This window comes from Paenarthrobacter sp. UW852, assembly GCF_024608385.1.
In the GTDB taxonomy this organism is placed as follows: Bacteria; Actinomycetota; Actinomycetes; order Actinomycetales; family Micrococcaceae; genus Arthrobacter.
Map to the genome: position 1 here is coordinate 1 of NZ_JAMSGY010000001.1, position 56655 is coordinate 56655.

Genomic DNA, 56655 nt, shown 5'->3' on the forward strand with positions numbered 1-56655 from the left:
ACGCATAATGAACTGCGCACGCTCAGTACCCTGCTCGGCGATCAACGCATCAAGGGACTCAATCCACTCAGCAGTCTCTTCCGGATCACGATCAGGCAGCTGGGCAGTCAACCCGCTGAGGATGTGTGAGGTCTCTTCTCCTACAGACACGTCCAACCTTCCTTTAGGCGCATTCATCGGCGCCTCAGGTCTGGCAGGGTAACTGCCCGTCGTGAACGCGTCGTGTGCGACATTTCGGTTTCAACAGCCCGGTCCGATGCGCCGGGCAGGTCTTGTGAGCGCTTGGCTGCCCAGTAGAATTCTTTGGGGCGATCGCCCTGCAGCCATAGCGCTCATGGCCACTCTAGCTTTCACTGTGCCGGGATGCGTAGCCGCGGGCCCCGGGGGGCGTTGTATGTCACACTCATAATCCCTCCGTGACCGATACCACGTACGTATCGGGGCCCCAAAACGCCCCCGGTAGTGCGGAATGTGGCCCCGGGCAGGGACAATGGCTTGAAGCACGCGCCCAAAGGGTGTTGGCTGTTAGTAATGGAAGTCACTTCAAAAGGAGGAAACGTGAGCGAGGCCGACGCCGCCACATCGGTAAATGTGGCGGAACGAATGGGTTTCAAAGATGGGGATCTGATTCAGGAGCGCGGCTACGACGACGACGTCGACTTCGACTTGCGTGATGACATCGAAGATGTCACTGGATCCGAGCTGTTGGATGAAGACGATCATGACGTAGTGGATGCTGTCGTCTTCTGGTGGCGCGATGGCGACGGTGATCTTGTTGATGCCCTGATGGATTCGCTCACCACACTGAAGGAAGGCGGAGTTGTCTGGGTCCTGACCCCCAAATCAGGTCGCGACGGCTACGTTTCCCCGGCAGACATCCAGGACGCAGCGCCCACGTCCGGTTTGCACCTCACCACCTCCGCCGGTGTTTCAAAGGACTGGAGTGCCACGCGCCTGGTGCCGAAGAAGAACAAGTGACCGAGGTCCCCTTGGCGCCGGCGCTGATGACGGTACCGGCCGTTGGCGATTCTGCGCCGGAATTCGAGCTGGTCAACCAATACGGGGAGCCGGTTCGATTGTCCGACTATCGCGGACGGAACGTCGTTGTAGTGTTTTTCCCTTTCGCTTTCTCGGGTATCTGCACGGGAGAGTTGTGTGAGATCCGCGACAACATCGCTGCCTTCGAGGACGCGAACGCCGCAGTCTTGGCCATCTCGGTGGACAGTAAGTTTGCCCAGCGGGCGTACGCCCAGAGCGAGGGTTTCGGATTCGATCTCCTCGCCGATTTCTGGCCTCACGGTGCGGTCGCCCAGGCATACGGTGTGTTCGACGCCGCCAGTGGGATGGCCCTGAGGGGAACTTTTATTATCGACGCCGGCGGCACCGTCCGTTACGCGGTTGTTAATCCAAGGGGCCAAGCCCGGGACTTCGCCGAATACCGCCGGGCCCTGGCGGATCTGGTCGGGCACTCGTCATGAGCCGGGTCAGGCCGGGGGTGGGCATGACTGGCTTCGCCAGCATGGACCCGGAGCCGGCCGTGCACTTGCAGCCAGCCGAGTTGGAGGCTGTGTCAGAGGCGCGGTCTTTCCTGGAGGGCAAGCCGTTGGCTGTCCTCACCGGCGCGGGCCTGAGCACGGATTCGGGTATTCCTGATTACAGGGGGCCAGGCTCGGCGCCCCGGAACCCGATGACCTACCAGGAGTTCATCGGCAGTGCGTCCAACCGACGCCGCTATTGGGCCCGCAACCACATCGGGTGGTCCCATCTACGGCATGCCGATCCCAATGCCGGGCATGCCGCCATCGCGTTGATGGAACGGCGGGGACTTTTGACGGGTCTCATCACCCAGAACGTGGACAGGCTTCATGAGGACGCCGGAAGCGTTAACGTGGTGGACCTGCACGGGCGCTTTGACCAGGTCATCTGTCTCGAAAACGGACACATCTTCAGTCGGAAGCTGATCGCGGCCATCCTCGAAGAGATCAATCCTGGGTTCCTGGAGGCTGCACTGGATTCCGGGGTGGTGGAAATGGCTCCGGATGCCGACGCGACAGTGGAAGATCCCGACCTGATTACTTCGTTCGTAGTGGCGGTGTGTCCCATCTGCGGCGGGATGCTTAAGCCCAATTTCGTCTATTTTGGGGAAAACGTTCCCAAGGATCGCGTGGCACGCGCTTATGGGATGGTGGATAACGCGGAGGCCCTCCTGGTTGCGGGGTCCTCGTTGACGGTGCAGAGCGGACTTCGCTTTGTGCGTCACGCCGCCAAGGCCGGCAAGCCCGTGGTCATCATTAACCGGGGTGCCACCCGTGGCGACCCCCTCGCTACGGTGAAACTCGACCTCGGAGTGAGCGGTGCTTTGGATTATTTGGCGCGAACGCTGCCCGACATTTCAGGTGCTGCCGGGTCGATTGGTGTTTCCGGCACATAATCATGTAGAGTCATTGTTCGTTGGTTGAAGCGCTGAGGAACTGAAAAGGTCCGCAGGAAGCGCTGAAACCGTCATTTGGGTCTTTAGCTCAGCTGGTAGAGCGCCACGTTTACACCGTGGATGTCATCGGTTCGATCCCGGTAGGACCCACCAAGTAACCCCGCCACGGAGTGCCAACAGGTACGACGAGGCGGGGTTTTTTGTTGCCTTAACAAGGCCCGGATTGCGGTGCCTGAATTGTCAGTGGTGATCCCTAATGTTTCGGACATGGAATCCGTTGACATCCGCACCACAGTCCAAGGCGCTCCCGTGGCGGTCCAGCGTGGCGGCCAGGAGTGGGACGTGGTGGCTGAGCCTGTCCGCTGGTTCGAGAGGGTGCCGTGGTGGGAACAGTCAAGGCGAATGCCCCGGGGTCACGGCCGGGTGGATATCGAAATCTGGCAGGTCCAGGTGGCTCCGGGCAGAGGGCAGCATTCCGGCGCCGTGACGTGGGAACTTGTCCGGAAGGGTGATGGCGCCTGGTACCTCCGGGGCGAGGAAGCCTTGGCTGCCTGAAACCGCGGGTTAAATGGATGAGCTCTCCACCACGACTATTGGGGGATGCCGCGGTGGAGAGCTCGAGAATGAATATACAGCGAACTTTTGGGTTTGAAAAGTGAGTCGATCGGCGGCTCAACTCAGGTATCCGCGGGGAGGGGCACCCCTCAGGCAGGTGAGACACTATGATGAGTAGTGTTCAGCTGAATGAACAGCCGGTACCTCGATGACGAAGGAGAATCGTGGCAGATTCCCGCTCTACCCGCTCGGAGGGGCTGGGCGCGTCGTCGCCGGCTCCTGCCGTCACCCGCGCAGCCGCCGTGCTTGAGGCGCTTGCCGGCTCCCCGTCCGGGCGACTGACCTTGAGTGACCTCTCGCGGGAACTTGGTATCCCCAAGTCCTCTACCTCGAATCTGCTTCTGGCCCTGGAGGAATCTCGCCTCATTACCCGGCAGGGAGCCGACTTTGCGCTGGGCCGAAAGCTTGTGGAGCTGGGTGCGGCGTACTTGAGCCGCTTGGACGAGGTGCAGGAGTTCTATAAGTATTGTGAACAGGCCCCCACACTTTCAGGTGAGACCGTCAGAATTGCCATGCTCGACGGCGACCACGTTATTTACCTTGCACGCTACGAAGGCCATCCCGCCGTCCGGCTGACATCGAACATCGGTGACAAGATGCCGGTGTCTCTGTGCAGCGTTGGCAAAGCCTTGCTGGCCCAGTTGCACGACCACGATATTGAGGCGATGTTCCCCGACGGCATGTCGCTGCCTGTCATGACCCCGAACTCGCTGCGTACGGCCGAGGAGTTGAAGGCGCAGATTTCGACTATTCGCACTCAGGGGTTCGCCTTCGAGGACGAGGAATCCACCGTAGGAGTGGTCTGCCTGGCGGTTCCCGTGCCCACCCATGGAGCCCACGGCCCCAGCTTGGGCCTCTCAGTCACTGCACTGAAGGCGACATATTCGGAGGAGCAGGGTGCCCTGATGGTCAAGGAACTCAAGGAATTGGCCAGGTCCCTGGGAAATCCCATGGGGTAGGACTTATAAATCTGATTTTAGTCTTGGCAAGCTGTTCATCTAGCTGTACGCTGTTCAACATAGTGATCTTGGCGGTGATGCCATCACTATCTCGCTGGGCCAACGGGGGCCCGGGGTGATTTTGAGGGAGTGCTTGTGACAACTCGTACTAAGACAAAGTTCGCGGCGGAAGCCGACGAAGCCGTCGTCGAACCGGAGCAGCTTCGGCGTGCGACGCTGGCCAGCTCTGTAGGTTCCGCTCTGGAGTACTACGATTTCTACATTTACGGTTTGGCTTCGGCGCTAATTTTCGGGCCGCTGTTTTTCGCGCCACTCGGTCCGGATGGCGCACTGATCGCTTCGTTCGCTACCTATGGTGTTGGCTTCGCGGCGCGGCCGTTTGGTGGTCTGATTTTCGGCTACATCGGTGACCGGTTCGGCCGGAAGATGGTCCTTATCCTGACCATCGCCTTGATGGGAACGGCGAGCTTCGCCATCGGCCTCCTGCCTACATTCGATCAGGCAGGGATGCTGGGCGCAGTTCTCCTCGTCACACTCCGCATCGTCCAAGGACTCGGGGCCGGCGCCGAGCAGGCCGGCGCCACGACGCTGATATCCGAAGTGGCACCGCGCCGCCGTCGTGGTTTCTTCGCTTCCTTGCCGTTCGTCGGAATCCAGCTCGGCACCCTCCTGGGCGCTGGAACGTTCGCCCTCATCGCCATGGCGGACAAGTCTGTCCTGCAGGGCTGGCTGTGGCGCGTGCCGTTCCTGGCCAGCTTCATCCTGATTGTCATCGCGATCTTCATTCGGCTCAAACTCAAGGAAACGCCGGCTTTCCAGGAGCTGGAAAAGCACAAAAACGTGGTCAAGAACCCGATCGGTGCTTTGTGGAAGCACTCCAGGAAGAACGTGCTGATCGGCATCGGCCTGCGGATGGGCGAAAACGGAAACTCGTCCATTTACTCGGCGCTTCTGGTTTCGTTCATGAGCATGCCCGCAGGGGTCTTTGCCGGAAACAATTCCATTGGCCCGGTCGGCCTGCTGATTGCGGCTGGGTTCGCGGCAGTCCTCGTTGTGACCTTCGGGGCCCTTTCGGACAAGTATGGCCGTGTGCCGGTCTACCGCTACGGTGCGCTGTTCCAGGCCATCATCGCCGTGCCGGCCTTCTACCTGGTGACGTTGGGCAACGTCACGCTGGTCTGGGTGGTCATGGCTGTGGGCATCGCCATCGGCGTCCAGTCGATGCTCGGCCCGCAGTGCCCGCTCCTGCCGGAACTTTTTGGCTCGCAGTACCGCTTTACGGGCGTGGCGATGAGCCGGGAGATCTCCGCCGTACTGGCGGGCGGACTGGCACCCCTGCTCGGTGCGCTGATGCTGGCAGCCACGAACCACTCGTGGCTGGTCCTGGCCATCTACTCGCTTGTCCTGGCATTGATCTCGTTCGTCACAACCTTCTTCACCCCGGAGACGGCAGGACGCGACCTCGTCAGCACCGAAGACGCGCGGTAGCTTCTGCCGTAAGCGCGTAAAAGCACTGCGGCGCGGTCCCTCCGAGAGGAGGGGCCTCGCCGCTGTCGTTTGTCTTGCCGTTCTCCTTGGGGTGGACATTGGCCGAGGGCAGTGCAGAATTGGTGCAGCGGAAGAGGAGCGTGTCCATGACGGCAACCAAGGACGTGACATCGCCGGAGAGCCCCGGACAGGTTCGGCGCGCTGCCGGGACAACTTTTCGTCCTGAGATCCAGGGTCTTCGCTCGCTTGCAGTACTCATGGTCGTCACTTACCACATCTGGTTTGGCCGGGTATCCGGCGGTGTGGATGTGTTCTTGCTGATTTCGGCGTTCCTGATGACCCTGCAATTCGTTGGGCGCTACGAGGATGCCCGTACCGTTTCACTGCTGCGGCACTGGCTTCACCTTTTCTGGCGGTTGTTGCCCGCGGTCGTGGTGGTCCTGCTCGGGACATTGGCGGCAACTTTCCTGGTCATTCCACGGACGCGGTGGACCGAGATCGTCAACCAGGCCTGGGCCTCGCTGTTCTACGTCCAGAACTGGCTGCTGCAACGGCAAGTGGTCAACTACTATGCGGCTGACCATAGCCTGGCCAGCCCCATGCAGCACTTTTGGTCGCTATCCATCCAAGGGCAGGTCTTCATTCTTTGGCCTGCGATTTTTGTGCTGACCGCATTGGTCTGTCGCCGGTTTGGATGGTCGTACCGTGCCGTGCTGCTGGGAGTCTTTGGACTGGTTTTTACAGCCTCGCTCGCTTATTCGATTTACTTCACCGCGGCACATCAGGAACTGGCCTACTTCGACACTTTTGCCCGCTTGTGGGAGTTCGCTTTGGGCACCCTTGTTGCATTGCTCCTTCCCTTCCTGCATCCACGCAAGGGAATGAGAGCCGTACTTGGCTGGGTTGGTGTTGCTGCAATGCTGAGCTGCGGCGCCATCTTGCAGGTCCGCACAGCATTTCCCGGCTATGTTGCCCTATGGCCCACGCTGGCTGCGGTAGCAGTGATTGTGGCCGGACAATCGGGAAGCCGGGTTGGCGTGGACCGGATCCTGTCCTCGAGGCTGCTGGTTGGGCTGGGGTCCACCTCATATGCCCTCTACCTATGGCACTGGCCGCTCCTCGTCATCACTCTGGTGTGGATTGGTGAAGACCATGCGGACTGGTTGACGGGCTCGTTGATTGTGATGGCCTCGCTGCTCCTGGCCTACGTCACCACGCGTTGGGTGGAGCGGCCGCTGCGTGCGTGGCGATGGCCAGAGGCCAAGCGGCGCCGCCTGGCTGTGGCCGTAGCAGTGTGCCTGGCCGTTGGGGCGTCGCCCATGGCAATTTTCGGCTACCAGCGGCAGGTGGAAAAAGACATCCTGGCTTCGCAGGGGACCGAGGACAACCCGGGTGCCAGGGCGTTGCTGCCGGGCTATGTCAACACCGGCAACGCGAATGCGCGGCCGCTGCCTACGCCTGAGCAGTTACCGGACGATTGGGGAAGGCTCGACGGTCCCTGCGTCGGCGAGTTGCGTCCTGCCGATGCCGCGCTTGCTGCGGAATGCCAGCAAAACGATGTGGAAAGCGGAGCTAAGAAGACGATTGTTGTCGTAGGCCAGTCGCATTCCCTGCAGTGGCTGGGTGCGATTGGTCCCTTGGCCAAGGAACAACAGTGGCGAGTCCAGGCCATCACTTTGGGCGCCTGCCCCTTCATGACCCAGACGGAGGAGGTCGGAGCTGAGTGCAACCGGTTCAATGCACAGGTTCGGCAGCACATACGCCAGCACCATCCGGATGCGGTTTTCCTGGTGGGGACAGCGGCGGTTCCGGATTCACCCGACGAAGATTTGACGTGGGGACTGGACGATTTGGTGGGCGAGCTAACGGATCAGGGGGTGGAGGTCATTGCCATGCGGGACAACCCGCGGTTCTCCTTCAGTCCCAGTGAGTGTGCCATCGCCTCGGGAGTGGACGGTCCCGGCTGCAGTCCCGCGCTGTCCTCGGTCCTGGCGGAGAGCAACCCGCTGGAGCGGCTGGAGGGGACCTTCACCGGTTTGTCGATTTTGGATATGACCGACCTCATTTGTGACGGTGCCCGTTGTCCGGGGATCATCGGCAACGTCTACGTTTACCTGGACGACAACCACCTCTCGGCCAGTTACACAAGAAGCATGACCGAAATGCTGTCCGAGAGATGGTTGGCCGCCACAGGCTGGTAGGTGGTCCGGTTTAGTAGAAGTGGACGGGATCCACCAGATGGGGGAGTTCGCCGCCATCCAGGAAGGTGCGCAGGTTGCTGCAGAAACGCTCGGCGATGAGGCGGTTTTCAGCCTCGCTCAGGGCCGAGGTGTGCGGGGACACGAGGACCTGGGGGTGGTTCCACAAGGGGCTGTCCTGCGGGAGAGGTTCGACGGCGAAGACGTCAAGGCACGCGTAAGAGACCTGACCGTTCCCGAGTGCCTCGTGCAACGCTTCCTCATCGACGACGGTTCCGCGGCCGACGTTGACGAATACGGCCCCGGGCTTCATGGCCGAGAAGATTTCGCGGTTGAACAGCTTCTCCGTGTAGGGGGTCCCGGGCAGGGTGTTCACCACTGCGTCAGCGCCGGAAACCAGGGAGGCCAGGTCGTCGTTGGTGGTCACCTTGTCGATGCCTTCGATGGCTTCGACGTTGCGCTTGGTACCGCTGACCTTCATGCCGAGGGCGCGGGCTATACGGGCAGTTTCCATGCCGATTTCACCCAGTCCTGTGATGACCAGGGTGGAACCGTTAACGAGTTTGGTGGGTGTCCGCAGCTCAGGCCAGATCCTGGCAGCCTGGTCGCGGCCCATTTCGGCGCTGCGTTTGAAGCCGTTAAGGATGCCGAAGGCCGAGAACTCTGCCAGTGGCAGGGCATGGACCCCGGCCGAGGTGGTCACCTTGAACTTGCGCAGCGCTTCAGTGTCCAGGCCCGAGGCCTTGACGGCGCCGCCCGCTCCGGCGGCCATGGCATGGATCCACTGCAGGTGCGGATTGCTTTGGGCCACCTTGGCGAGTCCGGCGGGGCTTTCGTTGGGGAAGCCGTAGAGGACCTGTGCCTTGTTCAACATGGCCCAGTAGCGTTCTTCCTGCTCGACGGTCCGTTTGAAGTCGGGATCGCCGGCATGGTCCGCGGGGAAGCGCTCGGGCGGCAGCAACTCAGGATCGTAGAGAACCGTTACGGAGGGATCAACAGCGCGGATCAGCTCTACGTGCTCTGCTTCGAGCGGCACAGCGATGGCGATGGTAAGTTCATCAGTCGTCATAGTGTTCATCATACTGAATGACGGCTAGGATATTGAACAGAATTCCCGAGATGACCACAACGAAGTGAGGTACTACTGGCATGGACGGTAAACGTGTGGGCTTTGTCGGTTTGGGGCTCATGGGAGCACCCATGGCCGCCAACATCGCCAAAGCCGGGTGGGCAGTCACCGGCTGGAACCGCTCCGGCAAGGCCTTCGGGGACCTCCGTGGCGTCGAGCGCGCCGCCGAAGTGGCCCACCTTCGCGATGAGGATGCCATTATCTTCATGCTCCCGGACCTGCCGTTTATCGAGGAAGCCGCACAGGCCTTGCTTCAGTCCTGGCGGGGCGCGCCGCCAAAGCCGGGCACCGCCGTCGTCATCATGAGCAGCGTCTCGCCGACCGCAGTGCAGCAGTTCGGCCAAACGGTCCACGAAGCGAGTGGCGGCAACGCATCAGTGGTGGATGCCCCGGTCAGTGGCGGAACCAAAGGTGCGGAGGACGGCACCCTGGCCATCATGGTTGGTGCCGACGAATTCCAGTTCGAGGCACTCAAGCCGCTCCTCGAGACCATGGGAACAACCGTGCGGCGCATGGGGCCGCTTGGGTCCGGATCGCTGGCCAAGGCGTGCAACCAACTCATCGTCGGAACCACGACGGCGGCACTCGCCGAGGCAGCCGAGCTCGCCGAACGCTCCGGCATGGACGTGGAGGCGCTCTTTGACGTCCTTTCGGGCGGGCTCGCCGGAAGCCGGGTGTTGGACAACGTTGGTCCGCGACTTGCTGCCAAAGACTATGCACCGACGGGACCCGCCAAATTCATGCACAAAGACCTCGGGTTCGTCCTGGAGAGTGCTGGAGCTGCCGGCTCCGCCGTGCCACTGGCCACAGCCGCCGTCGAGCTGTACGCCGAACTGAGGCGCCAGGGACTCGGAGACCAGGACCTTGCCGTCGTCCGGCAAACCATCGCCAATTTGAGCCCGACCCCAACCGCGACGTCGCGCAGCAACTGAGCCGACGCAACCGAAGAAGGAATGAAGAACAAACCATGACTGGACTTTTCGATCTGACCGGGCGGGTTGCCTTGGTTACTGGTTCAAGCCGGGGGATAGGTAACGCCCTGGCCAGGGGCCTTGCCGACGCTGGAGCCACGGTGGTGCTCAACGGCATCAGCGCTGAAAGACTCGACGCCGCGCAGGAGGCAATGGCCACCGACTACCCGGCGGGCAGGGTCCACAGCCGGGCCTTCGACGTCACCGACGCGGAGGCCGCCGCTGAAGGCGTAGCGTGGATTGAGCAGAACGTCGGCCCGCTCGACATCCTCGTGAACAACGCCGGGATCCAACACCGGGTTCCCATGCTCGATCTCGACGTCAAGGACTGGGACCGCGTGATCACCACGGACCTGACCAGCGCCTTCCTGGTGGGCCGTGAAGCCGCCAGGCATATGATCCCCAGGGGCCACGGCAAAATCATCAACATCTGCTCAGTCCAAACAGACCTCGCCCGACCAACGATCGCACCCTATGTCGCCGCCAAGGGTGGCCTGCGGAACCTGACCCGGGCCATGACAGCTGAGTGGGCGGCGTCCGGGCTGCAGATCAATGGGATCGCCCCTGGTTACATCCACACCGAGATGACGCAGAACCTGGTGGACGACACCGACTTCAACTCCTGGATCCTTGGCCGGACACCTGCCAACAGGTGGGGGACCGTCGCGGACCTCGCCGGCCCAACGGTGTGGTTGGCCTCGCAGGCATCCAACTTCGTCAACGGCCAGACCATCTTCGTCGATGGCGGAATGACGGTGGTGGTCTGATGGGCATCACACTTCCCACAACTGCTCCGGCGGTGGTCGCCCATGGCAAGGACGACCTCCGCATCCAAGACATTCCGCTGACCGAGCCCACGCCGGACCAGGCGATCGTCGAAATCGCCTACGGCGGCATCTGCGGCTCCGACCTGCACTACTGGCTGCACGGCGCTGCGGGGGAATCCATCCTCAAGGAGCCCATGGTCCTCGGCCACGAAATCGTTGGCACCGTGGTCCAGCAGGCGGCGGATGGCAGCGGCCCGGGCGTGGGAACGCCCGTGGCAGTCCACCCAGCAACGCCCGCCCCCGGCGACGCCAGATACCCCGAGGACCGGCCAAACCTGTCCCCGGGATGCACGTACCTGGGCAGCGCTGCCCGCTACCCGCACACCGATGGTGCCTTCAGCCGATATGCAAACCTGCCATCGAGGATGCTTCGCCCACTGCCGGAAAACCTGGACCTCCGGACCGCTGCCCTGGTGGAACCGGCCAGTGTCGCCTGGCACGCTGTGGCCCGGGCGGGGGAAGTCCGCGGAAAAACGGCGCTCGTCATCGGAAGTGGCCCTATCGGTGCGCTTGCGGTCGCGGTCCTGAAGCGCGCCGGCGCTGCCCGGATTGTCGCCGTCGATATGCATGACAAGCCGCTGGAGATCGCACGGGCGGTCGGTGCGGACGCCGTACTCAAAGGCGACGAAGCGGAAGCCATCGCGGCCGTGGACGCCGACATCGTCATTGAATCCTCCGGCAGCCATTACGGGCTGGCCTCTGCCATCAAGGGAGCCACCCGTGGCGGCAAGGTAGTGATGGTGGGACTGCTCCCGTCAGGGCCTCAGCCGGTGTACATCTCACTGGCCATCACCCGGGAACTCGAACTGCTGGGTTCATTCCGTTTCAATGACGAAATCGAGGACGTCATCGTTGCGCTCGCCGACGGTTCGCTTCAGGTGGATCCTGTGGTGACGCACGAATTCGACCTCGCCCACGGGCTCGAAGCCTTTGACGTGGCGAAGAACCCTGCTGAGTCCGGAAAGGTGCTGCTGAACTTCCGGGAGTAGCTAGTTTTTGGCAACAGGCACAAATACGCGGGGTTGGTCATCCCAGCTGGGGGCCAACTCCGCGATGGTTTGCCGCATGATCCGGGCGGCGGCGTCCCGCGCAACAGGACCGTCGCCGGTCTCGATGGCATGCGCAACATCCATGTGCCACTGCAGGGCCTGCTTTTGGGGGTGCTCCGGCATCAGTCCGTGCACCGTCCTGCCGGTCAGCGTCTCGGTGACCTGGCCGATCAGGTTCGCAAACATCTCATTGCCTGAGCCCGACAGGACCAGGGCATGGAAACGGATGTCGAGGTCAAGAAACGTGGCCATGTCGCCGGCATCGCCGGCTTCCTTCATGGCGTGCGAGATACCCACCAGCTCCTTGCGGAGCGCATCGGGGGCGTTACCGGCCGCCAGTTCAGCGGCCACGGGCTCGACGGCGGAACGCAGCTCCGCCAGCGAACGCAACTGGGCTCCGCGTCCTTCGCCAGCCAATCGCCAGCGAATGACCAGGGGATCGAAGGGGTTCCAGCGGTTGGCCGGAAGGACTCTGATCCCCACCCGCTTGATGGTCTCCACCAGTCCCAACGACTGAAGGACCCGAACCGCTTCGCGGACAACCGAACGTGAAACCTTGAGCTCGTCTTCCAAATGCTCCGCCAACATGACATGGCCAGTAGGAAGGGCGCCGCCGACAATGCGGGTCCCCAGATGCTCGACGGCGCGGTGGTGGAGGCTGGTTGACATAGAGGTAAGCATAATGGCGCGGGGAGCCATGGCGCGCAGGAATGGCAACGCAGTCCCCGTGGGAGGGCAGTACGGACAGGAGGCATCATAGACTGTTTATGACGTGGCGCCGTTCCACTTGGTGGGCGCCGCTTTCCTGCCCCGGATTTAAATACGTATGGTTTATTACAGCCCCTGGTTTTGATTTTCTTCCTGCGTGTCCGCAGGACTGTTTGAACACGAACGAATTGGAGTTTTGATGTCAGCACACATCGGTGTCACCGGCCTCGCGGTGATGGGTGCCAACCTTGCCCGCAACCTTGCCCGCAACGGCTTCACCGTGGCGCTCCACAACCGCTCCGTGGAGAAGACCGACGCCCTGCTGGAGAAGCACGGCACGGAAGGCGACTTCATTCGCACCGAATCGCTGCAGGAACTCGTCGACTCCCTCGAAAAGCCCCGCCGCGTCCTGATCATGGTCAAGGCAGGCGCACCTGTCGACAACGTCATCGAGCAGCTGGAACCGCTGCTCGAGGCCGGGGACATCATCATCGATGCCGGCAACTCGCACTATGAGGACACCCGTCGCCGCGAAGCTGCCCTTGCCAAGAAGGACCTTCACTTCGTCGGCGTCGGTGTTTCCGGTGGCGAAGAGGGCGCCTTGAACGGCCCTTCCATCATGCCCGGTGGATCCAGGGAGTCCTACGACGCCCTCGGCCCGCTGCTGGAAAAGATTTCCGCCAAGGTCGACGGCGAACCCTGCTGCGCTTGGATCGGCACCGACGGTGCGGGCCACTTCGTCAAGATGGTCCACAACGGCATCGAGTACGCCGACATGCAGGTCATCGGCGAAGCCTTCGACCTCCTTCGCTCGGGTGCCGGCATTGAGCCGGCGGAGCAGGCAAAGATCTTCACCGAATGGAACAAGGGCGATCTGTCCTCCTTCCTGATCGAGATCTCCGCTGAGGTCCTGGGCCACGTTGATGCCAAGACCGGCAAGCCGTTCGTGGACGTCGTCGTTGATGCCGCAGGCCAGAAGGGCACCGGACGCTGGACCGTTATCTCCGCCCTCGAGCTCGGCTCGCCGGTGTCCGGCATTGCAGAGTCCGTGTTCGCTCGTGCGTTGTCCTCGCAGGCCGAGCAGCGCAGGCTCGGCCAGGAACTGCTGGCCGGCGAAGAAGCCACCGTGGAGATCCCCGAAACGTTCGTCGAGGACGTTCGCCAGGCGCTCTACGCCTCCAAGCTGGTCTCCTACGCCCAGGGCCTGGACATGCTGACCTCCGCTGCCAAGGAATACGGCTGGGATCTCAAACTGGACGAGATCGCTTCGCTGTGGCGCGCGGGCTGCATCATCCGTGCAGAACTGCTCAAGGACATCACCAAGGCATACGCTGCCGAGGAGAAGCCCGCCAACCTGCTCTTCGCACCGGCCTTCACCAAGGCCATCGCGGAGGCTTTGCCGGCCTGGCGCCGCGTCGTAGCCACCGCCGTGCAGCTGGGCATTCCCGTGCCGGTGTTCTCCTCCTCGCTGGCCTACTACGACGGACTGCGCCGCAAGCGCGTCGCCGCTGCCCTGATCCAGGGCCAGCGCGACCTCTTCGGTGCACACACCTACGGTCGCGTCGACACCGAAGGTACCTTCCACACCCTGTGGGGCGAAGACAAGTCCGAGATCTCGGCTGTCGACACCCACTAGCAGCATCGCGCTGAAGGCCGGTTCCCTCCCACTAGGCTGGGAGGAGCCGGCCTTTGCCGTGCCGGGTGCCGGTGCGCTGGCCGCCAGCAAAGGACTAAAGCCATGACAGCGCGGATCGCACTCGTTACAGGGGCCTCCACGGGCATCGGTTTTGAAACCGCCATCGCCTTGAAAGCCGCCGGTTTTACCGTCTACGCGGGTGCTCGCCGCCTTGAAAAGATGGAGCCGCTCACGGTGCACGGAATCATGGTCCTGTCCTTGGACGTGACCTCTGAGGAGTCCATGGCATCCGCGGTGGCATCGGTGGAAAAGGCCCATGGAAGGGTCGATGTCCTGGTGAACAACGCCGGCTACGGTTCCTATGGATCCCTTGAAGAGGTTCCCCTCGACGAAGGCCGACGCCAGTTCGAGGTCAACGTCATGGGGCTGGCCCGCATGACGCAGCTGGTGATTCCCGGTATGCGCAGGGCGCACTCCGGCAGGATCATCAACGTCTCGTCCATCGGTGGAAAAATCTACGAGCCCCTGGGAGCCTGGTATCACGGCACCAAATTCGCGGTGGAAGGCATGAGCGATTCATTGCGTTTGGAACTAAGGCCGCACGGCATCGACGTGGTCATCATCGAACCGTCCGGAACAGACTCCGAGTGGGGAACCATTGCGGGGACTGGGTTACTCGCCCGCTCCGGGGAAGGACCCTATGAAGATCACGCCCACATCGTCGCTGCGGCGTTGGCTTCCACGTCGGGGCAGGGCCATGTCCTCTCAACTCCAGCCCGGGTAGTTGCCGACACGATAGTTCGCGCCGCCAAGGCAAAACGCCCCAGGACCCGCTACCCGGTGGGCAGGGGGGCCTGGAGCGTCCTGGCGATGCGCAGAATTCTTCCGGACCGGATCTTCGACGCCGTTTTCCTGAATTTCTACAAGAGATTGGCTGGAGGCTAGATCCGGTACTCGATGTAGTACTCGGCGGGATCCACGGCAGGTTTGGTTTCGGACCGTGCATCCCGGTGCCGCCACGTGGCCGGAATCCCGGTAATGATGGATTCCGGGGGCGCGTCCTTGACCACTACGGCGTTGGCACCCACAGCACTGTCCGCGCCGATGGTGATGGGACCCAGGACCTTGGCGCCGGCGCCAATGGTGACCCGGTCGCCGATGGTGGGGTGCCGCTTGACCTTGGCCAAGGAGCGTCCGCCGAGCGTGACGCCGTGATAGATCATCACGTCCTCGCCGATTTCGGCCGTCTCCCCAATGACCACTCCCATGCCGTGGTCGATGAAGAACCTCCGGCCGATGGTAGCGCCGGGATGGATTTCAATGCCCGTCAGGAATCTGGCCAGCTGCGAAATCAGGCGGGCCGGAAAGCGGAGCGCGGGGTTTTGCCACAGCCGGTGCGTCACCCGGTGTGCCCAGATGGCGTGGAGTCCGGAGTAGGCGAAAAAGTTCTCGAAAGAGCCTCGCGCCGCCGGGTCATGCGACCGGGCGGCGTCGAGGTCTTCCTTAAGCCTTGCGAAGAAGCTCACAAAGACCTTTCTACAGGAAATGAAGGCGTACGGGCCGAGTTCTAGCCGCGGATGTCGTCGAACAGGACAGTGGAGATGTAGCGCTCTCCAAAGTCGCAGACGACGGCGACAATGAGCTTGCCGGCGTTCTCGGGGCGCTTGGCCAACTCAAGGGCACCCCATACGATGGCGCCTGAGGAGATGCCGCCCAGGATGCCTTCACGGGCACCGAGATCGCGGGCTACGCGGACCGAATCTTCCAGCGTGGCGTCAAGGACCTCGTCGTAGACGTTGGTGTCGAGGATCTCCGGCACGAAGTTGGCACCGATGCCCTGGATCTTGTGGGGACCGGGTGCGCCGCCGTTGAGGATCGCAGAGTCTTTGGGCTCAACAGCAACGATCTGCACACCAGGCTTGCGCTCCTTGAGAACCTGCCCGACGCCGGTGATGGTGCCGCCGGTGCCGACGCCGGCAACGAAGATGTCGACTTCGCCGTCGGTGTCTTCCCAGACTTCCTCGGCCGTGGTGGCGCGGTGGATGGCAGGGTTGGCCTCGTTGGCGAACTGCTGTGCCCAGATGGAGTTTTCAGTGTTGGCCACGATCTCCTGGGCCTTTTCCACTGCTCCGCGCATGCCTTCGGAACCCGGGGTCAGAACGATCTCGGCACCGTAGGCGCGGAGCATGACGCGGCGCTCAGTGGACATGGTCTCGGGCATGGTCAGGATGACCTTGTAGCCGCGTGCAGCGCCGACCAGTGCCAGGGCGATGCCGGTGTTGCCGGACGTGCCTTCCACGATGGTTCCGCCGGGCTTCAAGGCGCCGGACTTCTCAGCGGCATCAATGATGGCTACGCCGATGCGGTCCTTGACGCTGTTGGCAGGGTTGTAGAACTCAAGCTTGACCGCAACGGTGGCGTCCAGGCCTTCGGTGAGCCGGTTCAAACGGACCAGCGGTGTGCGACCGACCAGCTGCGTGACGTCGTCGTAGATCCTTGCCATGAAGATTATGCCTATCTCTGAGGAGGGAATGCTGAGGTCAGCCTAACGAGCCGGATCGAAACCCTGCTAAGCAGTAAGCCACGCAGAGTAATATTTCCGCGCCTTCGCCAGCTTCGGGTTAATAATCACCTGGCAGTAGCCCTGGTAGGGGAACTTGGCGTAGTAATTCTGGTGCACTTCTTCGGCTTCATAAAAGTCGGGGAGTCGACTTACTTCGGTCACAATCGGGTCGGACCAGAGGGCCTGGGCGCGCTCGATTGCTTCTTCGAACAGCACCTTCTCTTCGGTGGTGGCGTAGAACATCGACGAACGGTACTGGGTGCCGACGTCGTAACCCTGCCGGTTCAGGGTGGTGGGGTCGTGCAGGGCGAAGAACATGTCCAGGATGACTTCCTCCGGAACAACTGTTTCGTCGAAGGTCACGGCCACCACCTCCGCGTGGCCGGTGGTTCCGGAACAGACTTCGTAGTAGTCGGGATTGCGGACATGACCGCCGGTGTAGCCGGAAACAACCGAGCTGACGCCGCGGGTTTTTTGGTAAACGGCATCCAGGCACCAGAAGCAGCCACCGCCAAGTACGAAAGTTTTCATGTTCTCTTCAATGGATCGGAGGGCGTGATGATTCCCGCAACACCTTACGGGACAATAACGGCGACGCCGGGTGGCGGGACTGCCCGATTCGGTCCGGTAGGTAAGAATAAGAGTATGGAAGCAGTAGACACTGACATTTCTGATGCGGATTCCGGCGAAGATGACGGAGCAGTTGAGGCCACGGGGGAACCCACGCTCGGTCAGGTGTTACTGGCCGTGGAGGAGCTCTGGCCGGAGTCGCTGGCGGAGGAGTGGGACGAAGTCGGCCTGGTAGCGGGGCGCCCCAATGTTCCGGTAAGCAAGGTCCTCTTTGCCGTGGATCCCACCTTGGAAGTCATCGATGAAGCCATCGAATGGGGTGCCGAACTGCTGATTACGCACCACCCCTTACTGCTCAAAGGCGTGAATTCCGTAGCGGCCACGTCAGCCAAGGGCCTGGCTATCCATCGCCTCATCGAGGCCGGGACGGGACTGCTGACTGTTCATACCAACGGTGACTCAGCCGTTGGAGGGGTGTCCGACGTTCTGGCAGACGCCTTCGGCCTGGAGAACGTCACGCCCCTGACTCCGGCCAGCAATGGACTGCCCGAAGAGGGGATCGGCAGGGTGGGTGATCTTCCTGACCTGGAAACCCTCGGTGATTTTGCAGCCCGTGTCTTTGAAATGCTCCCCGCAGTGGCCGGTGGCGTGAGGGTTGCCGGCGATAAGGACGGCCTGGTGCGCAGGGTGGCGGTATGCGGCGGCGCAGGCGATAGTTTGCTTCCCGCTGTCCGCGCCAGCCACGCAGATGTGTACGTGACTGCGGACATGCGCCACCATCCGGCCTCCGAGGCCCGTGAGGGCGCCACGAACGGTCGTCCCTACTTGATAGACGTTTCACATTTCGCCAGCGAATGGCTGTGGCTCCCTGCTGCGGCCGAGGCCTTGGGGAACGTGCTCGCAGACCAGGGTTTCGACGTCGAGATCCGTGTCAGCAGCACCAATAGCGATCCCTGGGACTTCATACTGACTCCCGGCGGGGACTAGAGTCTAGAAAGATATGGGCAGCCCCGACAGATAGGGGGTGTCATGCCGCTCCTGATCTCCGGGACCGGCAGTGACAAGCGGAGGTAAGCGTGGCGAAAGCAGCACCGGCAGAACAATACAAATTGCTTGAACTGCAGGGGCTCGATGCCAAGCTCAAGTCGTTGGCCGGCCGTCGCCGCGTCCTGGAGACGGATCCACGCATCACCGACCTCACCGACGCCCTGAACGTGGCCAACGGTGAACTGGGAGCGGCCAAGGTCGCCGTGCACGATGCCGAGGCGGAATTGCGTCGGGCCGAGGCTGATGTTGAACAGGTGGCTACGCGCATCGAACGCGACGAAGCCAGGCTCAACAGCGGTACGGGCCTGTCCAAGGACCTGGTGGCGCTTCAGAGCGACATTGCCTCGCTGAACAAGCGCCGCTCCGACCTTGAGGACGTCGAGCTGGAGATCCTTGAGCGCTTGGACACCCTTCGCGAACGCCAGACCGCCCAGCAGGCGATCGTTGATGACATTCAAGGTTCCTTTGGCAGCATCCGCGCGGAGCTCGATGAGGCCATAGCCGAAATTGCCGCCGAAGAGACCGTCGTTCGTGGACAGCGGGCCGCTTTTGCAGAGTCCCTGGACGCCGGGCTCCTGGCAATCTACGAGAAGACCATTGCCAAGCGGGGAGTGGGCGCCGCTCGGTTGTTCCATGGCAAATCCGAAGGGTCCGGCATGATGCTCAGCCCGGGGGACCTCGCGGAAGTCAAGGCTGCTGCAGAGGACGACATTGTCTTCTGCCCGGACTCGGGAGTAATCCTGGTCCGTTCGGCAGAGTGGAACTAGGCCGGACCGACCCTAGTTGGGCCCAACCCGGCCAGCCAGGATGATGTTGAGTGCGTGCGGCTTGCGGGCCGTGCCCTCCACCAATTCCGTGATCCACATTTCGCTGGCTGCCTTGGCCAGTTGTGCCGGCGTGGCCGGCGCCTTGCCGCGCCGTGTCAGAAGGTGCCGGGCCAGTTCACCCCGGGTGTGTTTGGCGAAGTGGCTGACCACCGTCCGTTTGCCGTTTGCCTCACTGAAAACGTTGACGTTTACTGTCTGGGCGGCGGGGGGAGCCCAGGCAGCCGCGTAGGTGCTCGACCGGCAATCCACCACCAGTTCGCCTTCAGCCCGTTTGGCGAGGACGGCGTTAAGCTGCGGCTTCCAGTAGGAGGCGAGGCGTCCGACGTCGGGCAGTGCAGTTCCCATGGACAGCCGATAGGCGGGCACTTGGTCCCCAAAACCGATGGCGCCCCACAATGCGGAGATCACCAGGATGGATTCGGTGGCTTTTCGCCGTTGGGTTGCGGTCATGCTCTTATAGCCCAAGGCGTCGTAAAGGACGCCGGAATACACCTGGTGCGCCGGGGCAGCCGGTTCGGCATGAAGCCGGGTATTACGTTCGACGTCGTCGCGCAAGGAAGCGCCGACGCCCAGCAGCGCAAGGGCATCCTCATGCGCGCTCACCGTCCCCAATGACTCAAGAACCGTGGCGCGGTACTGGTTCAGCTCGGGAAAACTCAGCGACTCCCAATTGATCGCGGGACCTTTGGTGGCAGGGGTCTTGCCTTCGGAAGGCGGAAGCAGAATCAGCACCAGTCGATATTACGCCGGACTTTCCAAGCTCCCGACGCCGGTAGACTTGATGGCGGATGGGTCGACCAGGCGGTCGCGCGTCACGAAAGTGGCTCGAGGAACGTCCGGGCTCCGCAGGGCAGGGTGGTGGGTAACGCCCACTCGGGGTAACCCGCAGGCCAGTGCCACAGAGAACAGACCGCCTGCGCCCGGTGATGCTTGCATCATGGGGCAGCAGGTAAGGGTGAAACGGTGGTGTAAGAGACCACCAGCTCCCTGGGTGACCGGGGAGGCTAGGTAAACCCCACCCGGAGCAAGGCCAGACAGGACACGTTTGAGGGCTGCCCGCCCGAGTGTCCGGGTAGGCTGCTGGAGGGCGTCGGCAACGGCGTTCGTAGATGGATGGCCGCTACTCACTTTCCGGTAACGGAAGTGATGACAGAACCCGGCGTATCGGTCGACCCATCCATTTATGACCAGCGCAAACACTGCGTGTGAGTGATTTCACGCCTCCGAAAGTCCTGCGCCCGGTCCTTCCGCCCTAGAATAGGTACTGAACGTAGATGTTCTGCCGCCGGGACTGCGTTCGCAGCCGGCGGATTTTCTTTGCTCTCGTTCAAGGCGCTGTGGGTGGACCGAAGCCCGCCGGCGCATGTGCCGCAGGACTACTCCGGGCGGCCGCTGCCATCTGCATACGAGGACGTATGTGGTTGACCCAAGGAAGGTAGTTCTGTGAGCCAGACGTCAGATTCTTGTCTTGATAAGTGGATGGGCCGGGAGGCTCTCGCCGAGGCCATGATTCCGGTGATCGGCCGGTTGTACCGGGAAAACAACGTGGTCACCAGCATCCACGGCCGGAGCTTGATCAACAAGTCCACCATGAACATCCTGAAGGCCCACCGCTTCGCGCGCCGGATGAGCAACCACGAGCTCCTGCTCGAAGAAACCGCACCCCTGCTCAACGCTTTGTCCGAGTTGGAGCTGGGCGCTGCTGCGATCGACATTGCGCGTCTGACGGAGAAGTACCGGGCTGAAGGCAATGGCGCCTCCCTGGACGAGTACTTGCGTGCGGAACTTGCCGACGTCGTTGGCAAGCGCGGCGCTGATGACCGCACCAGCACCGACGTCGTCCTTTACGGCTTCGGCCGGATCGGCCGCCTGCTGGCGCGCCTTCTCATCGAAAAGGCCGGTGGGGGCCACGGTCTCCGACTCCGTGCGATCGTTGTTCGCAAGGGCGCTGAGAACGACCTCGTCAAGCGCGCAAGCCTGCTGCGCCGCGATTCCGTCCACGGATCCTTCGAGGGCACCATCCGCGTGGACGAGGAAGCCAACACCATCACGGCCAACGGCGTCCAGGTCCAGGTGATCTACTCGGACAACCCCGCCACGGTGGACTACACCGCGTACGGCATCAAGGATGCCCTGGTCGTGGACAACACCGGCCGCTGGCGCGACGCCGAAGGCCTCTCCCAGCACCTGCAGAGCAAGGGCGTCGCCCGCGTACTGCTCACGGCTCCGGGCAAGGGCGAGCTCAAGAACATCGTCCACGGCATCAACCACCGGGACATTAACGACGACGACAAAATTGTCACCGCCGCATCCTGCACCACCAACGCCATCACCCCGGTGCTGAAGGCCATCAACGACAAGTTCGGCATCATCCACGGCCACGTGGAAACCGTCCACTCGTTCACGAACGACCAGAACCTGATCGATAACTTCCATAAGGGCGATCGCCGCGGACGCTCTGCTGCGCTGAACATGGTCATCACCGAAACCGGTGCTGCCAAGGCTGTGGCCAAGGCGCTGCCCGAACTGCAGGGCAAGCTCACAGGTAACGCCATCCGCGTTCCCACCCCGGACGTTTCCATGGCCATCCTCAACCTGAACCTTGAGAACGGCACGACGCGCGACGAGGTCAACGACTTCCTCCGTGAGATGTCCCTGCACTCGGACCTTCGCAAGCAGATCGACTACATCGACTCGCCCGACGTCGTTTCCACGGACTTCGTCGGCTCCCGCCGCGCCGGCATTGTTGATGGCCTTGCCACCATCTCGAACGACAAGAACCTGGTTCTCTACGTCTGGTACGACAACGAATTCGGCTACTCATGCCAGGTTGTCCGCGTCATGGAGGAAATGGCCGGAGTCAACCCGCCGTCATTCCCCGCCAAGGACGTGATTGCTCCCATCGCGTTGCTGGAAACGGCTGACGCTTAAGCAACCAAAACTATTTAGGGGTTTCCCGGCTGTGTCACTGGCCACAGCCGGGAAACCTGATCAAAATGGGCTCATGGACAACGAATCAACCCTTGAGCACGAGACCACTCTCGAACACGCGCTGGACGTTGCGCGGGCCAACCATAAGCAGGCCCAAAAACTCCTCGATCAGGCAGTCGCGGCCAATGCCGCCGGTGACGTCCCGGATCAGCGCGTCGAACAGCTGCGCGCATTGCTCGAAGTAGCAACCGAAGACCTTCAGCGCGTGATGCGGGAGCAATAGAGCCCCTCATCAGCGTCGTCACGGTGTGACTTCTCCTCCACACTGTGGATATTGCTCTGGCTGTCGGGGCCTTGTCCTACGCTCGTAGGACATTGCCTGCCCCCACTGGACGGAGTCCCTTGAGCATCACCTGGTCAGCCTACAAACGCGCCCGGCGCAGGTCGCGTCACGCCTGGGTCATTCTGGGTTTCGCAGCAACAGCACTGGTGGCGGGCTTGGCCTGGTTCTTCACCACCGGCCAGTTTGGCGTCGCCGATCCCTGGGCAGCGGGCCCCAGCGAGGCGCCCGTCTTCGACGCGACATTCATGAAACCGGTCAAGGGCGCAGCTCCCGTTGTTGCCGAAAGTGCAAGCACGGCCTTGGAGCGGCTTCCTGTGAAAGGCAGGGCACCGAAGTCTGACTATGACAGGGCAGCTTTCGGCCAGGCTTGGGCGGACGTGGACCACAATGGATGCGACACCAGGAACGACATCCTGCACAGGGATCTTACGGACGTTGAATTCACGGCCGGCTCCTCCTGCAAGGTTGCCGGGGGAGTCTTCGAGGAACCCTACACGGGTGCCCACGCGACGTTCCGAAGGGGTCAGGACACCAGCGCGGCTGTCCAGATCGACCACGTCGTGGCCCTGGCCGATGCCTGGCAGAAAGGTGCCCAGGAACTCACAGCACAGCAGCGGCAAACGTTGGCCAACGATCCCCTGAACCTCATCGCAGCTGATGGTCCGGCGAACGTCAAGAAAGGAGCCGGCGACGCCGCGACCTGGCTACCGGCTAACAAGAACTTCCGGTGCCACTACATAGCGCGTCAAATTTCGGTGAAGACTGCCTACAGGCTCTGGGTCACTGCGGCCGAAAAGGACGCGATGAAGCGGGTACTCTCCGGATGCCCTGAGCAACCAACCATCTACAACGCCAGGTGACCATGCCCCAGTTGCCAGGTGCCGCCGTCGTCGATCCTTTCCAGCACGACGCGCTGGAGTGACGTTTCGCGGGGAAGCTTGTCCAGGTCCTGCAGGCCACGCTGGCGGAACGTAAAGTACACGGCGTCCGTGGGCGCATCCGTACAGCGGTCCAGCGTGAAACGCCGTGCGAAGGAGGCTATGTTGCTGTCCGGAAGCCGCTTTACCAGGTAGGGATCGAGCATCCACGACTCACATGTGGCGGTGTCGGCCGGTTTGTCCGGAAAATACCGGGGGAAGAAGCCCCGGGCCTCGGTGAAGCTGGCGTCAACCATGGCGGGGGACAGGCCCCCGGCTTCAGGAATGTGAACGCCAAGCTCCCACTCGGAACCATGCTGTTGTTCTTCTGCGACATCGGAATTCCTGACCAAGTGGAATTGCAGACGTCCCAAGCGGAACAGGTTTCCGGCCATGTGGAGCGTCAGCCAACTCCAGGTATCCAGCCCAAAGCGGCCGTGGACCCGCCGGTTAATGCGCAGTTGCAGCCCTACGTCGCCCAAAGATGCAGCCGACACCGCAGGACTGATCCCAAGACCCACGTGGTAGCTGTGAACCGTCGGGGCGAAACGAAGCAAGGCCTCGATCCAGTCCGTCTCGCTACTGTCGATTGCCTGGATGCTGTCCCGGGGAAAGGTTCCCAGACGCTCCTGCAGGGAGTTGATGGCCCGTAGGACGGCTGCGCTGGGTGGCGTCGCCAAAAGGGCGGCACATTCTGCGGCGTCGTCGTCGGAGATGTCCAGGAGCTCGAAGAGTTCTGTTGTGGAACTGGTGGCCATGGATTTAGTGTCCAAAAGGATCGGGGTCCACGCCGGGCATCCAGGTCAGGCCAGGAACACCCCAACCGTTTTTCTTGGCCTGCTTCATGGCCTTTTTGGAGTACCGGTCAATCAAGCGGTTCACGTACAGTTTTCCGTCGAGGTGGTCGAACTCGTGTTGCAGGATCCGGGCGAACCAGCCCGTAGCCTCGAAGTCTACCGGCTTGCCATCCCCGTCGAAGCCCTGGACGCGGGTCCATTCGGCACGCTGCAAGGGATAGTACTCGCCCGGGAAGGACAGGCAACCTTCGACGTGTTCGTCGGGGTCCGGTGCCGCGCCGGAGACTTTGGAGAGCGTCAGTACCGGATTGACCACGACGCCCTGTTCAGGCACGTCGTCGTCGTTGGCGTACTTGTAGACGAAGATGCGCTTGCCTACGCCGATCTGGGGCGCCGCCAGGCCGACTCCGTTAGCTGCGTCGTTCGTTTCGAACATGTCCGCTATCAATGCACGAAGTTCGTCGTCGAATACCTCGACTTCGCTTGCCCGGCGGTGCAGGACAGGTTCGCCCCAGATGGTGACTGGCAGGACGGTCATGTCAGATCTTCCTTCGTTGACGCTGTGATCCAAAGGCGGAGTCGGCCCTGGATCTGGTTAAAAGCAAAAGCCGCACCGGATAACCGGTACGGCCTTTGTGGAAACCGGCTCTTCAGCCAATCTCGGTGGGGTGAGCTACGGGGGTTGAACCCGCGACCTCCTGGACCACAACCAGGCGCTCTGCCAACTGAGCTAAGCCCACCATGTGCCTTTTTCGGCTAGCCCGTTTGACCGGCTTTCCTCGAAGGCAACGACAAATAGCTTACCTGCTGTTTTGGGGTGCAAAGTCCACTTTTGCCGGTTTTGGCGAAAAAACCTCTAAAAATGTTGCAGATCACACCGATTCGCTGGTTCCCAGTGTTTCGGCCGAAGCCATCACATCCTTGGAAATCCGCTGCGCGGTGGCAGTGTCCGGCCCGGGTGCGGCGACGAAAACGGCTTCGCGGTAGTAACGCAGTTCGTCGATGGAGTCCTTGATGTCACCCAAGGCGCGGTGGCCGCCGTGCTTTGCCGGCGACTGGAAGTACGCACGTGGGAACCATCGCCTGGAGAGTTCCTTGATGGTGCTGACATCAATTACCCGGTAGTGCAGGTGCTCCACGATGTTCGGCATGTCACGGGCCAGGAACATCCGATCGGTTCCCACCGAGTTGCCACCCAGCGGCGCCTTCCTGGGATCCGGTACCCACTTCTCGATGTATTCCAGGACCTCAGCTTCGGCTTCTGCCATGGTCTTACCGTGTGGGAGCTCCTCCAGGAGCTTGGAGCGGGTGTGCATGTCCCGTACGAAGTCGTTCATTTGTTCGAGTGCGGCATCGTCGGGCTTGATTACGACGTCCACGCCGTCCCCGAGGATATTCAGCTCCGAATCGGTTACCAAGGCAGCAACCTCGATCAGGGCGTCGTTCTTCAGGTCCAAGCCGGTCATTTCGCAGTCGATCCAGACGATGCGTTCATTAGTAATAGGCACGCGCCAAGCCTATCCCTCAGTCGCATCCAAGTGCTCCGATGGTACGATTTTTGGGCGCGACAGTGTCGTTTCTTCCTGTCGTGGAATGCCCCCGATGACTCAGAATGTGACCCGAACACAGCGGGCGAAGGATTGGACGACAACCACATGACGGTGCCCGTACCCGCCGCGCAGCTGGCAGGGAAAGCAGACACGTCAAAAGCTGCTGTAGCCAGCGAAGTGGATAACGCCCGTTCGCCATTGATTGCCGGATTTATTGGTTCGATGTTCATGGTGTTCGGTTCGCTGGGAGTGGGTTGGCTTGCTCCGGCCTCCGAACTGAGGCGGCTACCACTCTTTATCTGGATGCGCACCGAAGGCGTGGGAGTTGCACTGTCCATCGTCCTGCTGGCCATCGGCGGAATGCTCCTGGTCCGCGCTTGGCTCCGTCTCGGGCAGCGAGTCAGGGTCTGGGGCATTGAGGCCCGGAAAGCTACGTTGCAGGCCGTGGTGGCGTGGGGGCTCCCCATGATGTTCACCGTTCCCCTCTTCAGCAGGGACGTCTATGCATATATAGGGCAAGGCCGGTTGATGGTTGAAGGCATCAACCCTTACGAAAACGGAATATCGGCCCTGCCTAACTATTTCCAGCTGGGTGCGGACAAACAGTGGACAGAGGCACCAGTGCCCTACGGCCAAGTGTTCCTATGGATTGAACAGTTTGTCGTGTGGGCCACCAACGTCCATCCGGAAGCAAGCGTCATGCTCTTCCGCCTGGTCGCCGCGGTGGGGGTTGTCCTGTGCATTGTCTATGTCCCGAAGCTGGCGGAACTTCACGGCGTCAACCCGCATCGGGCACTCTGGCTGACGGCCGCCAACCCGCTCTTCCTGACCAACTTCATTGCCAGCGTCCACAATGACGCGCTGATGATCGGTCTTGCCCTCGCGGGCCTGTACTACTGCGCAACCCGCCGTGTCATCCTCGGCATTGTCTTGGTCACGCTCTCCATCTCCGTTAAGCCAATAACCGTGGTCTTCCTGCCCTTCATCGGGCTTCTGTGGGCCGGCAAGGGTGCTTCGTGGCCCCGCAGGTTCGTGTTCTGGTTCTTCACGGCCGCCCTGAGCCTGGGACTCCTCTACGCGCTGAGCCTGGTTAACGGTTACGGATTTGGTTGGATCAACGGTTTGTCAGCGCCTGGGAGCGTAGCGATCTGGTACGCGCCCGTGGGCCTGATCGGCTTGGCTGTCGGCTCGATCGCCAACGTTTTGGGGCTGGACGGCGCAGTGTTTGCCAAGGGGGTCTATGACGCAGGGAAAGTCCTGATGGTTGCCGCTGTCGCATGGCTGATCTTCCGGGGCGACTACGACCGAATCATGCGGCGCCTCACGCTGGCGTTTGCCGTCATTGTGCTGCTGGCGCCGATGATTCAGTCCTGGTACGTCGTGTGGTTGATTCCGTTGTTTGCCGTGACGGGCATCCGGAACGATTGGCAGGTCAAAGCCCTGTACTTCGTGGTGTCGTTCTTCATGGTTTACGCCATCTCGGACCAATTGGATGTGTTCCCGTACCTCCAAAGCGAAGACCTGGGCCTGGCCCTCCTGCTGGCCCGCATCGCCGCGGCCGTCATCGCAATCTTCTTTGCGATCTATCTGATTTTCATGGACCCCAAAACCAAGGGCCTGTTCCGCAACAAGGACCAGGCTTTCCTGCGTCCCATCATCTGAAGTCCCGTAAAGAAATCACGGGTACGGCAGGAGGCGTAGTGCCTCCCGGATGGACAGTGGGCTAAGGACCGAGGCGTTGTCGGAGGTGAAGGCCCGCACCCATTCCGGATCCGTCTTGCTGTACTCGCGCAGGGCCCAACCAATCGCTTTACGGATGAAGAACTCCTTATCAGTCATATTGGCCCGGATAACAGCAGCCAGCAGGCCGGTATCGGTCCCTTCCTTCGCTGCAAGCTGAGACGTGATTGCGGCCCTTCTGATCCACATGTCGTGATCCACGGCCCAGCGGAGCAACAGCGGTTTCATCGTGCCGGGGTAGGCAATGAGGAGTGCGCAGATCCGGTGTGCCACCCCGTCCACGAAGTCCCACCACGCACCTGTACGGATAATTTCCTCGTAGACGGGCAACATGTCGAGGTCGGCCTTCGCCATCTTCAGGCCTGTCAGGTCAATCGCGGCATAGCGCTCCTCCCGCGCTTCCGCCTGACGCCACAGTTCATACACGGCGGCCCGCAGTTCGTCCGGCGATTTCGGAGGGAACTCCCGCACAGCTGCTTTCACGATTTTGCGTACTTCGGGAACCCGCACACCCCAGGAAGGCATGTCGGACTTCATGTAGGCCTGTGCTCCCCGCGCCCTCTCGGGGTCCGCGGCGGAACGAATGCTTGAACGGATCGACTGGACCAGGTCCCTGGTGGTCATCGCCCAACCTCAGCACCTGTCATGGTCCCTGCGAGGCAACGCATGACAGCGCGACCCGGTGAGGGTCTGGACACGATGCTGAACCCGGCTGCTCCAAAAAGTGAGATGCCATCAAACGCAAGCACGCCCGGCCCAGGACCCGCGCTGAACGCAGTCTTCAGCTGTTCCTTGCGGGCATCCGGTGTGGTGGTCTTCCAGTCCGTGCCGGAGAGGGAGAACCACCGGCACCAGCACCGGGAGGGTTCCCCCTTGATTCCGAACAACTCCTCGACAGCTGCCCAGGAGGCGGGAGCGGTCACGACTCCCGGGGCTGCATCGTGCTGTGGCATGAACCCAGAATAGGCGCTACGTGCAGGGCTGGTCCCGCAGGTCCGGGAACACGTGGAGCAGAATCACACTCCGGCCCCCGCCAGTTCACCGGTTTCAATGTTGACCAACATCGTGTCGTCATCGTCCGAGGCACCTACAGCGACTTCTTCTGTGTCGTCTTCCTGGGGTACTTGGTCATGATCGGCATCCCAGTCGCTGTTTCGCTCCGGTATACCGGAGGCCTCAATGGACGGAGGAGTTTCGGCGGGGGCTGTGCTGCCGTTCATGCGGGTGAAGTTGGCGGAGCCCCACATGAGGTCATGTCCGACTGACTCAGCGTCGATTTCGGCCACGTGGTAAACGCGACCTTCGTGTTCCCACTGCCGCAAACGGAGGCGTCCAACGACGAGGACCCGTTGCCCCTTCTTGACGCTGCATCCCACATGTCCGGCAAGGTAGCGGAATGACTGAACCGTGTACCAGTTGGTGTTGCCGTCAACCCACGTGTTGGTGGCGCGATCGTAGCGGCGCTCCGTGGATCCCAAGCGGAATGAAGCGGTGGAAGTTCCCCGCGCTGTGGTGGAACTCTTGACTTCCGAGGCTACGAAGCCGCGGACGGTGATGATGTCGTTCATGGGTGGTCCTTCTCGATGTAGGGAAGTGCCTGTCCGGCTCTTTCAGCCTTGTCCACGGCGGAGTGTACAGGTAGGGCGCATCGAAGCTATGTGCATAACTTGGTGCTGCAAGGCCTGTGGAGGGAAGGAGTGCTGCACGGGGTTGTCGGGTTGCCAGCCGAACGCACTGTAAACTCTTTGTGGCGCCAGCGGCCTATGCCGTTTCACGTGCCATGTGCGCCCCAGTAGCTCAGGGGATAGAGCAGCGGCCTTCTAATCCGCCGGTCGGGGGTTCGATTCCCTCCTGGGGCACCAACGGCATCCCCCTTGGACATGATTCAAGGGGGATGTCCGCTTAACCCCTAGGACTCCAGGAATTCCTTGAGATTCCGAAGCACCACTTGCCAGGTCTCCGTTGATTGGGTCGTTTCCTGGTCAGACGAATTGTTGCCTTGCCTGATGGTTACGCGGGTCCCACCGGCTTCCTCGGCAAGGCTGTATTCCACGGTGTGATAATTCTCTGAGGTGTCAGGCAGCCCCGAGGCCGGGCTGTAATGGGTGGTCTTCAGCCGTGCCGGAGGTTCGAATGCGAGGATCGTTCCCTTGTCCTCATAGGACTTGCCGTTGTATTCGCCGGAGTAGGTAATCGGATCGCCGACGCGCCACGTGGTCTCGACGTTCGTACCGAGGAAATACTGCTTGATGAGCGCAGGATCGGTGAGCGCTTCCCACACCTTCTGGCGGTTCGCCGGGATGCTGGCAGTGGCCACAGCATCCGGGGATTGTCCGGTCATGGTTGATTCCTTGTCTCCGTTGCCACGAGTCAATGCTCCTTGTTGGACAAGCTACGCCCGTCCGATCCCCCTGTGAATGGCACAATAGCTACGTGATCAGCAGTCGAACAGCATCGGAGCAGGGCGGGCCGGCCAGAGGGGTCCGTGTGGCCGCATTGTCAGTGCTCGCCGTGACCGCATTGGCGCTGGCGGCCTGCACAGGTACCTCATTGCCCGCCAGTAGCCCTTCAAGCGCCCCGTCCTCTTTGGCTCCCGTGGCGACAGCCAACGTGGACCCAGCGGTGGAAGACACCAGGCTCGCGGTGGAGGGCACCTTGAAGAAGCTGGTCACAGCCAACGCCAAGCCGGACAGGGAAGCCGTAAGGGCGGCGCTGGTTTCCGCGGGCATTCCCACGGCGAACGTGGAAGTATCTGTCAGCCGCACGCCCACCGGCTTGGATGTCGACGCCATGGAGGCGGCCGCCCTGACCGGGGAAAACTGTGTCATGGGCCAGATCCGCGATGGGGGAGTGGCGGTCACGGTGCTGCCCGTCCTCGCCACAGGAAAGTGCTTCGTGGGGGACACACGGTAGGTGTACGGGGCACCCGAATGTGAGTTAAGTACGCCGAGCCACTAGATTTAAGGTTATGGCGGAATTCATTTACACGATGACCAAGGCTCGCAAGGCCGTTGGCGACAAACTTATTCTGGACGATGTCAGCATGTCGTTCTACCCCGGCGCGAAGATCGGCGTCGTTGGCCCGAACGGTGCTGGTAAGTCCACCATCCTCAAGATCATGGCTGGACTGGACACGCCGTCGAACGGCGAAGCCCGCCTGAGCCCCGGTTACACCGTGGGAATCCTCCTGCAGGAACCGCCGCTGAACGAGGAAAAGACCGTCCTGGGCAACGTCCAGGAAGGCGTTGGCGAAATCTACGCCAAGATCCAGCGGTTCAACGAAATTTCCGAAGAGATGGCAAACCCGGATGCGGATTACGACACCCTCCTGGATGAGATGGGCAAGCTCCAGGAAGCCATCGATGCTGCCGACGCATGGGACATCGACTCCCAGCTCGAGCAGGCCATGGACGCACTGCGTTGCCCGCCTGCAGATGCCGACGTCACTGTCCTCTCCGGTGGTGAGCGCCGCCGCGTAGCGCTCTGCAAGCTCCTCCTCCAGAAGCCGGACCTCCTGCTCCTGGATGAGCCCACCAACCACTTGGACGCAGAGAGCGTCCTGTGGCTTGAACAGCACCTGTCCCAGTACCCCGGTGCCGTACTGGCCGTCACCCACGACCGCTACTTCCTCGACCACGTAGCTGAGTGGATCGCCGAGGTTGACCGCGGTCACCTGTACCCCTACGAAGGCAACTACTCCACGTACCTGGAGAAGAAGAAAGCCCGTTTGGAGGTCCAGGGCAAGAAGGACGCCAAGCTCTCCAAGCGCCTGAGCGAGGAACTTGAGTGGGTCCGGTCCAACGCCAAGGGCCGCCAGACCAAGTCGAAGGCCCGTCTGGCCCGCTACGAGGAAATGGCCGCCGAGGCGGAGCGCACCCGCAAACTGGACTTCGAAGAAATTCAGATCCCGCCGGGACCCCGCCTTGGTTCTTTGGTGATTGAAGCCAATAAGCTGAAGAAGGGCTTCGATGACCGCGTTCTGATCGAGGACCTCTCCTTCTCGTTGCCCCGCAACGGCATCGTCGGTGTGATCGGACCCAACGGTGTTGGTAAGTCCACGCTGTTCAAGACGATTGTGGGCATGGAGCCGCTGGACGATGGCGATCTGAAGATCGGCGAGTCCGTGAAGATCTCCTACGTGGACCAGTCCCGTGGTGGCATCGACCCCAACAAGACCCTGTGGGAGGTCGTGTCGGAAGGCAACGACTTCATCCAGGTCGGCCAGGTCGAAATGCCCTCGCGTGCCTATGTTTCGGCCTTTGGATTCAAGGGTCCGGATCAGCAAAAGAAGGCCGGTGTTCTCTCCGGTGGTGAGCGCAACCGACTCAACCTGGCGCTGACGCTCAAGCAGGGCGGCAACCTGCTGCTCCTCGATGAGCCCACCAACGACCTCGACGTCGAAACGTTGAGCAGCCTCGAAAACGCGCTCCTCGAGTTCCCGGGCTGCGCAGTGGTGGTCTCGCACGATCGCTGGTTCCTGGACCGGGTGGCAACGCACATCCTGGCCTACGAAGGCGATGACGAGAACCCCTCGAAGTGGTACTGGTTCGAAGGCAACTTCGACGCCTACGAGGAAAACAAGGTGGAGCGCTTGGGTCCGGATGCGGCCAAGCCGCACCGCGTGACCCACCGCCGCCTGACGCGCGACTAGAGCTGACGCTCGACTAAAACTGAAACACGAAGAGGCCGGTCCCCAAAGGGGGTCGGCCTCTTCGGCTTAAGCAACGGCGGTCTACGGAATCCTGACCATGCCTTCCTGCGCAACAGTGGCGACATGGACGCCGTCGCGGTTGAAAATGCGGCCCGTCGCAAGTCCCCGGGCACCTTGGGCGCTGGGGGACTCCTGGACGTACAGCATCCACTCGTCCACCCGCACTGGCCGGTGCCACCACATGGCGTGGTCGAGGCTGGCCACGCTCATCCCTGGCGTCATCCATGAAAGGCCATGCTTGCGGAGGATGGGTTCGAGCAGCGTGTAGTCGCTCGCGAATGCCAGGGCCGCACGGTGCAGGTTGGCGTCATCCGGAAGGGGGCCGATGGTCTTCATCCACACCGCGTTGGTGGCCACATGCTCGCTCGGCGGCGAGACATAGAGGGCAGGGTCCACGTGCCGGACATCAAAGGGCCGTTCGGATGACATGTGCCGCGCCATCGGGTGGTCGAAGTGGGACAGCAGCTCAGCGGTGCTGGGCAGCGACTCGGGATCGGGGATACCCTCCGGCATGCTCGCCTGGTGGTCCAGCCCGCTGTCTTCCACCTGGAACGAGGCGATCATCGACAGAATCGGAACGCCGTCCTGGTAGGCGTGCACACGGCGTGCGGAGAACGAGCGGCCGTCGCGCAACCGCTCGACGCCGAAAGTTATGGGCTTGTTCGCGTCACCGGGCCGGAGGAAGTAGCCGTGCATGGAGTGGGCCACCCGGTCCTGCTCCACGGTCCGCATTCCTGCCATCATCGACTGGGCGAGGACCTGGCCGCCAAAAACACGGTGCCGGGGCTGCTTTTGGGACGGCCCGAGGAAGATGTCCTCGTTGGTCCGGGCTCCGTCAAAATCACCAAGGTCCAGCAGGCCGATCAGCACATCCATGGGGTCTTCTGCGGGTGCCTGCACGTCGAGGCCAGCGTTCGTCTCAGTCATGGTTCGACTTTAGACGCCGCCCCGACCCCTCTCAACCGGGGACATGCCGGTAGAGTCGATCATGTGACAGACGTCTTGACCCAGTCCTTCCGCTTCGCCGATCCCCGTGACCTCGCCGATCTTCGGACCTTCGTCACGCGGGCCAAGAGCATCGACGACGGCGCCATCCGCCTGCAGGCTTCGGGCAAGGTCCTCGCGGCCTATGTATGCGTGCTGCGGCCGCGCATCCTCGGCGAGTCCACCCCCACCATCCTGGGCCTGCGGACCATGGCCCTTGCGGAGCCGGCCCAGGCCGACGTAACGGTGACGCTTGCGTCCGTGATGGACCGTTTGGCCCGCTCAGGTGACGGGGACGTGGACCTGCCCATTCCGCCGTCGACCGTTTCGGAGTCCTGGGCCGGCGTCGGGGCACCGCGGGCCGGTTGGGAACCGCAAGGTTCAGTGTCCGACGCCGACCTCAGGTCAGCGGCCGAAGCGGGCATCGCGGAGGTGGCCGGCGTCGTTCCGACCGCAGCGGGTGCCGCCGTCGTCAATACCGCCAGGGCTGCCGTTTGGGGACGTGGAATGCCTGGCGTGGAGGACTTACCGTCGGGCGCGGCTTTCGCCGCTTTCGCGTTGGGTTTCCTGGCCGATGGTGAGCAGCAGGTGTACCGAAACGGCCGCTGGTTCCGGTTGAGCGGGCCCCGCGGCCATGTACTGGTCCGTACCGGCGCGGGGCTCGGGCTCGGCTTCTGAGGTTCAGGCGTCGGGTCCGACTGATGGGCTGTTGACCATGGTCAGCGCGGCGCGTTCCATGTAGTCCCACAACGTGCCTTCGTGCAGTGGCGAAAGTTCCAATGCGTCCACGGCGGTTCGCATGTGGAACAACCACCGGTCCTTCGCCTCGGGGGTGACCCGGAACGGCATGTGCCGCATCCGAAGCCGGGGGTGTCCACGTTCCTCGCCGTATGTGGTGGGCCCGCCCCAGTACTGTTCCAGGAACATGAGGAAGCGCCGCTTCGCAGGCCCGAGGTCTTCTTCGGGGTACATGGGACGCAGCAGCGGATCCGTGGCCACGCCGTCGTAAAAGACGTCAATAAGCTTGACGAACGTTTCATGCCCGCCGACGGCAGCGTAGAAGCTGTCCGTATAGGCGGGCTGGCTGAAGGGGTCGTTCTGCATCAGTTGGCGGCGGGGGCCGGCTTGTGGCGCTGGTGGCTGGCCACCGGAAATGCTACTCATTGGACTTCTCCTCGGCCTTCGTGGCGCGTGGTGCGCCGGCAGTCACGGGCGCAGCGGCAGCGCCGGGGCCATCGCTGGTAACAGGTGTTTCAAGCGGCACGTAGTCACCCTGCGAGCGGTTGCCGACCCGCAGGATTTCTCCGTTGCGCAGGTACCAGATGGCTCCGTCTTCGGCACGGACCCGGGTAATCCGCAATCCCACGGATTCAACGGTACCAACCACTTCGCTGGTAACGATCACGTCGCCAATACCGTATTGGTCTTCGATGGTGATGAAGATGCCCGCGAGGAAGTCACGGATCAGTTGCTGGGCGCCGAAACCGATGGCGACACCCAGGATGCCCACGCTGGTCAGGAGGGGCGCGACGTCCACGTTCATGTATTTCAGGACGTAGATGATGACAATCACCACAACAATGACGCTCACCAGGCTTGTCAGCAGCGTGCCGATGGTTTCGGCGCGTTGGGAACGCCGTTCGTGGTCCAGTGCGCGTATGGCGGGTTGCACCCATTTGAAGTGCGCCTTCTTGAAGAAGGAGCTACCGGCAGATACCCGGCGCGTGATGCGCCCGATGATGAACCGCGCAACGATCCAGACTGCCAGCCCCACACCGATGGTGATGAGGATTGATACGAGGTCTATTTTCTCTGGTTCCAACGTGATGGTTTCCGATAGGGGGATGGAGGTCAAGGTGGAATAGCTCCTTGTCGTCGGCCCGTGTTCGCCGGGCGCGGAACACTCTGTCCACTGATAACCCTAGCGCCGTAGCGTGACGGTATGCGCATCCTGGTCCTTGGCGGTACCGCCTTCCTGTCCGCGGAAATCGCCCGGCAGGCTGTCGCCTCCGGGCACGATGTGACGTGCCTCGCCCGGGGTACTTCGGCTCAACCGCCCGACGGCGCCACCTGGGTCAGGGGCGACCGTGCCTTGGGTGCCGCGGCTTTCGCCGGTGTGGCAGGAAGCTGGGATTCCGTCGTCGAGGTGTCCCGTGATCCAGTGCAGGCCCGGGCGGCTTTGGAGGCGCTGGGCCCTGCCGCGAAGCACTGGACGTTCGTCTCAAGTTGCTCGGTGTACGCAGACCACTCGGTGCCGGGGGCCACGGAAGACGCGGCCCTGCTGGAACCACTGCCGGAGGGGCAGGCGGGAACGCCGGAAACCTATGGCGAGTCGAAGTCAGCGATCGAACAGCTGACGCGTGCCGCGCTGGGGGACAGGGCACACATCGTCCGGGCAGGGCTCATTGGCGGACCAGGGGATGGCACGGACCGCTACGGTTATTGGCCGGCACGATTCGCTGCCAGCCCTGACACGGTGCTGGTCCCGGACGTTCCGGACGCAGCAACCCAGATCATCGATGTCCGGGATCTGGCTGCATGGATCCTTCAAGCCGCCGAACAGGGCCTGGCAGGAACCTATAACGCAGTGGGCGAGGTGGTGAGCTTCGCCGACTACATCTCCGAGTCCCGGCGGCTGGCCGGACCGGTCGCAGAGGACACCATCCGTCCCACCCAGGACTGGCTCGTGGAGCAGGGCGTGGAGTACTGGGCCGGACCGCATTCGTTGCCCTTGTGGCTTCCGCCGGACCACGAAGGCTTCCAGGCGCGCTCCAACAAAGCAGCCCGGGACGCGGGTATGCGGCTCCGCCCGTGGCAGGAGACGCTCGCAGCCACGCTGGAGGATGAGCGGGGACGTGGCTTGGACAGGGAGCGAAAAGCAGGCCTCAGCCGGGACGCCGAACGCAGGCTCGTGGCACTGTGGCGGGACCAGCGGCGTTAGGCGGCGGCCGCCGTCGTGATGGGTTCGTGGTGTACCGGGAAGTTGACGCTTCGGGCGATGAAGCACAGCTGGTTGGCTTCGTGGTGAAGCTGCGGGACCAAGGCGGCGTGAGCGGGGTCGGCGATGGTGACGTGCGGTTTCAGGGTCACGGCTTCGAACTGCCCGCTGCCGTCCCTGTTCATCTTCATGAGGCCTTCCGCGTTGTCTTCGTAGGCCGAGACCACCACGCCGTGTTTGACGGCCACATGCAGGAAAGACAACATGTGGCATTGCGAGAGAGCAGCCAGCAAGAGCTGTTCGGGGTTGTACCGGTTCCGGTCACCATGGAACGTGGGGTCTGCTGAGCCTTTCAGCGTGGGCAGCCCGGCAATCTCTACATCGTGGTCCCGTGAGTAACTCCGGTAACCAGAGGTGCCTTCGCCTAGGTTCCCGGTCCAACGGACGGTCAGCGCGTAATGGTGCTCGTTCAGGCTCATGCGGACAGTCTAGCCACGCAAGCGCAACTGTCCGCATGAGCACTATATGAGGTGTTTTCTAGACGTCCGCTGCCCTTGCGCGCAGTGCCCGGACCACGCCGTCGCGGTTCTCCAGCATCATGCGGCGCAACGCGGCGCTTTCCTCCGGAAGCCCAGCGAGGAATTCATCCGTGCGGTCCACGGTGGCTTGCGCGGTGAGCTGCGCTGGGTAGAGGCCCACCACAATCTGCTGGGCCAGGGCGTGGGTGCGTTCCTTGACGATTCCGGGGACGGCTTCGAAGTATTTCTCGGCGAACGGCTCCAGCAAGGCGGTGTCGGGCACCCGCATGAAGCCAGCCACGGCGGACGCCTGGAGGGCATTGGAGAGCTCACCCTTGACCACAATCGAGTCCCAGGCCGCTTGCTTGGCCTCGGCGGTGGGGATGGCTGCCTTGGCTTGCGCCGCAGCGTTTTGGCCATTCGAGGTGTTGTCCCGAGCCAGTTCAGCGTCGATGCGCTCCTGGCCCTGGCGGCCCCCGGCCACCAAGGCAGTCAGGAGCTCCCACCGCATATCCTGGTCGACTGCCAGGCCCTCAAGTGTTTCCGTCCCGTCCAGGAGGGCCTGGAGGCGGTCAAGCTGCCGATCGCTTCGCGCGAGCTGGGCGAAAGCCTTTGCGAACTGCAGCTGTGCGTCCGAGCCGGCCTCGACCGCGGATGCAAGCTCCCACAGCTTTTCGGCCGCCGCGGTGGTGGCCTCCAATTTGTGGTCTGCCGCCACGTAATAGGTCAGCGTGGTCGCGAGCTGGCGCAGCTGGACCAGTATTACTGACGAGTCAGTTTCGTCGGCAATGTTGGCCAGGATCAGGTCCGCGTAGCCGCGTGCCGGGGTTTCGCCGTCGCGGGCTGCGTCCCAGGCCGAGCCCCACACCAGGGTCCGGGGAAGGCTGGCAGCGAAGTCCTTCAGGTGTGCTTTGGCCGTCGCCAGGCTATCCGGATCCAGTCGGACCTTTGCGTAGGCAAGGTCGTCATCGTTGAGCAGGATCAAGTCAGGACGCTTCATGCCCACCAGGGCAGGAACTTCCGTGCGGGGGCCGTCCACGTCGAGTTCCTCGCGGTGCGTCCGTTCCAGCTTCCCGTTGGCCGAGAGGGTGTAGAAACCGACCGCCAGGCGGTGCGGGCGGAGGGTGGGCTGTTCCTCGATCGCGGTCTGCCGGATGGCGAAACCTGTAATGGTGCCGGCGGCATCGACCGTGAGTTCGGGGGAGAGGGTGTTCACGCCGGCTGTCTCGAGCCAGAGCTTGCCCCACTGGTCAAGATCGCGTCCCGACGCGGCTTCGAGTTCCACCATGAGGTCTGCGAGCTCGGTGTTCTTCCAGGCGTGCTTGGCAAAGTATGTGCGGACGCCGGCCATGAACTGCTCCGGACCAACCCAGGCCACCAATTGCCGGAGCACTGAGGCGCCCTTGGCGTAGGTGATGCCGTCGAAGTTGACCTCAACGTCCTCGAGGTTGTTGATTTCGGCGAAGATGGGGTGCGTTGTTGGCAGCTGGTCCTGCTTGTACGCCCAGGACTTCTCCACGGAGGCGAAGGTGGTCCAGGCGCGGTCGAATTCCGTGTTTTCCACCGCTGCCAAGTGGGACATGTACTCAGCGAAGGACTCGTTGAGCCAGAGGTCGTTCCACCAGCGCATGGTCACCAGGTCTCCGAACCACATGTGGGCCAGTTCGTGCAGCACCGTGATGGCACGCCGTTCAATCTGGGCGCCGGTGACTTTGCCGCGGAAGACGTAGCCCTCCAGGATGGTGACAGCGCCTGCGTTTTCCATGGCTCCGGCATTGAATTCGGGCACGAAGAGCTGGTCGTACTTCTCGAACGGGTACGGGCACCCGAACTGGGCCTCGAAGAATTCGAAACCCTGCCGCGTGAGTTCGAAGATGTTGTCCGCGTCGAGGTATTGCATGAGGGACTTCCGCGCGAACACCCCGAGCGGTATGACCCGGCCGTCGGAGCTGGTGACTTCGGAACGGACGGACTGGTACGGTCCTGCGATCAGGGCTGTCACATAGGAGGACAGCCGCGGCGTCGGGGCGAATTTCCAGACAGACCGTGCACCGCCGTCCTCTGCGGGTGCGGTTTCGGAAGGGACGGGCGTGGGGGAGTTTGAAATGACATCCCAGTGCGAAGGCGCCGTCACGGTGAAGGTGAAAGTGGCCTTCAGGTCCGGCTGTTCGAACACGGCGAACATGCGGCGCGAATCCGGGACTTCGAATTGGGTGTAGAGGTAGGCCTCGCCGTCTACGGGGTCGACGAAGCGGTGGAGGCCCTCGCCGGTGTTCATGTAGGGGGCATCCGCAACGACCGTGAGTTCGTTCTCAGCCGCGAGTCCGGGGAGCTGGATGCGGACCCCGTCGGCGACCTCCGCGGGGTCCAGTTCCGTGCCGTTGAGGGTCACGCTGTGGACGGTGTGCGTGATGGCGTCGATGAACGTCGAGGATCCGGGGCGCGCCGAGAACCTGACAACCGTGGTGGAGCCAAAGACCTCCGGGCCTTTGGTCAGATCCAAGGTGACGTCATACGACTCGACGTTGAGCAGTTCGGCGCGGGCGGCCGCTTCATCGCGGGTGAGGTTAAGGCCTGGCAAAGTGGTGCCTCCGGGAAGGTGGGGTGACCGACCGGTAGGCCCGGTCGCTGGTGTGAAGCCATTCTTTCACTCCCTGACCGTAAGGCAAGGAGCTCCCACCATAGTGTCGTCCTGACGGAGTAGCGTTGAAGCATGGGACGGTTCCGGGACACGCTCGACCTCCGCGCGCTACGGTTCGCGGTGGCTTTTCCTTTGATGCTCGCCGCAGGATTCGTTGTGTGCGCGCAGATGCTGCGCAACGACCTTCCGCAACCGGTCGCTGTCATGTGGAACGCCGACGGCGGCACCTCCTTCGCGCCTTTCGGCGCCTACGTAGCCGGAGGCGCAGCCCTGATCATCGTTTTCGGATGGGCCGCTTTCCTGCAGGCCGTACCGTTGGCCCGCCCGGTGGTCATGCGGCGCGTCATGATGGGCCTTGGACTCATGCTCAGCCTCTTCATCACCACTGTGCTGGCAGCCGGGCTGGTAGGGCAGTCGGGGCTGGCGGACGCCCGGTTGTCCCACGTCGATCCGATCGTGTTGGCAATGGGAAGCGGCGCAGCGTTGGCCCTCGGCATCGTGATGATGTTCGCTTTCAAGCCCGACCCCCGATGGACTCCCGAGGACGATGCCGCACTGCAATCGGAGCTTCGCCTCCTGGAGGACCCCGACCTCGCCAACGACACCCTGAGGATGTGGGTACATGCCCGGAGCTCCGTGTTCATCATGATCATTGTTTCGGCGCTCTTCCCGGCTGCACTGATCGCAGTGGTGGTTCCGTGGCTGGGTGCCTTGGTCGCCTTGGCGGCCCTGGTGGGCGCGGGATTCCTGTTCGCCCGGGTGCGTGCCGACAGGGGAGGGCTGCAGGTCTTCGCGGGCGGCCTCGTACGCGTCCTGGCCGTTCCCGCCGTCGACATCGCAGCAGCGGCACCCGCGGATGTCAAAGCTGCGGATTACGGCGGGTGGGGATGGCGCCACCACGACGACGCCACGGCAATGCTCGTCGGCAGCGGACCCGCGGTAGTCGTCAGGAGGCTCAATGGGCGGCGTGTGGCGCTGAGCGCCGGAACCCACGCCTCCGCGGACAAACTCGCCGGAATCTTGAACAGGGCGGCCCATCGGGCCCAAGGGGGGGACGGGCAGACCCAACAACCCGGCTAGCGGTACCCTAGGTAGCGCATCCCTCATCGCCGCGCCCGGCCAGTGCTGTGCCACTGCCCAGTGCCGTAGCTGCGCGCCAGAAAGAAACGGACTTCCTGTGACTACACCCCGCGTCCACATTGCAACTGACCACGCCGGCATGGAACTGAGTGCCCACCTGGTCAGCCACCTCACAGCCAAGGGCTACGAAGTGGTGGATCACGGTCCCAAGGAATACGACGCCCTGGACGATTACCCGTCGTTCTGCATCAACGCAGGCGTCGCTGTGGTCGCCGACCAGGAAGCTGGCGTGCACGCCTTGGGAATCGTCCTTGGCGGCTCCGGCAACGGCGAACAAATTGCCGCAAACAAGGTCAAGGGTGTGCGAGCCGCCCTGGCTTGGAACCTTTCTACAGCCAAGCTCGCCCGCGAACACAACGATGCGAACGTCGTCGCAGTCGGAGGGCGCCAGCACAGCGTCGAAGAGGCCACGGAGCTGATCGAGGCATTCCTTGCTGAGCCTTTCAGCAACGACGAACGGCATGTCCGTCGGATCGGCAAGATCGCGGTGTACGAAAACACCGGCGAAATCGTCGAATAGTGCCAGAAGGCCACTCGGTCCATCGCCTGGCCCGCCAATTCCAGGATGTTTTTGGCGGTCAGCGGTTGGAAGTTACCAGTCCGCAAGGACGCTTCTCCGCCGGGGCTGCGCTGCTGACCGGGCACACCATGGTTGACGCCATGGCCCACGGAAAGCAGTTTTTCCTCAGCTTTGACCACGGACTGTTCCTCCACGTTCACTTGGGCCTGTACGGCGCCTGGAGTTTCGGGGGCGACGAATCCTTTACCGGGGCGTCCAGCATCGGCGCTCCCCGTCGAATCGGCGAGCGGGAGACTGGCTCGGCCGCGCCGGACGGTGCCTACGCCGGACCGCCTCCGCCCGTAGGGGCGGTGCGTGTCCGCCTCGTTTCGGACCACGGATGGGCCGACCTGCGTGGGGCCACCACCTGTGCGGCGATCACAGCCGCGGAGGCAGAGGCCGTGCTGGCAAGGCTGGGCCCGGATCCTCTGCATAACCGGCCGGGGGACCGTGAGGAGTTTATTCGACGCCTGCGTCGCCGCAAGACTGCCGTTGCCTTGTTATTGATGGACCAGTCGGTGCTCGCCGGGGTGGGCAACATCTATCGGGCCGAAGTGCTGTTCAGACAGGCAGTTGATCCGTGGACCCCAGGAAGCAGCATCGACGCCGAAACGGCTGGCCGGCTGTGGGATGACACGGTGGCAACAATGGCCGACGGCGTCCGTGACGGTCGGATTGTTACGACGCCTCCGTCGCTGTGGACCGGTGGAGGGGCAATCGCGCCCGACGCCGATGCGCACTTTGTCTATAAACGTCACGGCTTGCCCTGCCGGGCTTGCGGGACGCTGGTGGGCATCACCGAAATTGGTGCTCGCAAGCTGTATTGGTGTCCCGGCTGCCAGGTTTAGGCGGTTCCAGGCTCTGTTTCGAAGCCAAAAACAGCTGGAAGCAAAAAGCGCCCCGATCCGAAGATCGGGGCGCTTTGCTGGAGGGGACGACGGGAATCGAACCCGCGTAATCAGTTTGGAAGACTGAGGCTTTACCATTAAGCTACGTCCCCAGGTGGACATCCTCTTCAGGACGCTTTCCCTGTGGCTGTTGAAGCCGGGTACAACTAAACCTAATTCCGGCGGCGGTGTCAAATGTGCATTCTTGGCTCGCTTGCCCGTAGACTGTCCTGTGCATTCGGGGTGTAGCTCAGCTTGGCTAGAGCGCCTGCTTTGGGAGCAGGAAGTCGCAGGTTCAAATCCTGTCACCCCGACTCTGTGTTTGTGTCCGCTTCAGGGATACGACAGAACCCCATACCCACAAAATCAGGAGTACTTAGACTGTGAAGAGCGCTGTCGAGAACCTCACCGCAACGCGGGTCAAGCTCAACGTTGAGGTTCCCTTTGAGGAACTGAAGCCGAGCATCGATGCCGCGTACAAGACCGTTGCTTCGCAGATCCAGGTTCCCGGATTCCGCAAGGGCAAAGTTCCTTCCAAGCTCATCGACCAGCGCGTCGGCCGTGGCTATGTACTGGAAACGGCCATCAATGATGGCTTGAACGGCTGGTACCAGGCTGCTGTCCAGGAAACCGGCGTTCGTCCGCTGAGCCGTCCTGAGGTTGAAATCACCGAAGTTCCGGACCCGTCCGCAACCGATGGTGAACTCAAGTTCCAGGTCGAGATCGACGTCCGTCCCGAGATCGAACTGCCGGAATACTCCGGTATCAAGGTTGAGGTTGCTGCTGCGGAATCCTCCGAAGCCGACGTCGACAAGGCCCTCGATGAACTGCGCGGCCGTTTCGGCACGCTGAAGTCCGTTGAGCGTCCCGCCAAGAACGATGACTTCCTCACCATCGACATCAACGCCACGATCGACGGCGAAGAGATCGACTCCGCTGCTGGCCTGTCCTACCAGGTAGGCGCAGGCACCATGCTCGAAGGCCTGGACGAAGCCGTAACCGGCCTCTCTGCTGACGAAGAAGCAATCTTCGACACCACGCTTGTCGGCGGCGACCACGCCGGCGAAGCTGCTCAGGTCAAGGTCACGGTCAAGGCCGTGAAGGAGCGCGAGCTCCCTGAAGCCAACGATGACTTTGCGCAGCTGGCCTCAGAGTTCGACACCCTGGCTGAGCTCCGTGAGGACCTCGCCAAGCAGGCTGCCGACTCCAAGGTTGTTGAGCAGGGCGTTGAGGCCCGTGACAAGGTCCTGGACAAGCTCGTTGAGCTCGTCGATGTCCCCGTGCCGGACTCGGTGGTGGAAGAGCAGATCGAAGCGCACTTCAACCCGGAGAACGCACACGGCGAAGGTGACCACGACACCGAGGAGCACCGCGCCGAGGTCAAGGCCAACACTGAGCGTGCCTTCCAGAACGAAATCATCCTTGACGCCATCGCGGACAAGGAAGAGGTCAATGTCAGCCAGAACGAGCTCATTGACTACATCGTGACCACCGCCAGCCAGTACGGCATGGACCCGAACCAGTTCGCCCAGATCATTGATCAGAGCGGCCAGGTTCCCATGATGGTTTCCGAGGTCCGCCGCCGCAAGGCGCTGGCCGTCGTCCTGGGCCAGGCAGAGGTTGTCGACTCCGAGGGCAACAAGGTTGACCTCACGGACTTCGTCCGGCCTGCCGGCGAAGCTGAAGCTGAAGATGCTGAAGCTGTCGAAGCAGCCGACGAAACGGAAACTCCCGCAAGCGACGATCCCGCCGCTGTGAAGTTCTAGTACACGCCGTCAACCGACCCCGGATCTTCTGATCCGGGGTCGGTTTGCTTTAAGGCCCCCGTTGGCGCTGATCCCAAACGTGCGCCGTCAGCGAACAGCGCGATTCCGGCGAACAAATCACCCCCGAAAACGGTTAGTGTCCAAGTAGTGAAGTTCAGTGAGGTCACTGGCACCAGCGAGAGGTAAGTACTTATGTCACAGCAATCAGAGGCTCCCCGGATGGCAACTGTCGATCCCGCAGCCCAGGACAACTACATCTACAACCGCCTGCTGAAAGAGCGCATCATTTGGCTCGGCTCTGAAGTGCGTGACGAGAACGCCAACGCCATCTGCTCGCAGCTGCTCCTGCTCTCGGCCGAGGACCCGGAGAAGGACATCTACCTGTACATCAACTCCCCTGGTGGGTCCGTGACAGCCGGTATGGCCATCTACGACACCATGCAGTTCATACCGAACGACGTCGTCACCGTCGCCACCGGCCTGGCTGCTTCCATGGGCCAGTTCCTCCTGTCCTCCGGAACCAAGGGCAAGCGCTATGCAACCCCCAACGCCCGCATCCTGATGCACCAGCCCTCGGGCGGCATCGGCGGCACCGCCTCAGACATCAAGATCCAGGCTGAGCTGATCCTGCACATGAAGAAGGTCATGGCTGAGCTGACCGCGGAGCAGACGGGCCAGACCGTCGAAACCATCCTCAAGGACAACGACCGCGACAAGTGGTTCACCGCTACCGAGGCCCTGGAGTACGGATTCTTCGACAAGATTTCGGCGCACGCCGGTTCTGTTGCCGGCGGTGGCGGAACGGCCAACCAGTCGAACTCCGACAACTGACCGGCACTAAAGAACCACTGAAACCCAGGAGTAAAGAACATGAACTACAACTTCGGATGGTCTGCCGGTAATCTCCCGTCCAGCCGCTACGTCCTGCCCCAGTTCGAAGAGCGCACGCCTTACGGCTTCAAGCGCCAGGACCCGTACACCAAGCTGTTCGAGGACCGCATCATCTTCCTCGGCGTCCAGGTTGACGATGCCTCGGCCGATGACATCATGGCCCAGTTGCTGGTCCTCGAGTCAACGGACCCGGACCGTGACATTACCTTGTACATCAATTCGCCGGGTGGCTCGTTCACCGCCATGACGGCTATCTACGACACCATGCAGTACATTCGCCCGGAGATCCAGACGGTCTGCCTCGGCCAGGCGGCCAGCGCCGCAGCGGTCCTGCTCGCCGCCGGTACACCCGGGAAGCGCCTGGCGCTGCCGAATGCCCGCGTACTGATCCACCAGCCGGCTCTGTCCGGTGGCCAGGGTGGCCAGGCCTCTGACCTGGAAATCCAAGCTGCCGAGGTCATGCGTATGCGTACATGGCTTGAGGACACGCTGGCCCACCACTCGGGTCGCACCTCGGAGCAGGTAAACAATGACATCGAGCGTGACAAGATCCTGACGGCCGCCGAAGCCATGAACTATGGTCTGATCGACCAGGTCCTTGACTCCCGGAAGATCAAGCCCCAGGCAATCGCCCGGTAGTAACCGGAATTGGACGCCGGTGCGGTTCACGAAATATGGACCGCACCGGCGTTCTGTTTCCACCCAAGCAGCCCATTGTGACCTAGAGTGGATCTTGTCACGGTGGTGCCAACCGCGGCATGGCCGCACACTTGAGTACGGCGCGGCGCCGCATCACCCGCATGCAACGAAGGGATTCCCACATGGCTCGGATTGGCGAGAGCACGGATCTGCTGAAGTGTTCTTTCTGCGGAAAGAGCCAAAAGCAGGTGCGGAAGCTGATTGCCGGGCCCGGTGTGTACATCTGTGACGAGTGCATCGAGCTCTGCAACGAAATCATCGAAGAGGAGCTTGCAGAGGTTTCCGATCTCGGTAGCTTCGAACTGCCCAAGCCCCGCGAGATCTTCGACTTCCTGCAGGAATACGTCATTGGCCAGGAACCGGCGAAAAGGTCCCTGGCTGTTGCCGTGTACAACCACTACAAGCGCATCCAGGCAGGGCACGCACCCAAGACCGGAAGCCTGGGCGAGGGCTCGCACCACGAGGACGTGGAAATTGCCAAGTCCAACATCCTGCTGATTGGGCCCACCGGCTGCGGAAAGACCTACTTGGCCCAGACGCTGGCGCGGCGGCTCAACGTGCCGTTTGCTGTTGCCGATGCCACGGCCTTGACGGAGGCGGGCTACGTTGGCGAGGACGTTGAGAACATCCTTCTGAAGCTCATCCAGGCCGCCGACTATGACGTCAAGAAGGCCGAACAGGGCATCATCTACATCGACGAGATCGACAAGATTTCCCGTAAGAGCGAAAACCCCTCGATCACGAGGGATGTCTCCGGAGAAGGTGTCCAGCAGGCGCTCCTGAAGATCCTCGAGGGCACAGTGGCCTCGGTTCCACCGCAGGGCGGCCGGAAGCACCCCCACCAGGAATTCATCCAGATCGACACCACCAATGTGCTCTTCATCGTGGCCGGTGCGTTTGCTGGATTGGAAGACATCATTGGTTCCCGGTCCGGGCGCAAGGGCATCGGCTTCGGAGCTCCGCTGAACGAGGCCAGGGACAACGTCGACACATATGGCGAAGTCATGCCCGAGGATCTGCTCAAGTTCGGGTTGATTCCCGAATTCATTGGTCGGCTCCCGGTCATCACCACAGTTTCCAGCCTTGACCGGCCCGCCTTGATCCAGATTCTGTCCACCCCAAAGAACGCCTTGGTGAAGCAGTACCAGAAGATGTTCCAGCTTGACGGTGTGGACCTGCAGTTCGACGACGACGCCCTGGACGCAATTGCCGACCAGGCGCTGGAGCGCGGCACGGGAGCCCGCGGCCTCCGGGCGATCATGGAAGAAGTACTGCTGCCAGTGATGTTCGATCTTCCCAGCAGGGACGACATCGCCACGGTGGTCATCACCTCCGAGGTCGTACTCAAGAAGGCGCAGCCCACCATGATTGCCCACGATGTCGTGGCCAAGCGCAGGAATAAGTCGGCCTAGGCGCCTGTTGGCGTAAATAAGGCAAGGCTCCGCCGGAGTCGCCAGCCAACCACCTTCCCACCTTTCCGAGGAGTTCCCTGTGCCCGAACAGACCGCCAACAAAGCTGATTTCTGGTTCGACCCCGTCTGCCCGTTCGCGTGGATCACGTCACGTTGGATCGGGGAAGTGGAGCAGGTTCGTGGAATTGAGACTGAATGGCATGTCATGAGCCTCTCGGTCCTCAACGAAGGCCGTGACCTGCCCGACGAGTACCGCGCCATGATGGACAACAGCTGGGGACCTGTCCGTGTCATCATTGCCGCCCAGGAACTGCACGGCGACAGCTACGTCAAGCCCCTCTACGACGCCATGGGGGAGCAGATCCACCATGAAGGCAACAAGGACCGCGCCTCCGTCATCCAGAAGGCGTTGGCCGAGGTAGGCCTTCCTGCAGAGCTGGCACGTTTCGCAGAGTCGGACGAGTATGACGCCAAGCTGCGCGAAAGCCACGAAGCCGGTATCTCCCTGGTAGGCCAGGATGTGGGTACCCCGGTGGTTGCGTTCAACGGAACAGCATTCTTCGGCCCGGTCCTGACCCGGATTCCGCGCGGCGAAGTGGCCGGTAAGCTGTGGGACGCCACGGTCACTTTGGCTGACTACCCACACTTCTTCGAGCTGAAGCGCAGCCGCTCGGAAAGCCCCGAATTCAGCTAGCCGGAAATAATCCAGCTACTTCAGGAACCGTGATGTCCTCCGGTCGGCGAGGATCTTGCCGTTGGTCTGGCACGTAGCGCAATACTGCAGGGAGGTGTCCGCGAAGGACACCTCCCTGACTGTATCCCCACAGACCGGGCACGGTTGTCCTGTCCTTGCGTGCACACGGAAATTGCTGCGCTTGGTGTCTTTGAGTTCACTGGATGGCTTGCCGGCCGCGGCGTTGACGGCACTCACCAGGACGTCCTGCATGGAGGCGTAGAGTCGCGCCACGGTCGTCTGGTCCAGTGACTTCGCGCTTGCGAAGGGAGAGATCTTGGCGGCGTGGAGGATTTCGTCGCTGTAGGCGTTCCCGATTCCGGCAATGACGCCCTGGCTGCGGAGCAACCCTTTGATCTGTTGCGAACTGGACGCGAGAATGGCTGCGAAAGTGTCGACGTCGAAGTCCGGGCTGAGCGGCTCGGGCCCCAGGGTAGCGATACCCGGTACGTCATGGGGATCCTTGACCACATAGATAGCCAGGCTCTTCTTGGTTCCGGCTTCGGTCAGGTCCAAGCCGATGTGCGCGTCGTCGGAAGGCCGGTGAAGCCACAGTCGCGCCGCGATGTTGCTTTTCCCCATGCGCAGTCCGGCAGATGATGGGTGCTCCGTGTAGCGCACCCAGCCGGCCTTCGCCAAGTGGAACACGAAGAACAGGCCTTCGACATCGATGCACACGAACTTCCCGATGCGTCGGACCCCTCGAACGGTCCTGCCTTCGAGGGCGCTGTAGGGCGGGTCGGCTGTCTTGAGCGCCGAGAACGAGTTGATGCGGACCTCGGTGAGCACGGCGCCATGGAGTTGGGTGTCCAGGTACATGCACAGCCCGTGCACTTCGGGGAGTTCCGGCATGGTCATACTCTGCCACATGGCGGGGCGAACCCACAGAAAGAGGGAGCAAAAAGCCCTCGACGAACTACAGTTCTGTAGTTCTTCCGAAGGCCTTGTGCATCGCCCGCAGCGGGACAACAATGGTTCTTACCCACTTCGAAAGAAGAGGGACACGGAAACCAAAGATTCAGTGATATGCAACCAACGCAGCCTTCGGCGAAGTTGGAAGCAAGCTACCAGTGACGAGGTAGGAAGACCTGAAATTCCAAGGATTCCGCCAGACTGCCAAGCCGTCACCAAGCAGCCGAAAAGTCGAAGCCCCACCAACGGCAAAACGCTGATGGGGCTTCCCCTTTGCCCAAAACGGGCACGATGCCGCTAACGCGGATCCTGGCTGCTAGGACGCTGTAACGTCCTCCACGGGTGCCAGGACAACATCACTGACGGTCAGGTCGCCTTCGCCGGACTGGAGCGTGATTTCCTTGGCGTTGGCAGCTGCCTTCAGGTCACCGAGGCCAGCCTTCAACTGGGCTACGAGTACCTCAGGAGCGGTGATGGCTGCTGAGAGTACCTCGGTGCGCTGCTTGACCTTGGCTTCGGACTTGGCTTTCCGGATACCGCTGAGGGCAACGCCCACGGTGCTGAGCATGGTGGTATCGCCGTCGGTGATTTCCACGGCGGCGGGCCATGCCGCACGGTGGACCGAACCGGTGCGCCACCAACCCCATACTTCTTCGGTAGCGAAGGGCAGGAACGGCGCGAACAAGCGCAGGAGTGCGTCCAGCGTGGTTGCCAGCGCTGCAAGCACGGAGGCCTGTTCTGCTTCGCCGGCGGCACCGTAGGCGCGGTCCTTGATGAGCTCCACGTAATCGTCCGTGAACTGCCAGAAGAACGATTCCGTGATCTGGAGCGCACGGGCGTAGTCGTAGTTTTCAAACGCCTTGGTTGACTGCGCGACGACATCCGAGAGTTGGGCGAGCAGCGCGCGGTCCAGCGGGTTGGTCAGTACCGAAAGGTCGGTGGTGACAACCGAGTTCTCCGTGGCACCGAGGTTCAGCACGAACTTCGAGGCGTTGAGCAACTTGATGGCCAGGCGGCGGCCGATCTTCATCTGCGCGATCTCGTACGCGGTGTCGGCGCCAAGCTTGGCTGATGCAGCCCAATAACGGACAGCGTCAGAGCCGTACTCGTTAAGCACATCCGTGGGCACCACAACATTGCCCTTGGACTTGGACATCTTCTTACGGTCCGGGTCCAGGATCCAGCCGGAAATGGCCGCATGCTTCCAGGGGGCGCTCTTCTGCAAGGCATCCGCACGGACGGCCGAGGAGAATAGCCAGGTGCGGATGATGTCGTGGCCTTGGGGACGGAGGTCGAAGGGGTAGACCTTGGAGAACAGGTCCTCGTCGCGGCTCCAACCGCCCACAATCTGCGGGGTGAGGGAAGATGTGGCCCAAGTGTCCAGGACATCGGCGTCACCCGTAAAGCCGTTGGCCTGGTCGCGCTGCGATTCCTCGAAGCCGGGAGCGGCGTCGGCGGCGGGGTCCACCGGCAGCATGTCGTCAGAGGGCAGGATGGGGTTGTCGTAGTCCGGGTTGCCTTGGGCGTCCAGCGGGTACCAGACGGGGATGGGCACACCGAAGAAGCGCTGGCGCGATACGAGCCAGTCGCCGTTCAGGCCGGCGATCCAGTTTTCGTAGCGGGAGCGCATGAAGGCCGGGTGGAAGGTGATCTCCTGGCCACGGCCGATCAGCCGTTCCCGGCGTTCCTCGTCGCGGCCACCGTTGCGGATGTACCACTGACGGGACGTCACCACTTCGAGGGGCTTGTCGCCCTTCTCGAAGAAGTTCACAGGGTGGGTGATCTTCTTGGGTTCGCCATCGAGCAGATCGGCGGCCTTGAGCAGTTCCACCACGGCTTCCTTGGCGGAGAAAGCGGTCTTGCCGGCGATGGCTGCGTAGGCTTCCTTGCCGGCTTCGGTATTGATCCACTCCGGGGTGTCGGCGATGATCCTGCCGTCGCGGCCCATGATGGCTCGCGTGGGGAGCTGGAGTTCACGCCACCAGGTGACGTCGGTCAGGTCACCGAACGTACACACCATAGCGATGCCGGAACCCTTGTCCGCCTTGGCGAGCGGGTGGGCCTTGACCTCAAGTTCCACGTCGAAGAGGGGAGACTTTACTGTCTTGCCGAACAGCGGCTGGTAGCGCTCGTCGTCGGGGTTTGCCACCAGAGCTGCGCAGGCAGCAAGCAGTTCCGGGCGGGTGGTCTCGATGAAGATCTTTTCGCCGTCTTCGGTGAAGAAGGGGTAGCGGTAGTAGGCGCCGGCAACTTCGCGGTCCTCGAGCTCGGCCTGCGCTACAGCGGTACGGAAGGTAACGTCCCACAGTGTCGGTGCCTCGGCCATGTAGGCGTCTCCGGCGGACAGGTTCGCGAGGAAGGCGCGCTGCGACACGGCGCGGGAGGTGTCGTCGATGGTGCGGTATGTCAGGTCCCAGTCCACGGACAGGCCCAGGGTCTGGAACAGGTTCTCGAAGACTTTCTCGTCCTCAACGGCGAGTTCCTCGCACAGTTCGATGAAGTTCTGGCGCGAAACGACGTCGAAATCGCGCTGGTTCTTGGCCGGCTGAGCCGGGGGCGTGTAGTCAGCCTTGTAGGGAACGGCGGGATCGCAGCGCACACCGTAGTAGTTCTGGACACGGCGCTCGGTGGGCAGCCCGTTGTCGTCCCAGCCCATGGGGTAGAACACGTTCTTGCCCGTCATGCGCATGTAGCGGGCCTGGACGTCGGTCTGGGTGAAGGAGAACATGTGGCCCACGTGGAGGGAGCCTGATGCCGTCGGCGGGGGAGTGTCGATCGAGTAGACCTGCTCCCGGGTGGTGTCCGGGTTGAACTTGTAGGTTCCCTCGCTCAGCCAGCGCTGCGTGAGGGCAGCCTCGAGGCCTTCAAGGGCCGGCTTGTCGGGAACGTTGATGGGGGCGGTGGCGGGCGTGTCTGTACCCTGCGTTGATTCAGCCATGGACCAATTGTTTCATGGCCCGGCGTTACAACCCGCCGTCCGGTGACCCCGCACGCCCGATAGGGTAGTGCCATGACTTTGGCAGCACACCAGACCCCCGCCGTCCAGAACAAAACCGCCGTCGTTACGGGGGCGAGCACCGGCATCGGAGAAGCCACCGTGAGGGCGTTGGCTTCCACCGGCTGGAAGGTCTTCGCGGTGGCACGCAGGGCTGACCGCCTTGGTGCCCTGGGTGCCGAAACCGGCGCCGTGCCGTTCCCGGCTGACATCACGGTCGACGACGACGTTGCGGCCTTGCTCGCGGCCGTCACCGAAGCCGGAGGTGCGGACACCCTCATTAACATCGCCGGCGGTGCCCGTGGCGCGGACATCATCGCGAACGCCGACACCGAGGACTGGGACTGGATGTACCAGGTAAACGTCCTGGGCACCATGAAAATCACGCGGGCGTTCCTGCCGATGCTGCGCGACAACGGCGAAGGAACTGTCCTCAACCTGACCTCGACGGCCGGGCTGTCCGCCTACGAAGGCGGTGCCGGCTACAACGCGGCCAAGTTCGCCCAGCACGCCATGACCAATGCCCTGCGCCTGGAAGAGGTTGGCAACAACGTCCGGGTCATAGAGGTCGCTCCCGGTCTTGTGCACACGGAGGAGTTCGCCCTTAACCGCTTGGGCGACAAGGACGCCGCTGCCAAGGTGTACGAGGGCGTCGAGAAGCCCCTGACCGCTGCGGACGTGGCCGACGTCGTAAAGTACGCCGTCTCCTTGCCGCACCACATCAACCTCGACCAGATCGTGGTCCGCCCGGTAGCCCAGGCCGCCAACCACAAACTGATCCGGAACCAGGCCTAAACCGTCGCCGGCCCGCCAAACCGTTGCAAGCCAGCGACGGCTTAGCGGGTAAAGAACGAGTTAGCCCGCGGGGACGCCAAGTGTGGCCATGATGGCTGCGTGGTCGCTGCCGGGAACCTGGCGGACCGAGTAGTTGCTGCTGCTGATCCGGGGCGTTGTCACCATGTGGTCGATGACGATCCCCGGAAGCGGTGGCCCCTCCATCGGCCACGTGGGGGAGAACCGGGCACCTGCGGCTGTCCCTGCATCCACCAGTTTGCGTCCGTCCGGTCCGGAGTCCAGCAAGGCCCGGAACTCCGAATGGTCATAGGTGGAGTTGTAGTCGCCCATGAGTAGCTGGTTGCCGGGCCGGGCTGCCTGGCGGGCGATCTTCGCAAGGTCGCTCCGCCACTGGGCTATGCGCTCATCCACAGGAGGAAGAGTGTGCACATTGGTTAGGTGCAACGTGGCCGTGGCACCGGCGGCCGGATCGGCCACTTGGACGCGGGTGACGTCCATGGTGAACGGGGTGTCCGGCAGTTGTCCCTCGGCTTCCAACGGAAACACCGAATACACCGCGCCGCCCGATGCGTCGTCATTGGGTTTGCTGAGGTGTTGGGGCAGCAACCTCTCCAGGCCCTCGGACCGTAGGCGATCCTCCAGTCCTTGAGTGAACTCCTGGATCACCAACAGCTGGACGCCGTTGTCGCGGACCAACCCCACGATCGTGGCCGCATCCGCCCCGCCATACTCGGAGTTCAGGCTCATGACCCTAATATCCGCGGCAGGAGTCCCCGCGGACGAGGACTCCGCCTTTCCTGCATCAAAGGGGAAAAGCCAGAACAACTGCGCGGCAAGCAGGACCGTGCTGGTGAATATCACCCAGGCACGCCGCCCCAGTACCGCGAGGAGCAATGCCAGCACCGTAGGCAGCACCATCCACGGGGTGAAAGACAGCAGCTGGACCACCGGCAGAGGCCACTCAGCGGGAACAGCACGGAAGATGGACAGCCCCGCCACCGGGACCATAAGGAGCAGGGCCAGCACCGACCACACAATGGAAGGCCTTCCTGGCGTGGTGCGGGTTTCCGGAACGGCAGCAGCGGGATGCGTCATGGGCCCGAGTCTATTCATGGGCGTCACGTGACGCCCATCCGGAGGAGGAACTGCCGAGTAGAGCAAGGACCCCGGCTGCCGCTAGACTTGGAGGACAAGCTTTGACCCGGCCATCACCGGTGAGCTTCCGGAAGAACAGCACAGACCGTCTACGTGGCGGCCAGCGCCCAGTAGAACCGGACGGGTAAGCCCGTCACAGCAGTAATGAGAGGCCGGGACCCTGCGTCCCGGTAAGTGAGGTGGTACCGCGGTACCTGCGCAGCCGACAGGCAGCTCAGAAGCCGTCCTCGCATCCTGACAGTCAACCAGCTATCACAGGATATGAGATGACCCACTACCCCAAGGCCTCAGCGTCTTCTTCCGGCACGCACGGCGTGTCCGCTTCCGTGAAGTTCCCGGAGATCGAAGAACGCATCCTCAAATACTGGGATGAAGACGGCACCTTCCAGGCCAGCATCGACCAGCGCGATGCCGGTAAGGATGGCAGCAACGAGTTCGTCTTCTACGACGGCCCTCCCTTCGCCAATGGGCTGCCCCACTACGGCCACCTCTTGACGGGCTACGCCAAGGACCTCGTGGGCCGCTACCAGACCCAGCGGGGCAAGCGCGTGGAACGCCGCTTCGGCTGGGACACCCACGGGCTGCCGGCAGAGCTTGAGGCCATGAAGCAGCTCGGCATGACGGACAAAACCCAAATCGAAGCCATGGGCATCGACAAGTTCAACGATGCCTGCCGTGCCTCCGTCATGAAGTACGCCAACGAATGGAAGGCCTACGTCACCCGCCAGGCCCGCTGGGTGGACTTCGAGAACGACTACAAGACCCTCAACGTCGAGTACATGGAGTCGGTCCTCTGGGCTTTCAAGCAGCTGCACGAGAAAGGCCTGACCTACAACGGCTACCGCGTCCTTCCGTATTGCTGGAAAGACGAGACGCCACTGTCCAACCATGAGCTCCGCATGGACGACGACGTCTACAAGAACCGCCAGGACCAAACAGTCACGGTCACGTTCCCCATCAAGGCCAACGGCTCCGCGCTTTCCAACGAACTCGAAGGCGTCCAGGCGCTCGCCTGGACCACGACGCCCTGGACGCTGCCCACCAACGCAGCGCTCGCCGTCGGGCCTGACATCTCTTATGCAGTGCTGCCCGCCGGACCGAACGGCGTGAAGGCCGCTTCCGCTGAGGCGCCGGTTTCCGGAAGCTTCATGCTGGCCGCTGATCTCGTGGGGTCCTACGCCAAGGACCTGGGGTACGACGACGCCGCTGCCGCAGCTGCCGCTGTAGTGTCCACTTGCACGGGCGCCCAGTTGGAAGGCCTCGAGTACGAACCGCTCTGGAACGATTTCGCCGATACCGAAAAGTACGGGACCCAGAATGCCTGGCGGATCCTCGTTGCGGACTACGTCACCACCACCGACGGTACGGGCATCGTCCACCAGGCTCCGGCTTACGGTGAAGATGACCAGAAAGTCTGTGAAGAAGCCGGCATCCCCGTGGTTCTTTCCGTGGATGAGGGAGCCAGGTTCCTTCCCCTGTTCGCCCACGGACGCCTCGCGGAAATCGTCGGCCTGCAGGTCTTCGAGGCCAACAAACCAATCACGCAGGTTCTCCGTGCCGACGGCCGCTTGGTGCGCCAGGCCAGCTACGAGCACAGCTACCCACACTGCTGGCGCTGCCGTAACCCCTTGATCTACCGCGCTGTGTCCTCCTGGTACGTGGAAGTCACCAAGTTCAAGGACCGCATGTCCGAGCTGAACCAGGAGATCAACTGGATCCCCGGCAACGTCAAGGACGGCCAGTTCGGCAAGTGGCTGGAGAACGCACGTGACTGGTCCATCAGCCGCAACCGCTACTGGGGTTCGCCCATCCCGGTGTGGCAGTCGGACGATCCCGAGTACCCGCGCACCGACGTCTACGGCTCGTTGGCCGACCTTGAGGCGGACTTTGGCCGGCTTCCTGTCAACAACGAAGGACAGGTGGACCTGCACCGCCCGTTCATCGATGAACTGACCCGGCCCAACCCGGACGATCCCTCCGGTAAATCAACCATGCGCCGCGTGGAAGATGTCTTGGATGTATGGTTCGATTCCGGCTCGATGCCTTACGGGCAGGTCCACTACCCGTTCCAAAACGAGGAATGGTTCGACACCCACAACCCTGCGGACTTCATCGTGGAGTACATCGGCCAGACCCGTGGCTGGTTCTACATGCTGCACATCCTGTCCACGGCGCTGTTCGACCGGCCGGCGTTCCGCAACGTCATCAGCCACGGCATCGTGCTGGGCTCCGACGGGCAAAAGATGTCCAAGAGCCTGCGCAACTACCCGGACGTGTCCGAGGTCCTTGACCGCGACGGTTCCGACGCGATGCGCTGGTTCCTCATGTCCAGCCCCATCCTCCGCGGAGGCAACCTGATCGTCACCGAACAGGGCATCCGTGACGGCGTCCGCCAGGTCATCCTGCCGCTGTGGAACGTGTACAGCTTCTTCACGCTGTACACCAACGCCGCCAACGGCGGTGCGGGTTACGACGCGAAGCTGCGTTACGACGGCTACTCCGACACGCTGGACCAGTACCTCATGGCCAACACGGGGGACCTGGTGCGCAACGTCACGGCAAGCCTGGACAGCTATGACATCTCAGGTGCCTGCGACGAACTCCGCAGCTACCTGGACATGCTCACCAACTGGTACGTCCGGCGCAGCCGCCAGCGCTTCTTCGACGAGAACGTTGATGCCTTCGACGCCCTGTACACGGCCCTCGAAACGATCTGCCGTGTCTCCGCCTCCTTGCTCCCGCTTGTCTCCGAGGAGATCTGGCGCGGATTGACGGGCGGACGTTCGGTCCACCTGGCTGACTGGCCTGACGCTGCGTTGTTCCCGTCCAACCCGGAACTCGTCGAAGCCATGGACCGTGTCCAGCAGATCTGCTCCACCGGTTCGAGCTTGCGCAAAGCCGCCAATCTTCGCGTACGCCTGCCCTTGCAGGAACTGACTGTAGTGGCACCGGGCGCGGATGCGCTGGAAGGCTTTGCCGCCGTCGTCGCGGATGAATTGAACCTGCGCTCCGTGCGCCTCATGGATGCTTCCTCTGCCTCGCCGGAAGAATTCGGCATCGAGCAGAAACTCGTGGTCAACGCCCGGGCTGCCGGTCCGCGCCTGGGCAAGAACGTGCAGCAGGCCATCAAGGGCTCCAAGTCGGGCGATTGGTCCGTGAACGATGGAGTCGTGGTGGCCGGCGGCCTTGAGCTCGAGCCCCACGAATACACCCTGGAAACAGTGGTGGCCCAGTCGGCCGACGGCGGTGCTGCCGCTGCTGCCGTCCTGCCCGGTGGCGGTTTTGTGGTCCTCAACACCGAGGTCACGCCGGAACTTGCCGCCGAGGGACTGGCCCGCGACATGGTCCGTGCCATCCAGCAGGCACGCAAGGACGCTGGACTCAATGTCAGTGACCGCATCCGCACCTCTGTTCGTGCCGCGCAGGACGTTGTTGACGCCCTGGAAGCCAACGCTGAGCTGGTCAAGACCGAGACACTCACCTTGGAACTCGAAGTCCTGGTTGCCGGCGTCGACGAACCGCAGGTCACCGTGGCAAAGGCAGGGGCCTGATCATGACTGACGAATTTTCGGTGGAAAGCGTCTACGCGGAACTCCTTGGCCGGGCGCCGGAAAACAAGATGG

General features: G+C 62.3%; 54 protein-coding genes, 5 tRNA genes and 1 other RNA gene (1 of these 60 only partly in view). 37 read left to right on the plus strand and 23 right to left on the minus strand.

Annotated features, from left to right (window positions below; genetic code table 11):
* Positions 1–558: 558 nt before the first annotated feature.
* The 8 genes from NEK97_RS00005 to NEK97_RS00040 all read left to right on the plus strand — a co-directional run bounded on the left by NEK97_RS00005 (position 559) and on the right by NEK97_RS00040 (position 7694).
* Complete coding sequence (locus NEK97_RS00005) at positions 559–978, plus strand: DUF3052 domain-containing protein (protein ID WP_211712171.1); 420 nt, start codon at positions 559–561, stop codon at positions 976–978.
* Positions 975–1478, plus strand: coding sequence for a peroxiredoxin (locus tag NEK97_RS00010; protein WP_374111490.1), 504 nt, complete (start codon positions 975–977; stop codon positions 1476–1478). Before NEK97_RS00005 ends, NEK97_RS00010 begins: the two co-directional genes overlap by 4 nt.
* Complete coding sequence (locus NEK97_RS00015; RefSeq protein WP_257367890.1) at positions 1475–2431, plus strand: NAD-dependent protein deacetylase; 957 nt, start codon at positions 1475–1477, stop codon at positions 2429–2431. Before NEK97_RS00010 ends, NEK97_RS00015 begins: the two co-directional genes overlap by 4 nt.
* A gap of 77 nt (positions 2432–2508) precedes the next feature.
* A tRNA-Val gene (locus NEK97_RS00020) sits at positions 2509–2584 on the plus strand.
* A gap of 114 nt (positions 2585–2698) precedes the next feature.
* Positions 2699–2986, plus strand: coding sequence for a hypothetical protein (locus NEK97_RS00025; protein ID WP_257367891.1), 288 nt, complete (start codon positions 2699–2701; stop codon positions 2984–2986).
* Positions 2987–3210: 224 nt separating this feature from the next.
* Positions 3211–4005 (plus strand): IclR family transcriptional regulator, encoded by a 795-nt coding sequence (locus NEK97_RS00030; protein ID WP_235522081.1) that lies wholly within the window; start codon positions 3211–3213, stop codon positions 4003–4005.
* Between the two features lie 129 nt (positions 4006–4134).
* Positions 4135–5493: an MFS transporter gene (locus tag NEK97_RS00035; RefSeq protein ID WP_374111491.1), complete on the plus strand. Its 1359-nt coding sequence runs from the start codon at positions 4135–4137 to the stop codon at positions 5491–5493.
* Between the two features lie 146 nt (positions 5494–5639).
* Positions 5640–7694 (plus strand): acyltransferase family protein, encoded by a 2055-nt coding sequence (locus NEK97_RS00040; protein WP_257367893.1) that lies wholly within the window; start codon positions 5640–5642, stop codon positions 7692–7694.
* Positions 7695–7704: 10 nt separating this feature from the next.
* Here NEK97_RS00040 and NEK97_RS00045 read toward each other — a convergent pair whose 3' ends face one another.
* On the minus strand, positions 7705–8772 hold the full coding sequence (locus NEK97_RS00045; RefSeq protein WP_257367894.1) for a D-2-hydroxyacid dehydrogenase: 1068 nt from the start codon (positions 8770–8772) through the stop codon (positions 7705–7707).
* 68 nt (positions 8773–8840) lie between these two features.
* Between NEK97_RS00045 and NEK97_RS00050 the strand changes: the two genes are divergently transcribed.
* From NEK97_RS00050 to NEK97_RS00060, 3 genes are read left to right on the plus strand one after another with little or no spacing between them, the layout of a single operon-like run.
* Positions 8841–9752 (plus strand): NAD(P)-dependent oxidoreductase, encoded by a 912-nt coding sequence (locus NEK97_RS00050; protein ID WP_257367895.1) that lies wholly within the window; start codon positions 8841–8843, stop codon positions 9750–9752.
* A gap of 35 nt (positions 9753–9787) precedes the next feature.
* A complete protein-coding gene (locus tag NEK97_RS00055) occupies positions 9788–10558 on the plus strand; it encodes an SDR family oxidoreductase (RefSeq protein WP_257367896.1) in 771 nt (256 codons plus the stop codon).
* Complete coding sequence (locus NEK97_RS00060; protein ID WP_257367897.1) at positions 10558–11607, plus strand: L-idonate 5-dehydrogenase; 1050 nt, start codon at positions 10558–10560, stop codon at positions 11605–11607. Before NEK97_RS00055 ends, NEK97_RS00060 begins: the two co-directional genes overlap by 1 nt.
* Here NEK97_RS00060 and NEK97_RS00065 read toward each other — a convergent pair whose 3' ends face one another.
* Positions 11608–12336 carry a FadR/GntR family transcriptional regulator gene (locus NEK97_RS00065; protein WP_257367898.1) on the minus strand — a complete coding sequence of 243 codons (729 nt, stop codon included), beginning with the start codon at positions 12334–12336 and terminating at the stop codon, positions 11608–11610.
* A gap of 238 nt (positions 12337–12574) precedes the next feature.
* Between NEK97_RS00065 and gndA the strand changes: the two genes are divergently transcribed.
* Both gndA and NEK97_RS00075 read left to right on the plus strand, forming a co-directional pair.
* Positions 12575–14011, plus strand: coding sequence for an NADP-dependent phosphogluconate dehydrogenase (gene gndA / locus NEK97_RS00070; protein ID WP_257367899.1), 1437 nt, complete (start codon positions 12575–12577; stop codon positions 14009–14011).
* 102 nt (positions 14012–14113) lie between these two features.
* Complete coding sequence (locus tag NEK97_RS00075) at positions 14114–14956, plus strand: oxidoreductase (protein WP_257367900.1); 843 nt, start codon at positions 14114–14116, stop codon at positions 14954–14956.
* On the opposite strand, the gene epsC is transcribed toward NEK97_RS00075, so the two are convergent.
* From epsC to msrA, 3 genes are all read right to left on the minus strand, one after another.
* Positions 14953–15537, minus strand: a complete 585-nt coding sequence (epsC, locus tag NEK97_RS00080) for a serine O-acetyltransferase EpsC (protein ID WP_235522091.1) — start codon at positions 15535–15537, stop codon at positions 14953–14955. The two genes, NEK97_RS00075 and epsC, sit on opposite strands and share 4 nt — an antisense overlap.
* A gap of 41 nt (positions 15538–15578) precedes the next feature.
* Entirely contained in the window at positions 15579–16514 is a 936-nt protein-coding gene (gene cysK, locus NEK97_RS00085) for a cysteine synthase A (protein WP_235522092.1), read from the minus strand.
* A 66-nt stretch (positions 16515–16580) separates the two neighbouring features.
* Positions 16581–17105, minus strand: coding sequence for a peptide-methionine (S)-S-oxide reductase MsrA (gene msrA, locus NEK97_RS00090; RefSeq protein ID WP_257367901.1), 525 nt, complete (start codon positions 17103–17105; stop codon positions 16581–16583).
* A gap of 114 nt (positions 17106–17219) precedes the next feature.
* On the opposite strand from msrA, the gene NEK97_RS00095 reads away from it, so the two are divergent.
* Positions 17220–18131 carry a Nif3-like dinuclear metal center hexameric protein gene (locus NEK97_RS00095; protein ID WP_257367902.1) on the plus strand — a complete coding sequence of 304 codons (912 nt, stop codon included), beginning with the start codon at positions 17220–17222 and terminating at the stop codon, positions 18129–18131.
* 89 nt (positions 18132–18220) lie between these two features.
* Positions 18221–18958 carry a zinc ribbon domain-containing protein gene (locus tag NEK97_RS00100; RefSeq protein ID WP_235522095.1) on the plus strand — a complete coding sequence of 246 codons (738 nt, stop codon included), beginning with the start codon at positions 18221–18223 and terminating at the stop codon, positions 18956–18958.
* Between the two features lie 12 nt (positions 18959–18970).
* Here the strand turns inward: NEK97_RS00100 and NEK97_RS00105 are convergent, their stop codons facing one another.
* Positions 18971–19750, minus strand: a complete 780-nt coding sequence (locus NEK97_RS00105) for a YaaA family protein (protein ID WP_257367903.1) — start codon at positions 19748–19750, stop codon at positions 18971–18973.
* 57 nt (positions 19751–19807) lie between these two features.
* Here NEK97_RS00105 and rnpB point away from each other — a divergent pair.
* The 4 genes from rnpB to NEK97_RS00125 all read left to right on the plus strand — a co-directional run bounded on the left by rnpB (position 19808) and on the right by NEK97_RS00125 (position 23152).
* Positions 19808–20198, plus strand: an RNA gene (rnpB, locus tag NEK97_RS00110) — RNase P RNA component class A.
* Between the two features lie 263 nt (positions 20199–20461).
* Positions 20462–21949: a glyceraldehyde-3-phosphate dehydrogenase gene (locus NEK97_RS00115; RefSeq protein ID WP_257367904.1), complete on the plus strand. Its 1488-nt coding sequence runs from the start codon at positions 20462–20464 to the stop codon at positions 21947–21949.
* A 73-nt stretch (positions 21950–22022) separates the two neighbouring features.
* Complete coding sequence (locus NEK97_RS00120) at positions 22023–22232, plus strand: hypothetical protein (RefSeq protein WP_235522097.1); 210 nt, start codon at positions 22023–22025, stop codon at positions 22230–22232.
* A 119-nt stretch (positions 22233–22351) separates the two neighbouring features.
* The gene (locus NEK97_RS00125; RefSeq protein WP_257367905.1) at positions 22352–23152 is read left to right on the plus strand and encodes an HNH endonuclease family protein; all 801 of its coding nucleotides are present in this window, start codon (positions 22352–22354) and stop codon (positions 23150–23152) included.
* Here the strand turns inward: NEK97_RS00125 and NEK97_RS00130 are convergent.
* The 4 genes from NEK97_RS00130 to orn form a co-directional block, all read right to left on the minus strand.
* Positions 23137–23967: an acyltransferase domain-containing protein gene (locus NEK97_RS00130; RefSeq protein WP_257367906.1), complete on the minus strand. Its 831-nt coding sequence runs from the start codon at positions 23965–23967 to the stop codon at positions 23137–23139. The two genes, NEK97_RS00125 and NEK97_RS00130, sit on opposite strands and share 16 nt — an antisense overlap.
* 4 nt (positions 23968–23971) lie before the next feature.
* On the minus strand, positions 23972–24544 hold the full coding sequence (def, locus tag NEK97_RS00135) for a peptide deformylase (protein ID WP_257367907.1): 573 nt from the start codon (positions 24542–24544) through the stop codon (positions 23972–23974).
* Positions 24545–24670: 126 nt separating this feature from the next.
* Positions 24671–24746: transfer RNA gene (locus NEK97_RS00140), tRNA-His, on the minus strand.
* Between the two features lie 132 nt (positions 24747–24878).
* Positions 24879–25514 (minus strand): oligoribonuclease, encoded by a 636-nt coding sequence (gene orn, locus NEK97_RS00145; protein WP_257367908.1) that lies wholly within the window; start codon positions 25512–25514, stop codon positions 24879–24881.
* A gap of 147 nt (positions 25515–25661) precedes the next feature.
* Between orn and mptB the strand changes: the two genes are divergently transcribed.
* Positions 25662–27218, plus strand: a complete 1557-nt coding sequence (gene mptB, locus NEK97_RS00150; protein ID WP_257367909.1) for a polyprenol phosphomannose-dependent alpha 1,6 mannosyltransferase MptB — start codon at positions 25662–25664, stop codon at positions 27216–27218.
* A 15-nt stretch (positions 27219–27233) separates the two neighbouring features.
* Here the strand turns inward: mptB and NEK97_RS00155 are convergent, their stop codons facing one another.
* The 3 genes from NEK97_RS00155 to NEK97_RS00165 form a co-directional block, all read right to left on the minus strand.
* Positions 27234–27920 (minus strand): DNA alkylation repair protein, encoded by a 687-nt coding sequence (locus NEK97_RS00155; protein ID WP_257367910.1) that lies wholly within the window; start codon positions 27918–27920, stop codon positions 27234–27236.
* Complete coding sequence (locus tag NEK97_RS00160; RefSeq protein ID WP_257367911.1) at positions 27917–28249, minus strand: hypothetical protein; 333 nt, start codon at positions 28247–28249, stop codon at positions 27917–27919. Before NEK97_RS00160 ends, NEK97_RS00155 begins: the two co-directional genes overlap by 4 nt.
* Before the next feature lie 63 nt (positions 28250–28312).
* Positions 28313–28864: a single-stranded DNA-binding protein gene (locus NEK97_RS00165; RefSeq protein ID WP_257367912.1), complete on the minus strand. Its 552-nt coding sequence runs from the start codon at positions 28862–28864 to the stop codon at positions 28313–28315.
* A gap of 218 nt (positions 28865–29082) precedes the next feature.
* Between NEK97_RS00165 and NEK97_RS00170 the strand changes: the two genes are divergently transcribed.
* A tRNA-Arg gene (locus NEK97_RS00170) sits at positions 29083–29158 on the plus strand.
* A gap of 47 nt (positions 29159–29205) precedes the next feature.
* Here NEK97_RS00170 and NEK97_RS00175 read toward each other — a convergent pair.
* Positions 29206–29637 carry an SRPBCC domain-containing protein gene (locus tag NEK97_RS00175; protein ID WP_257367913.1) on the minus strand — a complete coding sequence of 144 codons (432 nt, stop codon included), beginning with the start codon at positions 29635–29637 and terminating at the stop codon, positions 29206–29208.
* A gap of 146 nt (positions 29638–29783) precedes the next feature.
* On the opposite strand from NEK97_RS00175, the gene NEK97_RS00180 reads away from it, so the two are divergent.
* A complete protein-coding gene (locus NEK97_RS00180) occupies positions 29784–30209 on the plus strand; it encodes a hypothetical protein (protein WP_257367914.1) in 426 nt (141 codons plus the stop codon).
* A gap of 55 nt (positions 30210–30264) precedes the next feature.
* Positions 30265–31947: an energy-dependent translational throttle protein EttA gene (ettA, locus tag NEK97_RS00185; protein WP_235522107.1), complete on the plus strand. Its 1683-nt coding sequence runs from the start codon at positions 30265–30267 to the stop codon at positions 31945–31947.
* Between the two features lie 81 nt (positions 31948–32028).
* On the opposite strand, the gene NEK97_RS00190 is transcribed toward ettA, so the two are convergent.
* Positions 32029–32934, minus strand: a complete 906-nt coding sequence (locus NEK97_RS00190; RefSeq protein WP_257367915.1) for an acyl-CoA thioesterase II — start codon at positions 32932–32934, stop codon at positions 32029–32031.
* Between the two features lie 63 nt (positions 32935–32997).
* Between NEK97_RS00190 and NEK97_RS00195 the strand changes: the two genes are divergently transcribed.
* On the plus strand, positions 32998–33669 hold the full coding sequence (locus NEK97_RS00195; RefSeq protein WP_257367916.1) for a hypothetical protein: 672 nt from the start codon (positions 32998–33000) through the stop codon (positions 33667–33669).
* Positions 33670–33672: 3 nt separating this feature from the next.
* On the opposite strand, the gene NEK97_RS00200 is transcribed toward NEK97_RS00195, so the two are convergent.
* Complete coding sequence (locus NEK97_RS00200; protein ID WP_306672707.1) at positions 33673–34155, minus strand: globin; 483 nt, start codon at positions 34153–34155, stop codon at positions 33673–33675.
* Positions 34148–34846 (minus strand): mechanosensitive ion channel family protein, encoded by a 699-nt coding sequence (locus NEK97_RS00205; protein ID WP_257367917.1) that lies wholly within the window; start codon positions 34844–34846, stop codon positions 34148–34150. The genes NEK97_RS00200 and NEK97_RS00205 overlap by 8 nt, the downstream gene beginning before the upstream one ends.
* 87 nt (positions 34847–34933) lie before the next feature.
* Between NEK97_RS00205 and NEK97_RS00210 the strand changes: the two genes are divergently transcribed.
* Entirely contained in the window at positions 34934–35932 is a 999-nt protein-coding gene (locus tag NEK97_RS00210) for an NAD-dependent epimerase/dehydratase family protein (RefSeq protein WP_257367918.1), read from the plus strand.
* Here the strand turns inward: NEK97_RS00210 and NEK97_RS00215 are convergent.
* Positions 35929–36408: an OsmC family protein gene (locus NEK97_RS00215; RefSeq protein WP_257367919.1), complete on the minus strand. Its 480-nt coding sequence runs from the start codon at positions 36406–36408 to the stop codon at positions 35929–35931. The genes NEK97_RS00210 and NEK97_RS00215 overlap by 4 nt on opposite strands.
* Positions 36409–36466: 58 nt before the next feature.
* A complete protein-coding gene (gene pepN, locus NEK97_RS00220) occupies positions 36467–39028 on the minus strand; it encodes an aminopeptidase N (RefSeq protein ID WP_257367920.1) in 2562 nt (853 codons plus the stop codon).
* 132 nt (positions 39029–39160) lie between these two features.
* Between pepN and NEK97_RS00225 the strand changes: the two genes are divergently transcribed.
* From NEK97_RS00225 to NEK97_RS00235, 3 genes are all read left to right on the plus strand, one after another.
* Entirely contained in the window at positions 39161–40168 is a 1008-nt protein-coding gene (locus NEK97_RS00225) for a hypothetical protein (protein ID WP_257367921.1), read from the plus strand.
* Positions 40169–40265: 97 nt separating this feature from the next.
* The gene (locus NEK97_RS00230; protein ID WP_257367922.1) at positions 40266–40748 is read left to right on the plus strand and encodes a ribose-5-phosphate isomerase; all 483 of its coding nucleotides are present in this window, start codon (positions 40266–40268) and stop codon (positions 40746–40748) included.
* Positions 40748–41635 carry a DNA-formamidopyrimidine glycosylase family protein gene (locus NEK97_RS00235; RefSeq protein WP_257367923.1) on the plus strand — a complete coding sequence of 296 codons (888 nt, stop codon included), beginning with the start codon at positions 40748–40750 and terminating at the stop codon, positions 41633–41635. Before NEK97_RS00230 ends, NEK97_RS00235 begins: the two co-directional genes overlap by 1 nt.
* Before the next feature lie 78 nt (positions 41636–41713).
* On the opposite strand, the gene NEK97_RS00240 is transcribed toward NEK97_RS00235, so the two are convergent.
* A tRNA-Gly gene (locus tag NEK97_RS00240) sits at positions 41714–41787 on the minus strand.
* 126 nt (positions 41788–41913) lie between these two features.
* Here NEK97_RS00240 and NEK97_RS00245 point away from each other — a divergent pair.
* From NEK97_RS00245 to NEK97_RS00270, 6 genes are all read left to right on the plus strand, one after another.
* Positions 41914–41988 (plus strand) — tRNA-Pro (locus NEK97_RS00245).
* 69 nt (positions 41989–42057) lie between these two features.
* Positions 42058–43440 carry a trigger factor gene (gene tig, locus NEK97_RS00250; RefSeq protein WP_257367924.1) on the plus strand — a complete coding sequence of 461 codons (1383 nt, stop codon included), beginning with the start codon at positions 42058–42060 and terminating at the stop codon, positions 43438–43440.
* 219 nt (positions 43441–43659) lie between these two features.
* Positions 43660–44271: an ATP-dependent Clp protease proteolytic subunit gene (locus NEK97_RS00255; protein WP_284985852.1), complete on the plus strand. Its 612-nt coding sequence runs from the start codon at positions 43660–43662 to the stop codon at positions 44269–44271.
* Positions 44272–44310: 39 nt separating this feature from the next.
* Entirely contained in the window at positions 44311–44970 is a 660-nt protein-coding gene (locus NEK97_RS00260) for an ATP-dependent Clp protease proteolytic subunit (protein WP_018777832.1), read from the plus strand.
* A 182-nt stretch (positions 44971–45152) separates the two neighbouring features.
* Positions 45153–46442, plus strand: coding sequence for an ATP-dependent Clp protease ATP-binding subunit ClpX (gene clpX / locus NEK97_RS00265; RefSeq protein ID WP_257367926.1), 1290 nt, complete (start codon positions 45153–45155; stop codon positions 46440–46442).
* A gap of 79 nt (positions 46443–46521) precedes the next feature.
* The gene (locus tag NEK97_RS00270; RefSeq protein WP_257367927.1) at positions 46522–47136 is read left to right on the plus strand and encodes a DsbA family protein; all 615 of its coding nucleotides are present in this window, start codon (positions 46522–46524) and stop codon (positions 47134–47136) included.
* A gap of 15 nt (positions 47137–47151) precedes the next feature.
* On the opposite strand, the gene NEK97_RS00275 is transcribed toward NEK97_RS00270, so the two are convergent.
* Positions 47152–48027, minus strand: a complete 876-nt coding sequence (locus NEK97_RS00275; RefSeq protein ID WP_257367928.1) for an Fpg/Nei family DNA glycosylase — start codon at positions 48025–48027, stop codon at positions 47152–47154.
* 376 nt (positions 48028–48403) lie between these two features.
* Complete coding sequence (gene valS / locus NEK97_RS00280; protein ID WP_257367929.1) at positions 48404–51025, minus strand: valine--tRNA ligase; 2622 nt, start codon at positions 51023–51025, stop codon at positions 48404–48406.
* Positions 51026–51097: 72 nt separating this feature from the next.
* Between valS and NEK97_RS00285 the strand changes: the two genes are divergently transcribed.
* Positions 51098–51877: an SDR family oxidoreductase gene (locus tag NEK97_RS00285; protein WP_257367930.1), complete on the plus strand. Its 780-nt coding sequence runs from the start codon at positions 51098–51100 to the stop codon at positions 51875–51877.
* A 60-nt stretch (positions 51878–51937) separates the two neighbouring features.
* On the opposite strand, the gene NEK97_RS00290 is transcribed toward NEK97_RS00285, so the two are convergent.
* Positions 51938–52972 (minus strand): endonuclease/exonuclease/phosphatase family protein, encoded by a 1035-nt coding sequence (locus tag NEK97_RS00290; protein WP_257367931.1) that lies wholly within the window; start codon positions 52970–52972, stop codon positions 51938–51940.
* Between the two features lie 326 nt (positions 52973–53298).
* Between NEK97_RS00290 and ileS the strand changes: the two genes are divergently transcribed.
* A complete protein-coding gene (ileS, locus tag NEK97_RS00295) occupies positions 53299–56583 on the plus strand; it encodes an isoleucine--tRNA ligase (protein WP_257367932.1) in 3285 nt (1094 codons plus the stop codon).
* A 2-nt stretch (positions 56584–56585) separates the two neighbouring features.
* Positions 56586–56655: the start of a folylpolyglutamate synthase/dihydrofolate synthase family protein gene (locus tag NEK97_RS00300; protein ID WP_257367933.1), read on the plus strand. 1292 nt of this gene lie beyond the right edge of the window; the window shows 70 of its 1362 coding nt (coding positions 1–70); its start codon is at positions 56586–56588; the stop codon falls past the right edge of the window.

Excerpts from the sequence above, each read along its gene's own strand:
- cysK (WP_235522092.1), bottom strand. The coding sequence starts at position 16,514 with ATGGCAAGGATCTACGACGACGTCACGCAGCTGGTCGGTCGCACACCG.
- NEK97_RS00015 (WP_257367890.1), top strand. The coding sequence starts at position 1,475 with ATGAGCCGGGTCAGGCCGGGGGTGGGCATGACTGGCTTCGCCAGCATG.
- ettA (WP_235522107.1), top strand. The coding sequence starts at position 30,265 with ATGGCGGAATTCATTTACACGATGACCAAGGCTCGCAAGGCCGTTGGC.
- NEK97_RS00175 (WP_257367913.1), bottom strand. The coding sequence starts at position 29,637 with ATGACCGGACAATCCCCGGATGCTGTGGCCACTGCCAGCATCCCGGCG.
- mptB (WP_257367909.1), top strand. The coding sequence starts at position 25,662 with ATGACGGTGCCCGTACCCGCCGCGCAGCTGGCAGGGAAAGCAGACACG.
- NEK97_RS00025 (WP_257367891.1), top strand. The coding sequence starts at position 2,699 with ATGGAATCCGTTGACATCCGCACCACAGTCCAAGGCGCTCCCGTGGCG.
- def (WP_257367907.1), bottom strand. The coding sequence starts at position 24,544 with ATGACCGTCCTGCCAGTCACCATCTGGGGCGAACCTGTCCTGCACCGC.
- NEK97_RS00190 (WP_257367915.1), bottom strand. The coding sequence starts at position 32,934 with ATGACTGAGACGAACGCTGGCCTCGACGTGCAGGCACCCGCAGAAGAC.
- clpX (WP_257367926.1), top strand. The coding sequence starts at position 45,153 with ATGGCTCGGATTGGCGAGAGCACGGATCTGCTGAAGTGTTCTTTCTGC.
- NEK97_RS00130 (WP_257367906.1), bottom strand. The coding sequence starts at position 23,967 with ATGGCCACCAGTTCCACAACAGAACTCTTCGAGCTCCTGGACATCTCC.
- NEK97_RS00095 (WP_257367902.1), top strand. The coding sequence starts at position 17,220 with ATGGAAGCAGTAGACACTGACATTTCTGATGCGGATTCCGGCGAAGAT.
- NEK97_RS00290 (WP_257367931.1), bottom strand. The coding sequence starts at position 52,972 with ATGACGCATCCCGCTGCTGCCGTTCCGGAAACCCGCACCACGCCAGGA.
- NEK97_RS00065 (WP_257367898.1), bottom strand. The coding sequence starts at position 12,336 with ATGTCAACCAGCCTCCACCACCGCGCCGTCGAGCATCTGGGGACCCGC.
- gndA (WP_257367899.1), top strand. The coding sequence starts at position 12,575 with ATGTCAGCACACATCGGTGTCACCGGCCTCGCGGTGATGGGTGCCAAC.
- NEK97_RS00040 (WP_257367893.1), top strand. The coding sequence starts at position 5,640 with ATGACGGCAACCAAGGACGTGACATCGCCGGAGAGCCCCGGACAGGTT.
- NEK97_RS00260 (WP_018777832.1), top strand. The coding sequence starts at position 44,311 with ATGAACTACAACTTCGGATGGTCTGCCGGTAATCTCCCGTCCAGCCGC.
- NEK97_RS00215 (WP_257367919.1), bottom strand. The coding sequence starts at position 36,408 with ATGAGCCTGAACGAGCACCATTACGCGCTGACCGTCCGTTGGACCGGG.
- NEK97_RS00060 (WP_257367897.1), top strand. The coding sequence starts at position 10,558 with ATGGGCATCACACTTCCCACAACTGCTCCGGCGGTGGTCGCCCATGGC.
- NEK97_RS00200 (WP_306672707.1), bottom strand. The coding sequence starts at position 34,155 with ATGAGTAGCATTTCCGGTGGCCAGCCACCAGCGCCACAAGCCGGCCCC.
- NEK97_RS00050 (WP_257367895.1), top strand. The coding sequence starts at position 8,841 with ATGGACGGTAAACGTGTGGGCTTTGTCGGTTTGGGGCTCATGGGAGCA.
- NEK97_RS00210 (WP_257367918.1), top strand. The coding sequence starts at position 34,934 with ATGCGCATCCTGGTCCTTGGCGGTACCGCCTTCCTGTCCGCGGAAATC.
- msrA (WP_257367901.1), bottom strand. The coding sequence starts at position 17,105 with ATGAAAACTTTCGTACTTGGCGGTGGCTGCTTCTGGTGCCTGGATGCC.
- ileS (WP_257367932.1), top strand. The coding sequence starts at position 53,299 with ATGACCCACTACCCCAAGGCCTCAGCGTCTTCTTCCGGCACGCACGGC.
- NEK97_RS00155 (WP_257367910.1), bottom strand. The coding sequence starts at position 27,920 with ATGACCACCAGGGACCTGGTCCAGTCGATCCGTTCAAGCATTCGTTCC.
- NEK97_RS00285 (WP_257367930.1), top strand. The coding sequence starts at position 51,098 with ATGACTTTGGCAGCACACCAGACCCCCGCCGTCCAGAACAAAACCGCC.
- NEK97_RS00275 (WP_257367928.1), bottom strand. The coding sequence starts at position 48,027 with ATGCCGGAACTCCCCGAAGTGCACGGGCTGTGCATGTACCTGGACACC.
- valS (WP_257367929.1), bottom strand. The coding sequence starts at position 51,025 with ATGGCTGAATCAACGCAGGGTACAGACACGCCCGCCACCGCCCCCATC.
- NEK97_RS00165 (WP_257367912.1), bottom strand. The coding sequence starts at position 28,864 with ATGAACGACATCATCACCGTCCGCGGCTTCGTAGCCTCGGAAGTCAAG.
- NEK97_RS00255 (WP_284985852.1), top strand. The coding sequence starts at position 43,660 with ATGGCAACTGTCGATCCCGCAGCCCAGGACAACTACATCTACAACCGC.
- NEK97_RS00225 (WP_257367921.1), top strand. The coding sequence starts at position 39,161 with ATGGGACGGTTCCGGGACACGCTCGACCTCCGCGCGCTACGGTTCGCG.
- NEK97_RS00075 (WP_257367900.1), top strand. The coding sequence starts at position 14,114 with ATGACAGCGCGGATCGCACTCGTTACAGGGGCCTCCACGGGCATCGGT.
- NEK97_RS00160 (WP_257367911.1), bottom strand. The coding sequence starts at position 28,249 with ATGCCACAGCACGATGCAGCCCCGGGAGTCGTGACCGCTCCCGCCTCC.
- NEK97_RS00120 (WP_235522097.1), top strand. The coding sequence starts at position 22,023 with ATGGACAACGAATCAACCCTTGAGCACGAGACCACTCTCGAACACGCG.
- NEK97_RS00045 (WP_257367894.1), bottom strand. The coding sequence starts at position 8,772 with ATGATGAACACTATGACGACTGATGAACTTACCATCGCCATCGCTGTG.
- NEK97_RS00055 (WP_257367896.1), top strand. The coding sequence starts at position 9,788 with ATGACTGGACTTTTCGATCTGACCGGGCGGGTTGCCTTGGTTACTGGT.